Origin of the sequence: Nocardioides mangrovicus, from assembly GCF_003674065.1 — a bacterium.
Taxonomy (GTDB): domain Bacteria; phylum Actinomycetota; class Actinomycetes; order Propionibacteriales; family Nocardioidaceae; genus Marmoricola; species Marmoricola mangrovicus.
Window position 1 is genome coordinate 1 of record NZ_RDBE01000010.1, and the last position, 56,193, is coordinate 56,193.

56 protein-coding genes and 1 tRNA gene (1 of these 57 only partly in view) are annotated in these 56,193 nt (G+C 71.0%); 16 read left to right on the forward strand and 41 right to left on the reverse strand.

What is annotated here, in order from left to right:
* The first annotated feature begins 147 nt into the window (after positions 1-147).
* Positions 148-993, forward strand: a complete 846-nt coding sequence (locus D9V37_RS14620; RefSeq protein ID WP_158604483.1) for a FadR/GntR family transcriptional regulator — start codon at positions 148-150, stop codon at positions 991-993.
* 25 nt (positions 994-1,018) lie between these two features.
* Here the strand turns inward: D9V37_RS14620 and D9V37_RS14625 are convergent, their stop codons facing one another.
* The 3 genes from D9V37_RS14625 to D9V37_RS14635 are packed head-to-tail and all read right to left on the reverse strand — an operon-like array spanning position 1,019 to position 3,896.
* Positions 1,019-2,140 (reverse strand): acyl-CoA dehydrogenase family protein, encoded by a 1,122-nt coding sequence (locus tag D9V37_RS14625; RefSeq protein ID WP_121806937.1) that lies wholly within the window; start codon positions 2,138-2,140, stop codon positions 1,019-1,021.
* Positions 2,140-3,120 (reverse strand): acyl-CoA dehydrogenase family protein, encoded by a 981-nt coding sequence (locus D9V37_RS14630; protein ID WP_121806938.1) that lies wholly within the window; start codon positions 3,118-3,120, stop codon positions 2,140-2,142. The genes D9V37_RS14625 and D9V37_RS14630 overlap by 1 nt, the downstream gene beginning before the upstream one ends.
* Positions 3,117-3,896 carry an enoyl-CoA hydratase/isomerase family protein gene (locus D9V37_RS14635; protein WP_198412566.1) on the reverse strand — a complete coding sequence of 260 codons (780 nt, stop codon included), beginning with the start codon at positions 3,894-3,896 and terminating at the stop codon, positions 3,117-3,119. Before D9V37_RS14635 ends, D9V37_RS14630 begins: the two co-directional genes overlap by 4 nt.
* A gap of 143 nt (positions 3,897-4,039) precedes the next feature.
* Between D9V37_RS14635 and D9V37_RS14640 the strand changes: the two genes are divergently transcribed.
* Both D9V37_RS14640 and D9V37_RS14645 read left to right on the forward strand, forming a co-directional pair.
* Positions 4,040-4,807: an SDR family NAD(P)-dependent oxidoreductase gene (locus D9V37_RS14640; protein WP_147455960.1), complete on the forward strand. Its 768-nt coding sequence runs from the start codon at positions 4,040-4,042 to the stop codon at positions 4,805-4,807.
* Positions 4,807-5,784: an NAD(P)H-dependent flavin oxidoreductase gene (locus D9V37_RS14645; protein ID WP_121806941.1), complete on the forward strand. Its 978-nt coding sequence runs from the start codon at positions 4,807-4,809 to the stop codon at positions 5,782-5,784. The genes D9V37_RS14640 and D9V37_RS14645 overlap by 1 nt, the downstream gene beginning before the upstream one ends.
* On the opposite strand, the gene D9V37_RS14650 is transcribed toward D9V37_RS14645, so the two are convergent.
* The 5 genes from D9V37_RS14650 to D9V37_RS14670 form a co-directional block, all read right to left on the reverse strand.
* Positions 5,781-7,244, reverse strand: coding sequence for a class I adenylate-forming enzyme family protein (locus tag D9V37_RS14650; protein ID WP_121806942.1), 1,464 nt, complete (start codon positions 7,242-7,244; stop codon positions 5,781-5,783). The two genes, D9V37_RS14645 and D9V37_RS14650, sit on opposite strands and share 4 nt — an antisense overlap.
* The gene (locus tag D9V37_RS14655; protein ID WP_121806943.1) at positions 7,241-8,203 is read right to left on the reverse strand and encodes an acyl-CoA dehydrogenase family protein; all 963 of its coding nucleotides are present in this window, start codon (positions 8,201-8,203) and stop codon (positions 7,241-7,243) included. Before D9V37_RS14655 ends, D9V37_RS14650 begins: the two co-directional genes overlap by 4 nt.
* 7 nt (positions 8,204-8,210) lie before the next feature.
* A complete protein-coding gene (locus D9V37_RS14660) occupies positions 8,211-9,362 on the reverse strand; it encodes an acyl-CoA dehydrogenase family protein (RefSeq protein WP_198412571.1) in 1,152 nt (383 codons plus the stop codon).
* A gap of 95 nt (positions 9,363-9,457) precedes the next feature.
* Complete coding sequence (locus tag D9V37_RS14665; RefSeq protein WP_232524935.1) at positions 9,458-10,330, reverse strand: mycofactocin-coupled SDR family oxidoreductase; 873 nt, start codon at positions 10,328-10,330, stop codon at positions 9,458-9,460.
* Positions 10,282-11,463: a thiolase family protein gene (locus tag D9V37_RS14670; RefSeq protein ID WP_121806946.1), complete on the reverse strand. Its 1,182-nt coding sequence runs from the start codon at positions 11,461-11,463 to the stop codon at positions 10,282-10,284. The genes D9V37_RS14665 and D9V37_RS14670 overlap by 49 nt, the downstream gene beginning before the upstream one ends.
* Before the next feature lie 129 nt (positions 11,464-11,592).
* Between D9V37_RS14670 and D9V37_RS14675 the strand changes: the two genes are divergently transcribed.
* From D9V37_RS14675 to D9V37_RS14695, 5 genes are read left to right on the forward strand one after another with little or no spacing between them, the layout of a single operon-like run.
* A complete protein-coding gene (locus tag D9V37_RS14675) occupies positions 11,593-12,555 on the forward strand; it encodes a PDR/VanB family oxidoreductase (protein WP_121806947.1) in 963 nt (320 codons plus the stop codon).
* Positions 12,556-12,600: 45 nt separating this feature from the next.
* Positions 12,601-13,383: a crotonase/enoyl-CoA hydratase family protein gene (locus D9V37_RS14680; RefSeq protein ID WP_121806948.1), complete on the forward strand. Its 783-nt coding sequence runs from the start codon at positions 12,601-12,603 to the stop codon at positions 13,381-13,383.
* Positions 13,380-14,867 (forward strand): acetyl-CoA acetyltransferase, encoded by a 1,488-nt coding sequence (locus D9V37_RS14685; protein ID WP_121806949.1) that lies wholly within the window; start codon positions 13,380-13,382, stop codon positions 14,865-14,867. Before D9V37_RS14680 ends, D9V37_RS14685 begins: the two co-directional genes overlap by 4 nt.
* 3 nt (positions 14,868-14,870) lie before the next feature.
* Complete coding sequence (locus tag D9V37_RS14690; protein ID WP_269778383.1) at positions 14,871-15,728, forward strand: LLM class flavin-dependent oxidoreductase; 858 nt, start codon at positions 14,871-14,873, stop codon at positions 15,726-15,728.
* Positions 15,725-16,555 (forward strand): mycofactocin-coupled SDR family oxidoreductase, encoded by an 831-nt coding sequence (locus tag D9V37_RS14695; RefSeq protein WP_121806951.1) that lies wholly within the window; start codon positions 15,725-15,727, stop codon positions 16,553-16,555. The genes D9V37_RS14690 and D9V37_RS14695 overlap by 4 nt, the downstream gene beginning before the upstream one ends.
* 7 nt (positions 16,556-16,562) lie before the next feature.
* Here the strand turns inward: D9V37_RS14695 and D9V37_RS14700 are convergent, their stop codons facing one another.
* The 6 genes from D9V37_RS14700 to D9V37_RS14725 are packed head-to-tail and all read right to left on the reverse strand — an operon-like array spanning position 16,563 to position 23,839.
* Positions 16,563-18,824: a CoA transferase gene (locus D9V37_RS14700; RefSeq protein ID WP_158604484.1), complete on the reverse strand. Its 2,262-nt coding sequence runs from the start codon at positions 18,822-18,824 to the stop codon at positions 16,563-16,565.
* A gap of 42 nt (positions 18,825-18,866) precedes the next feature.
* Positions 18,867-19,883, reverse strand: coding sequence for a phosphotransferase family protein (locus D9V37_RS14705; protein ID WP_232524936.1), 1,017 nt, complete (start codon positions 19,881-19,883; stop codon positions 18,867-18,869).
* Positions 19,880-21,490, reverse strand: a complete 1,611-nt coding sequence (locus D9V37_RS14710; RefSeq protein ID WP_121806953.1) for an AMP-binding protein — start codon at positions 21,488-21,490, stop codon at positions 19,880-19,882. The genes D9V37_RS14705 and D9V37_RS14710 overlap by 4 nt, the downstream gene beginning before the upstream one ends.
* Positions 21,487-22,725 carry a cytochrome P450 gene (locus tag D9V37_RS14715; protein ID WP_121806954.1) on the reverse strand — a complete coding sequence of 413 codons (1,239 nt, stop codon included), beginning with the start codon at positions 22,723-22,725 and terminating at the stop codon, positions 21,487-21,489. Before D9V37_RS14715 ends, D9V37_RS14710 begins: the two co-directional genes overlap by 4 nt.
* Positions 22,722-22,955, reverse strand: coding sequence for a ferredoxin (locus tag D9V37_RS14720; RefSeq protein ID WP_121806955.1), 234 nt, complete (start codon positions 22,953-22,955; stop codon positions 22,722-22,724). Before D9V37_RS14720 ends, D9V37_RS14715 begins: the two co-directional genes overlap by 4 nt.
* The gene (locus tag D9V37_RS14725) at positions 22,952-23,839 is read right to left on the reverse strand and encodes an SDR family NAD(P)-dependent oxidoreductase (RefSeq protein WP_121806956.1); all 888 of its coding nucleotides are present in this window, start codon (positions 23,837-23,839) and stop codon (positions 22,952-22,954) included. Before D9V37_RS14725 ends, D9V37_RS14720 begins: the two co-directional genes overlap by 4 nt.
* 103 nt (positions 23,840-23,942) lie before the next feature.
* Here D9V37_RS14725 and D9V37_RS14730 point away from each other — a divergent pair, with 103 nt between their 5' ends.
* Together D9V37_RS14730 and D9V37_RS14735 are read left to right on the forward strand one after the other, a co-directional pair.
* A complete protein-coding gene (locus D9V37_RS14730) occupies positions 23,943-25,235 on the forward strand; it encodes an acyl-CoA dehydrogenase family protein (protein WP_121806957.1) in 1,293 nt (430 codons plus the stop codon).
* Positions 25,232-25,975, forward strand: coding sequence for an SDR family NAD(P)-dependent oxidoreductase (locus D9V37_RS14735; RefSeq protein WP_121806958.1), 744 nt, complete (start codon positions 25,232-25,234; stop codon positions 25,973-25,975). Before D9V37_RS14730 ends, D9V37_RS14735 begins: the two co-directional genes overlap by 4 nt.
* On the opposite strand, the gene D9V37_RS14740 is transcribed toward D9V37_RS14735, so the two are convergent.
* The 11 genes from D9V37_RS14740 to D9V37_RS14790 all read right to left on the reverse strand — a co-directional run bounded on the left by D9V37_RS14740 (position 25,972) and on the right by D9V37_RS14790 (position 37,449).
* Positions 25,972-26,751, reverse strand: a complete 780-nt coding sequence (locus D9V37_RS14740; RefSeq protein WP_121806959.1) for an SDR family NAD(P)-dependent oxidoreductase — start codon at positions 26,749-26,751, stop codon at positions 25,972-25,974. The two genes, D9V37_RS14735 and D9V37_RS14740, sit on opposite strands and share 4 nt — an antisense overlap.
* Positions 26,748-28,193 (reverse strand): aldehyde dehydrogenase, encoded by a 1,446-nt coding sequence (locus D9V37_RS14745; RefSeq protein ID WP_121807820.1) that lies wholly within the window; start codon positions 28,191-28,193, stop codon positions 26,748-26,750. The genes D9V37_RS14740 and D9V37_RS14745 overlap by 4 nt, the downstream gene beginning before the upstream one ends.
* A gap of 11 nt (positions 28,194-28,204) precedes the next feature.
* Positions 28,205-28,504 carry a hypothetical protein gene (locus D9V37_RS14750; protein ID WP_198412573.1) on the reverse strand — a complete coding sequence of 100 codons (300 nt, stop codon included), beginning with the start codon at positions 28,502-28,504 and terminating at the stop codon, positions 28,205-28,207.
* Between the two features lie 28 nt (positions 28,505-28,532).
* A complete protein-coding gene (locus tag D9V37_RS14755) occupies positions 28,533-29,990 on the reverse strand; it encodes an aldehyde dehydrogenase family protein (protein ID WP_121806960.1) in 1,458 nt (485 codons plus the stop codon).
* 71 nt (positions 29,991-30,061) lie between these two features.
* Positions 30,062-30,892 (reverse strand): mycofactocin-coupled SDR family oxidoreductase, encoded by an 831-nt coding sequence (locus D9V37_RS14760; protein ID WP_121806961.1) that lies wholly within the window; start codon positions 30,890-30,892, stop codon positions 30,062-30,064.
* A 114-nt stretch (positions 30,893-31,006) separates the two neighbouring features.
* A complete protein-coding gene (locus D9V37_RS14765; RefSeq protein ID WP_121806962.1) occupies positions 31,007-32,257 on the reverse strand; it encodes an ABC transporter substrate-binding protein in 1,251 nt (416 codons plus the stop codon).
* Positions 32,258-32,313: 56 nt separating this feature from the next.
* Positions 32,314-33,021 carry an ABC transporter ATP-binding protein gene (locus tag D9V37_RS14770; protein ID WP_121806963.1) on the reverse strand — a complete coding sequence of 236 codons (708 nt, stop codon included), beginning with the start codon at positions 33,019-33,021 and terminating at the stop codon, positions 32,314-32,316.
* Positions 33,014-33,793: an ABC transporter ATP-binding protein gene (locus tag D9V37_RS14775; RefSeq protein ID WP_198412575.1), complete on the reverse strand. Its 780-nt coding sequence runs from the start codon at positions 33,791-33,793 to the stop codon at positions 33,014-33,016. Before D9V37_RS14775 ends, D9V37_RS14770 begins: the two co-directional genes overlap by 8 nt.
* Before the next feature lie 16 nt (positions 33,794-33,809).
* Entirely contained in the window at positions 33,810-35,705 is a 1,896-nt protein-coding gene (locus D9V37_RS14780) for a branched-chain amino acid ABC transporter permease (RefSeq protein ID WP_232525036.1), read from the reverse strand.
* A gap of 149 nt (positions 35,706-35,854) precedes the next feature.
* Complete coding sequence (locus D9V37_RS14785; protein ID WP_121806966.1) at positions 35,855-37,018, reverse strand: thiolase C-terminal domain-containing protein; 1,164 nt, start codon at positions 37,016-37,018, stop codon at positions 35,855-35,857.
* On the reverse strand, positions 37,015-37,449 hold the full coding sequence (locus tag D9V37_RS14790) for a Zn-ribbon domain-containing OB-fold protein (RefSeq protein WP_121807822.1): 435 nt from the start codon (positions 37,447-37,449) through the stop codon (positions 37,015-37,017). The genes D9V37_RS14785 and D9V37_RS14790 overlap by 4 nt, the downstream gene beginning before the upstream one ends.
* A gap of 38 nt (positions 37,450-37,487) precedes the next feature.
* Between D9V37_RS14790 and D9V37_RS14795 the strand changes: the two genes are divergently transcribed.
* Positions 37,488-38,321 (forward strand): enoyl-CoA hydratase/isomerase family protein, encoded by an 834-nt coding sequence (locus tag D9V37_RS14795; RefSeq protein ID WP_121806967.1) that lies wholly within the window; start codon positions 37,488-37,490, stop codon positions 38,319-38,321.
* Here the strand turns inward: D9V37_RS14795 and D9V37_RS14800 are convergent.
* The 7 genes from D9V37_RS14800 to D9V37_RS14830 all read right to left on the reverse strand — a co-directional run bounded on the left by D9V37_RS14800 (position 38,278) and on the right by D9V37_RS14830 (position 45,517).
* Positions 38,278-38,718 carry a pyridoxamine 5'-phosphate oxidase family protein gene (locus tag D9V37_RS14800; RefSeq protein ID WP_198412577.1) on the reverse strand — a complete coding sequence of 147 codons (441 nt, stop codon included), beginning with the start codon at positions 38,716-38,718 and terminating at the stop codon, positions 38,278-38,280. The two genes, D9V37_RS14795 and D9V37_RS14800, sit on opposite strands and share 44 nt — an antisense overlap.
* A 50-nt stretch (positions 38,719-38,768) precedes the next feature.
* Positions 38,769-39,515, reverse strand: coding sequence for an enoyl-CoA hydratase-related protein (locus D9V37_RS14805; RefSeq protein ID WP_121806968.1), 747 nt, complete (start codon positions 39,513-39,515; stop codon positions 38,769-38,771).
* Position 39,516: 1 nt separating this feature from the next.
* A complete protein-coding gene (locus D9V37_RS14810) occupies positions 39,517-41,037 on the reverse strand; it encodes an AMP-binding protein (RefSeq protein ID WP_121806969.1) in 1,521 nt (506 codons plus the stop codon).
* Positions 41,038-41,196: 159 nt separating this feature from the next.
* On the reverse strand, positions 41,197-41,943 hold the full coding sequence (locus tag D9V37_RS14815) for an SDR family NAD(P)-dependent oxidoreductase (protein WP_121806970.1): 747 nt from the start codon (positions 41,941-41,943) through the stop codon (positions 41,197-41,199).
* Positions 41,930-42,568 carry a TetR/AcrR family transcriptional regulator gene (locus D9V37_RS14820; RefSeq protein ID WP_121806971.1) on the reverse strand — a complete coding sequence of 213 codons (639 nt, stop codon included), beginning with the start codon at positions 42,566-42,568 and terminating at the stop codon, positions 41,930-41,932. The genes D9V37_RS14815 and D9V37_RS14820 overlap by 14 nt, the downstream gene beginning before the upstream one ends.
* Positions 42,569-42,602: 34 nt before the next feature.
* Complete coding sequence (locus D9V37_RS14825) at positions 42,603-43,826, reverse strand: cytochrome P450 (RefSeq protein ID WP_121806972.1); 1,224 nt, start codon at positions 43,824-43,826, stop codon at positions 42,603-42,605.
* Entirely contained in the window at positions 43,823-45,517 is a 1,695-nt protein-coding gene (locus D9V37_RS14830; protein WP_121806973.1) for an FAD-dependent oxidoreductase, read from the reverse strand. Before D9V37_RS14830 ends, D9V37_RS14825 begins: the two co-directional genes overlap by 4 nt.
* An 83-nt stretch (positions 45,518-45,600) precedes the next feature.
* Between D9V37_RS14830 and D9V37_RS20290 the strand changes: the two genes are divergently transcribed.
* A complete protein-coding gene (locus D9V37_RS20290; protein WP_158604485.1) occupies positions 45,601-45,771 on the forward strand; it encodes a hypothetical protein in 171 nt (56 codons plus the stop codon).
* A gap of 185 nt (positions 45,772-45,956) precedes the next feature.
* Here the strand turns inward: D9V37_RS20290 and D9V37_RS14835 are convergent.
* The 7 genes from D9V37_RS14835 to D9V37_RS14865 all read right to left on the reverse strand — a co-directional run bounded on the left by D9V37_RS14835 (position 45,957) and on the right by D9V37_RS14865 (position 51,221).
* Positions 45,957-46,032 (reverse strand) — tRNA-Ala (locus D9V37_RS14835).
* Between the two features lie 67 nt (positions 46,033-46,099).
* On the reverse strand, positions 46,100-46,912 hold the full coding sequence (sepX, locus tag D9V37_RS14840) for a divisome protein SepX/GlpR (RefSeq protein WP_121806974.1): 813 nt from the start codon (positions 46,910-46,912) through the stop codon (positions 46,100-46,102).
* Positions 46,913-46,994: 82 nt separating this feature from the next.
* A complete protein-coding gene (locus D9V37_RS14845) occupies positions 46,995-47,594 on the reverse strand; it encodes a GNAT family N-acetyltransferase (protein WP_121806975.1) in 600 nt (199 codons plus the stop codon).
* A 7-nt stretch (positions 47,595-47,601) separates the two neighbouring features.
* Positions 47,602-48,087: a MogA/MoaB family molybdenum cofactor biosynthesis protein gene (locus D9V37_RS14850; RefSeq protein ID WP_121807824.1), complete on the reverse strand. Its 486-nt coding sequence runs from the start codon at positions 48,085-48,087 to the stop codon at positions 47,602-47,604.
* Positions 48,084-48,560, reverse strand: a complete 477-nt coding sequence (moaC, locus tag D9V37_RS14855; RefSeq protein ID WP_121806976.1) for a cyclic pyranopterin monophosphate synthase MoaC — start codon at positions 48,558-48,560, stop codon at positions 48,084-48,086. The genes D9V37_RS14850 and moaC overlap by 4 nt, the downstream gene beginning before the upstream one ends.
* Positions 48,560-49,798: a molybdotransferase-like divisome protein Glp gene (gene glp, locus D9V37_RS14860; RefSeq protein WP_232524937.1), complete on the reverse strand. Its 1,239-nt coding sequence runs from the start codon at positions 49,796-49,798 to the stop codon at positions 48,560-48,562. The genes moaC and glp overlap by 1 nt, the downstream gene beginning before the upstream one ends.
* 25 nt (positions 49,799-49,823) lie before the next feature.
* On the reverse strand, positions 49,824-51,221 hold the full coding sequence (locus tag D9V37_RS14865) for a UTP--glucose-1-phosphate uridylyltransferase (RefSeq protein WP_121806977.1): 1,398 nt from the start codon (positions 51,219-51,221) through the stop codon (positions 49,824-49,826).
* A 23-nt stretch (positions 51,222-51,244) separates the two neighbouring features.
* Between D9V37_RS14865 and D9V37_RS14870 the strand changes: the two genes are divergently transcribed.
* Positions 51,245-51,847, forward strand: coding sequence for a 5-formyltetrahydrofolate cyclo-ligase (locus D9V37_RS14870; RefSeq protein ID WP_121806978.1), 603 nt, complete (start codon positions 51,245-51,247; stop codon positions 51,845-51,847).
* Here the strand turns inward: D9V37_RS14870 and D9V37_RS14875 are convergent.
* Positions 51,834-54,323 (reverse strand): penicillin acylase family protein, encoded by a 2,490-nt coding sequence (locus tag D9V37_RS14875; RefSeq protein ID WP_121806979.1) that lies wholly within the window; start codon positions 54,321-54,323, stop codon positions 51,834-51,836. The genes D9V37_RS14870 and D9V37_RS14875 overlap by 14 nt on opposite strands.
* A 36-nt stretch (positions 54,324-54,359) precedes the next feature.
* Between D9V37_RS14875 and D9V37_RS14880 the strand changes: the two genes are divergently transcribed.
* From D9V37_RS14880 to D9V37_RS14890, 3 genes are all read left to right on the forward strand, one after another.
* A complete protein-coding gene (locus D9V37_RS14880; RefSeq protein ID WP_332835755.1) occupies positions 54,360-54,743 on the forward strand; it encodes an FmdB family zinc ribbon protein in 384 nt (127 codons plus the stop codon).
* A 68-nt stretch (positions 54,744-54,811) separates the two neighbouring features.
* The gene (locus tag D9V37_RS14885; protein WP_121806980.1) at positions 54,812-55,441 is read left to right on the forward strand and encodes a CpaB family protein; all 630 of its coding nucleotides are present in this window, start codon (positions 54,812-54,814) and stop codon (positions 55,439-55,441) included.
* 42 nt (positions 55,442-55,483) lie between these two features.
* Positions 55,484-55,873, forward strand: coding sequence for an MscL family protein (locus tag D9V37_RS14890; protein ID WP_121806981.1), 390 nt, complete (start codon positions 55,484-55,486; stop codon positions 55,871-55,873).
* Positions 55,874-55,889: 16 nt separating this feature from the next.
* Here D9V37_RS14890 and D9V37_RS14895 read toward each other — a convergent pair whose 3' ends face one another.
* Positions 55,890-56,193 carry the end of an aldo/keto reductase gene (locus tag D9V37_RS14895; RefSeq protein ID WP_121806982.1) on the reverse strand. 641 nt of this gene lie beyond the right edge of the window, so 304 of the gene's 945 nt are visible here — the last part of the coding sequence; the start codon falls outside the window, past its right edge; the stop codon is at positions 55,890-55,892.

The following is a 56,193-nucleotide window of genomic DNA, read 5'->3' on the forward strand; positions in this document are numbered from 1 at the left end:
GGTCGTCCGCGTCGACGGCGGCATCCGGATGCCGCCCAAGTAGGAGGTTCAGCCGCCTCATCGGTGTAAAGTTAATGAGGAATTGACCCCTGATAGACGAAGGCTGAGGCGATGGTAGACGGAGTCGACCTTCCACGACGCGCTCGCGTGCAGCCGCGCCTCGCCGAGCTCATCGCCTCGGAGCTACGCGAGCAGATCCTCAACGGCGTCCACAGCACCGGCATCCTCCCCAAGCAGGACGCTCTGGTCGCGACTTTCGGCGTGAGCGCGCCGCCGCTGCGCGAGGCGTTGCGCATCCTCGAGGGCGAGGGGTTGATCACCGTGCGTCGCGGCAAGGCCGGTGGCGCCCTGATCCACAAGCCCGACGGTGGGTCCGTCTCCCACGCGGTGGGCATGGCGCTGCAGGGCGACCAGATCCATCTGCGCGACCTGGGCAGCTCGATCTTGATGTTCGAGCCGATGTGCGCCCTGATGTGCTCGAGCGACGAGAACGTGCGCGAGTCGCTGCGGCCGGTGGTGGAGCAGAACCTCGAGCGCACGGAGGCGGCGATCGGCGACGGTCCCACGTTCACCCACGAGGCGCGCCTCTTCCACGACATCGTGGTGGCGCAGACCCCCAACGCCACGACGCGGCTGCTGGTGCGCAGCCTGGTGGCCATCTGGTCGGCCCAGGAGGAGACCTGGGCTCATGAGGCGGCCGACCTGGGCAAGTACCCCACCGAGGCGCTGCAGAAGGAGGTCCTCGGCGCCCACAAGAAGATCGCCGAGAAGATCATGAAGAGCGAGTCCGCGGCAGCGGAGCGCTATGCACGCAGTCATCTCGAGGCGTCCCAGCAGAGCATGCTGCAGCTCTTCGGCGACCGCGTCGTGGACGCCTCGTCGGCCCGAGCGGTTCGCGGCCTGCGCGACGAGACGGCCCGGCAGTCCGAGAGCAGCCGGCTCTACGCCGGCGTCGACGTCCCGATCACGCGGACCTGGGTCAGCTCGCTCTGAGTCGGCTCCGACCCGCGGCCGCGCCTCATCGTGGCATCCCCAGCACCCGCTGGGCGATGATGTTGAGCTGGATCTGCTCGGCGCCCCCGTAGATCGACGCCGCCCTCGCGTAGACATAGCGCTGCAGCCACGGCGCATCGCCCGGCTCTAGTAGCACGGACGCCCCGAGGAGGTCGACGGCGGTTCGATGCAGCGCCTGGTCCACGTCGGTCATCAGCAGCTTGTCCACCGACATCTCGGGCCCGGGCAGGACGTCCCCGCTGTCGCGCTCGGTGAGCCGGCGGCGCACGTGCTGGCTCAGGATCCGGTAGCGCACCTCGAGATCAGCGACCCGACGACGCGTGCTGGCGTCCTGGTGGACGCGGTCACCGAGCAGGCCCCGCAGCTCACGGAGGGCCGCGCCGAACTTGGAGAGGTAGCCGACGTCGGCCGCGCCCCGCTCGTAGGCGACGGTCATCATCGCGATCGGCCACCCGTCACCCTCGACGCCGATCCGGTTCTCCTCAGCCACCTCCACGCCGTCGAAGAACATCTCGCAGAACTCCGACTCGCCGGTCGCAGCGATGATCGGGCGCACCTCGATACCCGGGGAGTCCATCGAGACGACGAATGCCGAGACGCCCTTGTGACGTCCACCGGGCTCGCCGGTGCGAGCCAGCAGGATCGCGTAGTCGGCGTACTCGGCGAAGCTGGTCCACACCTTCTGCCCGCTGATGCGGTACGACGAGCCGTCCTTCACCGCGCGGGTCGACAGGTTCGCCAGGTCCGAGCCCGCGCCTGGTTCGCTGAACCCCTGGCACCAGTAGTCCTCGCCGCTGAGCAGCCGCGGAAGGAACCGCTTGCGCTGCTCCTCGGTCCCCCACTGCAAGAACGCCCGGCCCATGTACCCGATGCGCGGAGCGTCGGGGGCACCACTCGCGCCGATCTCCTCGTTGAGTACGACGTCGTAGGCGTTGCTCAATCCGCGGCCGCCGTACTCCTCGGGCCAAGAGAGCCCCACCCAGCCACCTTGGAAGAGCACCTGGTGCCAACGCTTGAGGAACAACGCCGGGCTCTCGTCCTCCTCGCGCTCGATGACGTGCTCACGAAGCCAGGAGCGCAGCCCACTGCGAAACTGCGCCAGCTCCTCGTTGTCGCTGAAGTCCATCAGGCCTCCTCCGCCTCGATCGCCACCAGGAGCTCGGCGCCGGCGGCGTCCGGTGTGCCGAGGACGAGGGCGTCTAGCAGGGCACGACGCAGGTGGCGATGGGCCCGGAACTCCCACGTGATCGCCACGCCGCCGTACATCTGAACCGCGGCCTCGACGACGGCGACACCGGCGCGGCCCGCATAGGCCTTCGCGACCAGTGACGCCTCGTGGTGGTCGCGACCCGCGTCGAGCGACCACGCGCCGTGCAGGAGCGAGCTGCGGATCGCCTCGACCTCGCTGTAGGCGCGAGCCGCTATGTGCTGGACGGCCTGGAACTTCCCGATCGGCGCCCCGAACTGCACGCGGTCGCCGGCGTAGCGGACGGCGTCGGCGAGCACCCCGCCGGCGGTGCCCAGCAGGTCCGCGGTGAGCATCAGCCGCGCGAAGGAGTCGAAGCGCTGCCGGCCCTGCTTGTCGAGCGAGCCGTTCAACGGCTGCGGCCCGCCGGACGGTCTCGCCGAGGGACGGGTGAGGTCCTGCGTCGGCTGGGAGGCGCCCAGGGCGTGGGCCACCAACCGGTCGCCGTCGAGCGCCACCGCGGTTGCGACCGGGTGGCCGGCATCCCAGGCGACGCCGGTGCCGTCGGTGGACAGCGCGCCGAGGTCCTCGTCGAGCAGCACGGTCATCGGCCCCTCCACCTCGACCGCCGCAAGCCTGAGCAGCTCCGCGGACAGCAATGTGCCGAGGAGCGGTGCGCCGCACACGACGGAGGCGAGCTCCTGGACGACGATCGCGGTCATCGTCGTGTCGGCCAGTGGGGCGCCGTCGTCATCGGCCGAGCGCAGCTCGGCGAAGCCCGACTCTTCCAGTCGCCTCCAGCAGTCGGCATGGTCGCCATCGATGTCGCACCGCACCGCGATCTCGCGAGCGGTGTCGCGTACCGCCGCCTCCTCCTCGGAGTCGGGTGCAGTCGTGGGCAGCGTCGCGAGCGTGCTCATCGCAGCTCCCAGTCCTTCACCTTGGCCGCGGCTCGATCGAGCCCGGTCGCGCCGATCGGGTTGCCGACCTGGGTGTAGAGCAGGGCGCCGGCCATGGCCTGCTCGCGCCCCAGGTCGCGCGAGCGCCAGAGCGCCTTCACGGTGCCCTCCACGGCCGCCCGTGGCTGCGTGGCGATCCGCGCGGCCAGATGATGGGCACGATCCAGGAGGACACCGTCGTCGACCACCTCGTTGACCAGGCCGCAGCTGCGAGCGGTCTCTGCGCTCATCCGCTCGTGCAGGCCCATGACCGCCATCCGCACCACCTCGGCGTAGGGCATCCGGTAGGACAGGCTGATCGGTTCGAGAGCGGCGACCATGCCGTAGGTGACGTGCGGGTCGAAGAACGTGCTGCCCGGGGTCGCCAACACCAGGTCGCACTCGCCGATCCAGTAGAAGGCGCCGCCCGCGCACATGCCGCGCACGGCGGCGATCACCGGCTTCCAGACCTCGTTCGACTTGGGGCCGAGCTGGCGGCCAGGGTCCTCGGTCTCCCCCCAGGGGTCGTCGAGGCGCACCCAGGGCGAGTCGTTGCCGTCGGCGCGCTCGGTGACATCGAGCCCGGTCGAGAAAGCCCGGTCCCCCGCGCTGGCCAGCACGATGGCGCCGACAGAGGCGTCGGCCCGCAGCTCGGACCAGACATCCGCGAAATCGCGACGCATCTGCTCGTTGAACGAGTTGAGCTTGCCGGGGCGGTTGATAGTCACCGTGGCGACGCCGTCTTCGAACCTGTCCACGACCACCGTGTCGTACCTAGTCTCGGCCATGCTGCTCCAGCTCTTCGGATGACCCGACCTCACGGTCGCTACACATGCTATCTTTACAACAAATACAAGGATAAAGCCAGCGTGGTGCTGGTGAGGTGGAGGCCGCGGAACCGATGACCATCCCCGCTGACGCGTTCTCTCTCGTCGATCGCAGCATCCTCCTCACCGGAGCGACCGCGGGACTCGGCCGGCGCTTCGCCGAGGTGCTCGGTGCCGCGGGCGCGCGAGTCGGCGTCGTGGGCCGCCGGGGTGACCTGCTCGAGGAGCTCGCGCACGACAACCCCGGCTGCGTGCCCCTTCCCGCTGATCTCTCCGACACTGCCTCGCTCGGCGGGCTCGTCGAGCGTGCAGTGGCCGAGCTGGGACCCATCGACGTGCTGGTCAACAACGCGGCGTACATCGCTGGCGGGGTGCGCGCCGAGGACGAGACACCCGAGCAGGTCCTGGAGACTCTGGCGGTCAACCTGATCGCGCCGATCGCCCTGTCGCAGGCCGTCTACCCGTCGATGAAGGAGCGCGGCCGCGGGGTGATCCTCAACGTCACCTCGATCGTAGCCAGAGCCGGCATCGCCCGCTTCCCGCAGGCGACGTACGCGGCGTCGAAGGGAGGACTGGAGGCGATCACGCGCGAGTGGGCGGCTCAGTGGAGCCCCCACGGCGTACGGGTCAACGCGCTCGTGCCGGGGTTCTTCGAGAGCGAGATGACCAGCGGGGTCATCCACCACCCGAAGATCCAGGGGTGGATCCTCGCCAACACCCTGATCCCGCGCCACGGTCGGCCCGACGACTTCGACGGTGCCCTGCTCTACCTGTGCAGCGACGCCTCGTCGTACGTCACCGGCCAGACCCTGGTCGTCGACGGCGGCTGGACGGCGCGCTGATGATCCGCACGCCGTTCACAGCCCTGTTCGGCGTCCAGCACCCCGTGGTGTGCGGCGGGATGACCGGTTACGGCACGGCGCCGCTGATCGGCGCTGTCGCCGAGGCAGGGGCCCTGGGCATGCTCACCGCGCTGACGCAACCCAGCCCCGAGGCGCTGGCCCGCGAGATCGAGCGCACCCGGTCGCTCACCGACAAGCCGTTCGGCGTGAACCTCACGATCCTGCCCACCATCCACGAGGTGCCCTACGCCGAGTACCGCGCGGTCGTCGTCGAGTCCGGCATCACCGTCGTCGAGACGGCGGGCTCGAGCCCGGTCCCGCACCTGCCCCACCTCAAGGCCGCCGGCGTACGCGTCATCCATAAGGCGACCAGCGTGCGTCACGCCCTGGCCGCCGAGCGTGCCGGCGTCGACGCCGTCAGCATCGACGGGTTCGAGTGCGCCGGGCACCCGGGCCCGGACGACGTCCCCGGCCTCGTCCTGATCCCGGCCGCTGTCCGCGCGCTGAGCATCCCCGTCATCGCCTCGGGTGGGTTCGCCACCGGCTCCGGGATGGCCGCCGCGCTGGCGCTCGGCGCCGACGCGGTCAACATGGGCACCCGCTTCATCGCCACCGAGGAGGCCCCGGTCCACCCCCGCGTCAAGGACCGGGTCGTGGCCTCCTCCGAGACCGACACCGTGGTCATCTTCCGGCCGTTCCGTAACACCGCTCGCGTGGTGCGCAACGCGATCGCGGAGAAGATCGCCACCATCGAGGCCCGACCCGGTGCGACCTTCGCCGACGTCGCCGAGCTGGCTGCCGGTGCACGCGGGCGGCAGAACGTGCTCGTGGAGGGCGACGTCGACGGTGGGCTGATGTGGGCCGGCCAGGCGATGGGGCTCATCGACTCGGTCGCGCCCGTGCGCGAGGTGGTCGCGACGATCATGGCCGACGCCGAGGAGCTCCTCGGCCGCCGGCTCCCCGGTCTGCTGGCTTAGCGCTGCAGCTCGGCGCGCAGCTCGCGGCGCAGCAGCTTGCCGGTCTCGGAGTACGGCAGATCCTCGCGTACGTGCACGACCTCGGGCGCCCGCGAGGAGCGCAGGCGCGAGCGCACGAAGTCACGTACGTCGTCGACGTCGAGCTCCGTGCCGACGGTGGGGACGACGAACGCCGCGACGGTCTCACCCCACTCCTCCGACGGCATTCCGACGACCGCGACCTCGGCGACACCCGGGTGCTGGAGCAGCACGTCCTCGATCTCACCGGGGCTCAGGTTCTCGCCGCCGCGGACGATCACGTCGTCGGCGCGGCCGTCGATGAACAGGTAGCCGGCAGCGTCGAGGTAACCGTGGTCGTTGGTGCGGAACCAGCCCTCGGCGTCCTTGGCGTCGTTGCCGTCATACTCGCCGGCCACCTGGTCGCCGCGGACGACGATCTCGCCGGTGAGGCCAGGCGCGAGGCGGTGGCCGTGGGCGTCGCGGATCTCGAGATCGACCCCGGGCAGCGCGCGGCCGACCGAGCCGAGGCGCGCGGTCACGTCCGGGTGCGTGCCGGACAGCGCCGCGCGGTGGTCCTCGGGGCCGAGCAGCGCGATCGTCGAACTGGTCTCGGTGAGGCCGTAGGCGTTGACGAAGTCGACGTCGGGCAGCAGCTCGAGCGCTCGGCGCACGACGGGTTGCGGCATGCGGCCGCCGCCGTAGCTGAGGTGACGCAGGTGCGGGAGCCTGGTGCCGGAGCCCTCCAGGACATCGAGGATGCGGGCCAGCATCGTCGGCACGATCATCGCGTGGGTGATCTCCTCCTCCCGTGCGATCCGCACCCACTCCGCGGCCTCGAACGCAGGCAGATAGACCATCCGGCGACCGAGGTAGACGTTGCTGAGCACCGCCGCCATCCCGGCGATGTGGTAGGGCGGCACGCTGACCAGCGCGGCCTCGCCCTCGTCCGCCGCGAGGAACTCCGTGGTGGAGATGACGTAGGACGTCAGGTTGGTGTGCCGCAGCAGCACCGTCTTGGGATCACCGCTGGTGCCGCTGGTGAACAGCGCGATCGCGACGCCGGCGGAATCGACGACGGGCAGCTCGGCCCCAGGCCTGCCTGCCGTGAGCGGGGCGAGGCCGTCGATGCCGGCGATCCTCGCCGCGGTGCGCTCGTCGGCGACGACGGCCGCCGGGGTGCACCGCTGCACAACCGATCTCAGCCGGTCGTCGGCGAGGCGGTAGTTGACGGCCGTGAACACGGCGCCGGCGTAGGCACTGCCGAAGACCAGGCCCGGGAGGTCATCGGTGTTCTCGGCCGCCAGCACGAGACGCTCGAGCCCTGCGCCCCGCAGGCCGACCGCGACGGCGTGAGCCTGCTCGCGCAGTGCTGCGAAGGTCCTGCCACCACGTCGGGAGCCGACCGCGATGCGGTCACCGGCCGTGTCGGCGGCCATGTCGAGCAGCAGGGTCAGGTTCACGGCAGGACGGCCTCGGCGGTGTTGAGCAGCCCATCGCCGTAGAGACCGGTGAAGGGCGTGTCGGCCATCGCCTCGAGCAGTCGGGCCCGCGTCTGCGACCGGCCCCACGGCAGGCGGCGCATGGCCTGGCCGTGCCGGGAGAGCCACGAAAGGTCGACCTCGTCGCAGAAGCCCATCGCTCCGTGCATCTGGTGGCCGGTCCGAAAGACCTCCTCGGCGGTCTCGAGGGCCGCGAGCCGGCACGACAGCACGTCGACGGCCGCACCCGGCTGGTCGGTGAGGACCGACCAGAGCGTGTACTTCGCCAGCTCCTCGTAGGCCTGGTAGGACGTCGCGGTGTCGGCCATCCGGAACTGCAGCGCCTGGAAGGCCGCAAGGGGCTGTCCGAACTGGTGCCGGTCGAGCAGGTGTCGCCGGGTCGCCTCCATCGTGGTGTCCATCATGCCGAGCAGGGTCCAGCAGGGCAGCACGAGAGCGAGCCGCTCGGCCCGCACGTCCCCCGGTCCCCACTCCCCCAGCTCGACCTCGCTGACCAGGGGCCCGAGCATGGTGCCGAGCGCTGGCCCGGTGGTGGTGACCGGAGCCCGGTGTCCGGCACCGTCGCAGACCGCCCAGCGCAGACCGGGGGTCAGGCTGGCCAGGTTGACGCGGGCGGGCCCGCTGGCCACGGCGAGGGCGTCGTAGCCGGCGTCGGGGTCGGCGGCGAGCCGCTCGGCCACCGGGTACGGCAGGGCGACGCGCCCAGCGGCACGACAGACCGCGGCGGCGACCTCGCCGTCGTCGGCGTCCGAGGCCGCACACAGGTCCCACAGCCCGAGCTGCTCGAGGACCCGCTCGACCTCGGCGATGTCACCGTCCTGCTCGGCACGGCGCGCCAGGTCGACGCCACCGGCGTTGCGCAGCGCGATGTCGACCACGCGCGCGAACTCGAGTGCGTCCTGGGTCAGCTGGGTCCTCACGTGGTCCTCACCGGTCCTTCAGCAGCGCGCGAGACAGAAGCAGCCGCTGCACCTCGATACTGCCCGAGGCGACGGTCGCGGCCTGGGCGTAGCGCCAGTGGTCGTCCACCGCACGCTCGAAGAGCTGGTCGCGGCTGGACGCGCCGGTCGCCCGCTCCTCCAACATGTCCATCAGGACCTCGGCGACCTCCTGGTCGGTCTGGGTCGCCGCGATCCGGTAGGCGGCGGTGTCGGCCGGGTCCACCTCACCGGTCTCGACGAGCTGGATCACCCGGTAGGCCAGCAGTCGCGACTGGCGCACGTGGACCAGCGCCGCCGCCCATCGCTCCTTGAGCTCGACGGGCAGCGTCTCCCAGCGGTCGTCGAGCGCGGCGGGGGCCATGTTGAGCAGTCGGTCGCATCGGGCGTAGCGAGCGATCCCGACGCGCTCGAACGCCAGCGCCTCACGGACGATGTTCCATCCTGCGTCGACCTCGCCCAGCACGTCGTCGCCCGTGACGTGGACGCCCTCGAAGAACACCTCGTTGAGGTGGTGGGGACCGACCATCGCCTTGATGGGGACCACCTTGATGCCGGCACGGTCCATCGGCACGAGGAACACGGTGATCCCGCGGTGCTTCGGTGCGTCACGGTTGGTCCGGGTGAGCAGGAAGCACCAGTCGGCCATCGTCGCGTACGAGGTCCACACCTTCTGCCCCTCGACCCGCCAGCCGTCACCGTCCTCGATCGCGGCCGTGCGCAGGGACGCGAGGTCGGAACCGGCCTCGGGCTCGGAGAAGCCCTGGCACCAGATCACCTCGCCACCGGCGATGCGGCCGAGGTGCTCCTCCTTCTGCTGGTCGGTGCCGAAGCGCATGATCGCCGGACCGACCCAGTTCACGCCCATGTACTGCGCACCGCGCGGTTCGAAGTGCGCCCACATCTCCTCGCGCACCACGGCCTGCTCCCACGGTGAGGCCGCGTTGCCGCCGTACTCCACCGGCCAAGCGGGGGTGAGCTGGTGCTTCTCGGCGAGCAGCCGGCAGAAGGACTGGGCCAGCGCGAGGTCCTGGGGATCGGAGGTGAACGCACCGAGGAACGTGCCGGGCACGTGCTCCCGCACCAGGCCACGCAGCTCCTGCCGCAGCGAGGCCGCCGCCTCCGAGTCCGAGAAGTCCACGCTCACACCTCCGTCGTGCCGCGCCGACCGCACCGGGCGCGTGTCCCGGAAGCGTGACATGTTGTCTTAATCATTGCAAGTATTAACTGTCTTACTCAGGCAATGGCGAACCCGGCGTCCACCGGCAGCGCCACACCGGTCACGAAGCGGGATGCGTCCGAGGCCAGCCACAGCACCGCCTCGGAGATGTCGCGCACCTCGATGCGTCCGGCGTGCATGGCGTCGCCGAAGCCGCCCGCGACCACCGCGACGTTGGCGGCGATCCACCGCTGCATGGCCTCGTTGGTCACCATCGCGGTCTCGATCGCCGTGGGGTGGATGGTGTTCACGCGGATCCGGTCGGGACCGAGCTCGTTCGCGGCCGCGCGCATCACCCCGACAAGGCCGTGCTTCGCGGCAGTGTAGGCGTCCGACCGCACGTCACCACGCGACTGGCCCTTGAGCCCCGAGGTCGAGCTGATGATGATGATCGACCCACCGCCGGCGGCCTTCAGGTGCGCCTTGGCGGCCTGGACGGTGTTGTAGGCCCCAGTCAGGTTGACGGCGACGTAGTCGGCCCAGATCTCCTCCTCCGGCGACACCTCACGCTCGGGAAGGCCCTGGGCCACGCCCGCGTTGGCGACCACCACGTCGAGTCGGCCGAGCTCGGCGACCGCTGCGTCGACCGCGGCGACCAGGGCAGAGCGGTCTCGTACATCGACGGCCGCGGTCAGGCAGCGGCCGCCGGCCGCCTCGACCAGACGACCAGTCTCCGCGAGGTCGTCCGCGGTGCCCAGAGCGTAGGGGACGGTGCGAATCTGGGCGCAGATGTCGACCGCGAGGACCGCGGCACCCGCCGCGGCCAGGGTGATCGCATGGCCGCGCCCCTGGCCCCGCGCCGCACCGGTCACGACGGCGACCCGGCCGTCGAGCGCGCCCGTCACAAACGCTCGATGATCGTCGCGTTGGCCATGCCGCCGCCCTCGCACATCGTCTGGAGGCCGTAGCGGCCCCCCGTGTCCTCGAGCTGGTGGAGGAGCGTGGTCATGAGGCGGGTCCCGGAGGCACCCAGGGCGTGGCCCAGTGCGATCGCGCCACCGCGCGGGTTCATCCGGTCGGGGTCCGCGCCGAGCTCGCTCGCCCAGGCCAGCGGCACCGGCGCGAAGGCCTCGTTGACCTCGTAGGCGTCGATCCGGTCGATCGTCATCCCCGACCGCTGGAGCACCTTGCGGGTCGCTGGGATAGGACCGGTGAGCATCATGAGCGGGTCGTCACCGGCCACGGCGAAGGCATGGAACCTCGCCCGTGGAGTCAGCCCGAGCGCGGCCGCCCTGTCCTCGCTCATGATCAGCACCGCAGACGCGCCGTCAGTCAGGGGCGAGGAGTTGCCCGGGGTGATCTGCCACTCCAGGTCGGGGAACCGCTCCTCCATCTCCGAGGTGCGGAACGAGGCCTCGAGACCCGCCAGCCCCTCGGCGGTCGTGCTTGGCCGCACCGTCTCGTCGACGACGTGGGAACCGCCGTCGGGCAACCGCACGGGGACCAGCTCGCGGTCGAACCGACCAGCGGCCGCGGTCTCGGCGGCCAGGCGGTGCGATCGCGCGGAGTAGTCGTCCAGTGCCGACCGGTCCAGTTTCCAACGCTCGGCGACCAGCTCGGCGGAGACTCCCTGGTTGACCAGCCCCTCCGGGTAACGCGCGTGCATCCGGCCGCCCCAGAGCTCGCGGCCGAGGGTCGCGGTCCCGATCGGAACGCGGCTCATCGACTCCACGCCGCACGCCACGACCACGTCGTAAGCACCGGCGATCACGCCCTGGGCGGCGAAGTGGGCCGCCTGCTGGCTGGACCCGCACTGGCGGTCGATCGTCGTCGCCGGGACCGACTCGGGGAAGCCCGCCGAGAGCACCGCAGTCCGCGCGATGTTCACCGACTGCTCGCCCGCCTGGCTGACGCAGCCGACGATGACGTCATCGACCTGCGCCGGGTCCAGACCCTGGCGCTCGACGAGCTGCTCGAGGACGGTCGCCAGGAGGTCGGCCGCGTGAATGCCGGAGAGCGCACCTCCGGGCTTGCCCCGGCCACTCGCGGTGCGGATGGCGTCGACGATCACGGCTTGGGGCATCAGGTGAATCTCCCGGTTCCAACTTGTAATGTTTATAAAGATTAATGCGATGTTACGCTGGTCACTCAGGTGCGTCAATCGACCGGGACGACCCGCCGGGGCCGTCTCCAGGGCACACAGGAGGCGGCGGTGCGCAGCACTCACGAGGAGGTCGAGGTCGCGGTGCGGGTGGTGGACCGCACCGTCGCCGCGGACGGCGTGGTCGTGCTCGATCTCGTGGCCGCGGACGGGGCGCCCCTGCCGGCCTGGGAGCCGGGTGCCCACGTCGACCTTGACCTGGCCGAGGACCTGTCGCGGCAGTACTCGCTCTGCGGGGACCCGACGCGAACCGGCACCTGGCGCATCGGAGTGCTGCTGGAGCCACAGAGCCGTGGCGGTTCGCGCTTCGTCCACGACAAGCTGCACGTCGGGTGCGAGGTGCTGGCCCACGGTCCCCGCAACCACTTCGTCCTCGAGCCGTCGCCCCGCTACGTCTTCGTGGCCGGCGGCATCGGCGTCACGCCGATCATGGCGATGGCCGGCGCCGCCGAGCGCGCCGGTTCGCAGTGGACCCTGCTCTACGGCGGACGCTCGCTCGCGACAATGGCCTTCCGCAACGAGCTCGAACTCCTGGGGGGTGAGCGCGTCGAGGTGCGCCCGCAGGACGTGCACGGGCTGCTCGACCTGCCGGCTCTGCTCGCCGCGCCTCGACCCGACACCCTGGTCTACGCGTGCGGCCCCGAGCCGTTGCTCGACGCCGTCGAGCAGGCGATGACAGCGTGGCCGGACGGCGCCCTTCACATCGAGCGGTTCACGCCGAAGACCTTCGACGAGCCGGCCAGCACCGAGAGGTTCGAGGTGGAGCTGACCCGCTCCGACCTGGTCCTCACCGTCGCTGCGGACAAGTCGATCCTCGAGACCGTCTCCGAGGCTGGCGTGGACGTGCCGTCGTCGTGCCAGGAGGGAACCTGCGGCACCTGCGAGACCGTCGTGGTGAGCGGTGAGCCCGACCACCGCGACTCCCTGCTGTCGGCTGCCGAGCAGGAGGCCAACGAGACGATGATGATCTGCGTCTCGCGGTCCCGCTGCCCGCGCCTGGTCCTCGACCTGTGACCTGAGATCTCACCGTGCCGTGAACCCGAGGAGCTGGAGAGCCCTGTGACCGAGACATCGAGCGTGCGCTACGAACCCGATCCCGAGCGCCACGTGGCCGTCGTCACCATCGACCGTCCCGAGGCCCGCAACGCGGTGAACGGCGAGGTCGCCTACGCCATCGAGGCGGCGCTCGACGACGTCGAGACCGACGACGAGCTCTGGGTCACGGTCCTCACCGGCGGGCCACGTACGTTCTGCTCGGGCGCCGACCTGAAGGTGGTCAGCACCGAAGGGGCCCGGTCGTTCACGACGAGGAAGGGCGGCTTCGCCGGGATCGTCCGCCGCGAGCGACTCAAGCCGCTGATCGCCGCGGTGGAGGGACCCGCCGTCGCCGGCGGCACCGAGATCCTGCTCGCCTGCGACCTCATCGTCGCGGGCCGATCGGCGACGTTCGGCATCCCCGAGGTCAAGCGCGCGATCGTCGCGGCCGGCGGCGGACTGTTCCGCTTGGGTCGCAAGATTCCCCCGACCGTCGCGATGGAGTGGGCGCTCACGGGTGAGCAGTTCCCGGCCGATCGCGCCTACGAGGTCGGGCTGGTCAACGAGGTGTGCCCCGACGGCACCGCGCTGGAACGAGCCCTGGCGCTGGCCGACCGGATCACGACGAATGCCCCGATCGCCGTCCAGCAGTCACGCAAGGTGATGCTCGAGGGCACCTGGGCCGAGGAGGCCGACGCCTGGCGGATGTCTCGGGCCGCCACCGACGTCGTCTACCACTCCGAGGACTTCAAGGAGGGCATGCAGGCCTTCTTCGAGAAGCGCCCGCCGAAGTGGAGCAACTCGTGAGTGCCCGGGACGTGGTCGTCATCGGGGTCGGTCAGCTGCGCAGCAACCGGTACAAGGACCCGGCCGGGGCGAGGGAGCCGCTCGACCTGGTCCTCGAGGCAGCACGCACGGCCGCCCGCGATGCCGGCCTGACCGAGGCGGCCCTCGCCCAGCTCGATGCCATCGGTGTCGTTCAGGTCGTCTCCTGGGCCTACGACGACGTGGCGGGATCGGTCGCCCGGGGGCTGGGCGCCACTCACGCGAAGACGTTCGAGTCCGGGGTGGGCGGGCACCAACCGGTTGCCGTGCTCGGCGACCTCGCCGCCCGGATCGCCGACGGTGGGGCCGAGCTGGCCCTGCTCTGCGGCGGCGAGGCGCAGTCGTCGCTGGAGCTCCTGGGTGCCCACCAGGACCCGGCGGCCGCGGCGGGATGGTCGCACGCCCCCGGTGGACCGGTCCCCTTCTCGCGCGAGACCGGTGGCACGGACGCCATGTGGGAGCTGGGGCTGGTGGCGCCGATCCGCGTCTACCCGCTCTGGGAGAACCGGTTGCGCTACGACCTCCACCAGTCCTTCGCCGAGTCCCAGTCGGCGTCGGCAGCGCTGTACGCGGGGTTCAGCCAGGTCGCGGCCGACAACCCCGCCGCCTGGAACCCGCAGCCGGTCACCGCCGAGGAAGTGGCCGAGGTGGGTCCCCGCAACCGCATGGTGTGCTTCCCCTACCCGTTGCTCATGAACGCCCTCAACCGCGTCGACCAGGCGGCCGCCGTGCTGCTGGGGAGCGCCGAGGCCGCCGACCGGCTCGGGCTGCCCGCCGAGGGCCGGGTCCACGTGCACGCGACCGCTCTGGACGCCGACTGCGAGGACGTGCTCGAGCGTGCGTCGTACTCCCGCGCGCCGGGAGGCGAACGAGCGCTCGACAGCGCCCTGTCGCTGGCCGAGGTGTCGGCGGCCGAGCTCGATGTCGTCGACCTCTACTCCTGCTTCCCCGTCGTCCCCAAGCTCGGGCGGCTCCACCTGAACCTCGACGAGGAGCTCCCGCTCACCGCGACCGGTGGCCTCACGTCGTTCGGAGGCCCGCACAACGACTACAGCTCGCACGCCCTGGTCGCGGTCGTGCATCGCCTCCGCGAGGGCGGTGGGACCGGTCTGGTCTACGCCCAGGGCGAGTACCTCACCCAGCACGGGGCCACCGTCCTGGGGACCACCCCTCGGCCATACGCCGGCACCGAGGCGACGAAGGAGCAGCACGGCCCCGTGCCCGTCGACCCCACCTACACCGGACCGCTGACCATCGAGACCTTCACCGTCGAGTACGACCGCGGGGGGGCACCCGCTCGCGGCTTCGTCCTGGGCCGAACACCTCGCGGTGCACGCACCGGGCTCCGCGTGTCCTCCTCGGACCGGGCGACCCTCGAGGCCCTGGTCGACTCGGAGGCCGAGGCGATCGGTCGCACGGGACGCGCGGTACTCGACGGCGACCGGCGCCTCTTCACGCTCGGCTGACGCGTGCGGCTCTCCTTCCACCTCCCCGGTCCGCGACGCTCAGGTGCGCTGCGGATGTCCGACGTCGTCGCGCTCGCCGAGCACGCCGAGCGGCTCGGGATAGACGCGGTGAGCGCCAGCGACCACCCGTTCCCCGTCGTGGTCCCCGGGTCGACCGGTCACCACACCTTCGACCCGTTCGTGCTCCTCGCCCAGACGGCCGCCCGGACGACGCGGTTGCAGCTGGTGTTCAGCCTGCTGGTCGCCCCGTACCGCAACGCCTACCTCACCGCCTCGATGCTGGCGACGCTCGCCGACGCCGCACCTGGGCGGGTGGTGGTCGGTCTCGGCGCGGGTTACCTCGAGCCGGAGTTCGAGGCCCTCGGTGCCGCGTACGACGGACGTGCGGGTCAGGTCGGTGCGACCGCCGCGGCGATGCGCACCGCCTGGCGGGGCGAGCCGGTCGGCGCTGCCGGCAACACCCTGCGACCCGTCCCGACCGAGTCCATCCGGCTCTGGCGGGGCGGCAACGGTCCCCGGGCCGCGCGTGAGGCCGCCGGACTCGACGGCTGGATGCCGTTCGAGGCCGGCACCCGGATCGCCGCGGGCTCCGGCACCACCCGGCTGCGCACCGACGACCTCGCCGAGCGGGTCGCGGTCTACCGCGAGACCTGCGGGGACCGCCCGGGTGACGTCTGCTTCGTCCGCACCTCGCCGTCGTGGCTCGTCGACCGCCCCCGGGCGGTGGACGAGCTCGGTCGACTGGCGCAGGCCGGTGTCAGCTGGGTGGAGTCCGGCACCCCCGGCCGCACTCCCGCCGAGGCCAAGGACGATCTCGAAAGGCTCGCCGAGGTGCGGGCAGAGGCCGCGGTGTCGTCGTGAGGTTCCCCGGACGCGTCGTTCTGGTCACCGGCGGCGCCCGCGGCCAGGGCCGTTCCCATGCCGTCGCGTTCGCCCGGGAAGGAGCCGACGTCGTGGTCTGCGACCTGTGCGACGACCTCGGGACCAGCTATCCCTCCTCGACCGTGGCGGATCTCGAGGAGACGAGGCGACTGGTCGAGGCCGTCGGTGGTCGGTGCCTGGCCGTGCGGGCGGATGTTCGCGAGCCCGCGCAGCTGAGGGCACTGGTGGCGCGGGCCAGGACCGAGCTCGGACCGGTCGACGTGCTCGTCGCCAACGCCGGCATCCTCGACAACGCTCGCATCGAGGAGCTCGACCCGGTCCGCTTCGACCACGTGCTGGCTACCAACCTCGGCGGAGTCTTCCACGCGATCCAGGCGGTCCTACCCGACATGCTCGAGCGCCGCGCCGGGCAGATCGTGGCCATCTCCTCGATGGCCGGGCGGCGCGCCTACGGACGTGCAGCGCACTACACCGCGTCGAAGTGGGGCGTGATCGGACTGGCCAAGGACGTGGCGCTCGACCTAGCCCCGTTCGGGATCACGGTCAACGTGGTCTGTCCCGCCAGCGTGAACACCGTGATGGCCGTCAACGACCACCTCGTCCACGCCTTCCTGCCCGACCGCGAGGAGCCGACCCTCGAGGAGTTCGAAGCCGAGATGGCCAAGCTCCACCCCCAGCAGGTCCCGTGGGTCGAGCCCGAGGACGTCTCGGCAGCCGTGCTCTTCCTGGCCTCGCCCGAGGCCAGGCACATCACCGGTGAGGTGATGACGGTCAGCGCCGGGATGATGGCTCAGAACTCGTCCTGAGCGGCGCTCACGTCGACGTCCGCAACGCCCTGCTCAGGGCGTGGACCGATCCCGCCGCCACCAGTCCGCTCACCTCCTCGTCGCTGTAGCCGAGCTCGTCCAGGATCTCGCGGGAGTGCTCGCCCAGCTCGGGCACGGACTGCTCGGGAACCGACTGGCCGAGGCTCCAGAAGCCGGCGACCAGGTCGATGGCACCGTAGCCGCCGGTCTGTAGCCGACGGCTGAAGCCCAGCTCGCGATGGACCGGTGAGTCCATGAAGTCGTCGAGCTGGTCGAGCCGCACCGGCGCGGCCGCCACGCCGAGGGCGGCCAGCTCGGCCACGGTCGGCTCGACCCGCCGCCCCTCGAGCGAGGTGCCCACGAGCCACGACGCGTACGCCGCGGCTTCGCGCTCATCGCGGGCGTCGACTGCGAGCCAGCCGTCCTGGAGCTGGTGGATGCGGTGGGCGGGTCCCACACCCGTCTGCTCGGCATCGAGCCCGGGTGTCTCGGTCACGCCTCCCGCGGGTCGGCGCACGGCGACCTCGGAGGCGGCGGCGATGCCGACGGACAGCAACGAGGTGTCGGCCGCACCGGGGCGCCCGGTGGTCGCCAGCGTGTAGAGCCCCAGCACCGCACCGAGGCACGCAGCCAGACCGGCGGTGACGTCGAAGACCGAGTTGCGCAGCCAGATCGGCGTCTGTCCCTCACCGGCGTTCGCGTGCTCCCAGCCGGTCATGGCCTGCGCGGTCGGGTCGTAACCCGGAAAGCCGGCCATCGGCCCGAGGGGCCCGTAGGCGCTGACGTGGCTGAACACCACCGTCGGGTTGCGGCGCCGCAGTCCCGGGCCGTCGAGTCCGAGGCGGCCCGCCGGACCCAGCCGCATGTTGTGAAGCACCAGATCGGCAGAGGCGACCAGCCGGTCCAGGGCCGCCTGGCCCTCTACACTCTTCAGATCCATGGCCAGCGACCGCTTACCGCGGTGCGCCCCGGCGAACTGGGTCAGCACACGACCCCGGTCCCCGCTCAGCGGCTCGACCTTCACCACCTCGGCACCGAGGTCACCCAGGCACTGAGCACCGAACGGGCCCGCGATCGCCGATCCGAAGTCGAGCGCGCGCAGGCCGGCCAGCGGCCGGGTGTCCCCCGCAGCCGTACGCCCCGGTCGCGGTTCGCGCTGGGACCACCCGGCGAGCACGTCCGCGCAGCGGGTAGATCCGAGCAGTGGTGCCGGTGCACCCACCGCACTCGCCGGCGTGGTCTGCACGGGGGTAGCCGCTTGGAGGGCGGGCCCGACAACGGGGTCGTCGACCTCCACGACGTAGCCGTTGACGCCGGCCTGCTGGTCGGTGAAGCACTCCCCCAGGTGCCGTATCTCGATGCACGGCACGTCGGCTGCGCTGAGCGACTCCAGCCACCAGTCGCACGGCCGCTCACCGAACACCTCGTTCCACGTCGACCAGTTGCCGGGGGTGACGCCGATCTCAGAGAGGTCGACCAGGTCGGCGAGCGCCAGCGCCTCGAGGACCGGCGGGGACTCGATCCACCCGCCGACCGCGCCGGCGAGCTGGACCCAGCGGCCGTCGGCACACTCGAAGATCGACAGTGCCGCGTCGGGCCAGATCTTGGGCAGCGTGTGGCGGGTGAGCGTCTCCGGCAGCCGTTCCCATCGTTGCCAGTACAGCGCTGCCGGCGCGAGGCTCCCCTGGAAGAGACTTGTGGCCACCGGCAGCACCACGCCATCGCGCTCGCGCTGGACCAGCCGCGCCACGATCCCGGCGGCCAGCGCGTACGCCGCGCACCAGCTGGGGAACGGCATCCGGATCCACACCGGCCCGGGGCGGTTGCCCTGCTGCTCGTCCATGAACCCCTCGGCGGCCTGCACCATCGCGTCGGTAGCGTCGAGGTCCGCGAGCGGGTGCCCGACGGGATAGCCGGGCACCGAGGCCACCAGGAGGTCGGGGTGGCGCCCGGCCAGGGTCTCGTCGTCGAGACCGAGCTCGACGGCGCGGGCCGCCGGCAGGTCGTGGACCACCACGTCCGCGCGCGCGAGCAGCTCGTCGAGGCCGACGCGCCCCGAGGCGTCGTCGAGGTCGATCACCACCGAGCGCTTGGCCCGGTTCCACCCGGCGAAGCCGACGACGCGCAGCTCGCGCTCCGGGTCGCCACCGGGTCTCTCCACCTTGACCACATCGGCGCCGGCCTCGGCCAGAACCCGGGTGGCGAAGGGGCCGGCCAGGCGGGAGGTCAGGTCGACGATGCGCACCCCGGACAGCGGCGGCTGCTCCATGCGACGACTCTCACTCATTCTTTCTGCCTCGCCATCATCGGTTCAGGCCGCGGCGAGGGTCGAGTGGCGCGCCACCTCGCCAGCGAGCGCAGCCATGTCGAGGACCATGTCCCCGAAGGCTGCCATCTTCGGGTTGTCGGCCCGACCGGCGACCCACGCGGCGTACCCCGCCTCGAGCACCGCGGCGTTCTTGAAGGCGGCGAGGGCCAGGTAGTAGTCGATGTCGTCGACCGGGCGACCCGAGGCGGAGGCGTAGCGTTCCAACACCTCGGGAACGGTGGGCATGCTGTCCATGTCGAACGAGCCCCGCGGTCGCTGACCCTCCTCGCTCGGCCACCGCATCAGCAGCCACCCGAGGTCGAGCAGCGGGTCGCCCACCGTCGACATCTCCCAGTCGACCACGGCCGCGAGCCGGCCCGGCCGAGAGCGGTCGAACATCACGTTGGCGAACGAATAGTCGCCGTGCAGGAGGCCCGGCGTCCAGGCGCGGGGTCGGTGGGTGCTCAGCCACGCAGCGGCATCGTCGAGGCCCGGGATCTCACGGAAGCGGACCTTGTCGAGGTGTGCGGTCCAGCGAGGCACCTGGCGGTCGTGGAAGCCTTGCGGGCGCCCGAACCCCTCGAGCCCGACCGCACGCCAGTCGACGCGCGCGAGCGCGGCGATACCGTCCACGACGGACAGGCCCAGCTCGCGTCGCGCGTCCGGATCCTCGTCGAACGGAGAGGGGCCCCGGCGGCCGGCCGACACCGGGGACCAGCCATCGACCAGCTCCATCACGTAGAACGCCGAGCCGAGCACGTCGGGGTCCTCGCAGGCACCCACCAGGCGCGCGTGCGGCACGTCGGTATCGGCGAGCGCGGCCAGGACTCGAGCCTCTCGCAGCATCGTGGCGGCGCGCTCCTGGGCCGCGTGCGCCGGTGGCCGGCGGAGCACGACCGGTCGCTCACCGTAGGAGACCCGGTAGACCTCGTTGGAGGCACCCCCGGTGAGCGGGTCTAACACCGGCTCGCCGTCGCCGGGCAACCCGTGGGCATCCAGCCAGGCGGCCAGACCACTCACCGCGCAGCCTCGCGGGCCCAGTCGTAGTCCACCTTGCCGTTGGGGTGACGGCGCACGGCGTCGACCGCCACGACCACCCTGGGGATCTTGTAGCCCGCGAGCCGCTCGCCGCTGGCGACCTTGACCTGCTCCCGGGTGAGGCCGCCGGGTGCGACGACGAGCGCCACCACCTCCTGCCCCCAGCGCTCGCTGGGTCGGCCGACCACCACCGCGTCGTCCACCTCCGGCAGCGAGCGGAGCACAGCCTCGACCTCTTCGGCGTACACCTTCTCCCCGCCGGAGTTGATCACCGACGACTCGCGCCCTAGGAACCGGATCTGCCCGGCGTCGTCCATGCTCGCCCTGTCACCGGAGATCGACACCCGAAGACCGTCGACCACGGCGAACGTGGCCGCGGTCCGCTCGGCGTCGTTGAGGTAGCCGCGCGGCAGCTCACCGGCGTTGGCCAGCCACCCCACACCGGGGTCATCGGCCGACAGGAGGTGGGTGCGGTCCTCGCTCGCGACGTACGTCGTGGGACCGGGCCGGAAGCCGGCCTGCTCACGACTCGTCTGCACGGCCTGGGGTCCCGTCTCGGAGGAGCCGAGCGCATTGGCCAGCTTGAGACCGGGGAAGAACGCATCGAGCTCCTCCCACGCGGTCGGCGAGAGTCCTGCACCACTGGAGAAGACGTAGGCCAGTGTCGAGGGCGGTTCGACCCCGGCTCGCAGAGCGGTCAGCAGCGGCTGGGCGAACGCATCGCCGACGATGGCCATCCAGCTCACCCGCTCGGTGCGGCAGAGCGCCAATGCCGCCTCCGGGTCGAATCTCGCGGCGTCGGTCACGACCAGGGTCCCACCGCGCGACCAGGCACCGTAGGCGAACCAGGCAGCGGCCCCGTGCATGAGCGGGGGCGCCGGATAGGCCCGCAACCAACCGCGCCGGGGAGCGTCTGCGTGGGCGTCCTCGAGCGAGGCCACCGTGATCCCGCAGGGTCGACCGGCTAGCTCGCGCAGCGGCCACAGCACGCCCTTCGGCATGCCGGTCGTGCCACCGGTGTAGAGCACGTGGACGTCATCGGGCGAGGGCTCGACGACGGCCGCCGGCGGCTCGGCACTGTCCAGGACGTCCTCGTAGGCCAGCGAGCCGGTCGGGAGCCGAGCACCGCTGCCGTCCTCTACGTGCACCAGCGTCGGGTCCAGGTCGGGCACGCGCGTCAACGCCTCGACCAGCACCGGGGCGAACTCGCGGTGGTAGACGACCGCCGACGGGCCCGCGTCCGCGAGAAGGTAGGCCAGCTCCTCGGCCCGGTAGCGGTAGTTGACGTTGAACGGTGCGCACCGCGCGCGGTAGCACCCCACGCTCGCCTCCAAGAACTCGACGCTGTTGCGCAGCAGCAACCCGACCAGGTCGTTGGGTGACTCGTGGTCGGCGACCGGGCCCGGTCTCGCGCCGTAACCCCGGGCGGTGAGGAACCAGCCCAGCCGGCTGGTGCGCTCGGCCATCTGTCGCCAGGTGACTCGCCGGTCGCCGTGGACGACGCACTCGCGATCCGGAACGGCGGTGGCGACCGCGTCCCAGAGTTGCAGGAGGCCGTAGCTGCGGGTCTGGGCAGGCGCTGTCGTCATCCGGCCGGGTCGAAGGCGATCTTGACGTTGTCGACGCTCCACGTCAGCGCCATCAGCTCACGCGGCTTCTCACCCTCGACGAGGCGGAAGTGCGGGATCCGGCGGTGCAGCTCCTGGAAGGCCACCTTGAGCTCCGTGCGTGCCAGGTGGACGCCGACGCAGCGGTGGGCCCCGAGACTGAACGTCACGTGGGGCTTGGGGTCGACGCGGTCGAACTTCACCTCGTCGGGGTCCTCGAAATACTTGGGGTCGCGGTTGGCCGCGTTGAGCGGGCAGAAGACACGCTCACCTCTGGGCAGGGTCATGTCCCCCACGGTCGCAGTCTCCTCCGCGACGTTGCGCGTCGGCATCGCCGGAGAGGTCCAGCGCAGCAGCTCCTCGATCGCCGGCTCGAGCGAGTCGGGCGAGGCGAACATCTGCTCCCAGCGGTCCTGGTGCTCGGCCAGGTAGGCCATGCTCTGCGCGATCACGCTCTGCACGGTGTCCAACCCGGCCATCAACATCAGCACGAAGAGGTCGGACAGGTCGGAGTCACTGATGGGCTCGCCGTCGAACTCGGTCTGCACGATGGTGGTCGTGATGTCGTCGCGCGGGTTGGCGCGGCGGTCGTCGACGATCGCTTGGATGTAAGCCCGCGATTCCTGGCTGGCCCTGATGCGGGCCTGGAGGGTCTCCTCCTCGGTGCCACCCGGGACGCCCTTGAGGAAGATCTCGACCCACTCGTTCATCTTCTCGGCGTCCTCGAGCGGCCAGCCCATGAGCGTGAGGAAGTTGATGCCGGGGAACGGAAACGCGAACTGCGGCACGACGTCGCACTGCCCGGTCTCGATGAACCCGTCGATGAGGTCGTTGGCGACCGCGCGGATGTCGTCCTCGATCGCCGCGATCCGAGCCGGGGAGAGCAAAGGATCGAGCAGCTTGCGGTACTGGGTGTGGATCGGACCGTCGAGCTCGATCGGGATCTGAGCCTTCTGGCCGAACGCGACCTTCCCGTCCGGGATGTTGGGGAAGCTCACGAAGCCGCGGTTGTTGCGGCGCAGGATGCTGCTGATGTCGTCGTAGGACGTCGCCAGCCAGAAGCCACCCTTCTCGGAGAAGGTGATGGGGCACTTCTCACGGCGGTCGGCGAGGTCGTCGAAGACCTCCTGCATGGTGCCCTGCGGGTAGACCTCGTAGTCGCGATGGCGTTCCTGCTTGAGCTGCTCGACGCTCTTGTCGGCCACGTTCTCGGTCATGACTGGCTTCCCTTCTCGGCGTCGCCGCCGACGGTGATGAGCTCGATCGCGCTCTCTGGACAGGCGTTGACGACGACACCCGGTTCGCGCGTGGCCGGGCCGTCGCGGTAGTCACGGACGACGCCGTGGCCCATCTCGTCGGGCTGGAAGGACTCCGGGGCCAGCGCGTAGCAGCGCCCGTGGCCGACGCAGAACTCCTCGTCGATCTTGAACGGTGGGTGGTCGCTCATCCGTTGAAGCTTCCCTTGCGTGCGTTGTCGTTGAGGTTCTCGCGCCAGTTGTCGCCGAACGGGATCGCCACCTGGGCGAGGGTGCCTCCGTCGGTGACAGGGAGCGAGACACCGGACATGTACATGGACTCGTCCGAGGCGAGGAACAGCGCCGGGTAGGCGTTGTCCAAGATGGCCGGCGGCCGGTCGAGCTTGAGCGGGATGGGGCTGTGCTCGGGAATCCACTCCCCTCCCATCTCCTCGTGCGACCTGCCCAGGACCGGGGCGTCCGGCGGCAGGATGAAGTTGGCCGACATCCCGTGCGTCGGGCAGATCGCGTTGATGCGGATGCCGTACTTGCCGATCTCCCAGGCCGCGCAGATCCGCACCAGGGCGTTGACGCCGCCCTTCGCCGCGCCGTACTGGGGAAAGCCGGGATAGCCGACCATGGAGGCCGCCGATGAGGTACAGATGATCGAGCTGCCCTGCGGACCACCGGGGTTGCCCTTCATCGCGCGAACCGCGTGCTTGACCGCGAAGAAAACCCCCTTCAAGACGACGTCGTTGGTCTCGTCCCACTCCTCCTCGGTCAGCTCCTCGAACGGTGTCAGCCCGAAGCCTCGGGCCGGGATGCCGGCGTTCGCGAACATCACGTCGAGGCGACCGTAGGCCTCGACCGCCTGCTCGACCGCGGCCTCGACCTCGGACTCCTGGGTGACGTCGGCCTTCACGGCGATGGCCTCGCCACCGGCCTCGTGCACCAGGTCGAGCGTCTCCTTGGCCCGGGTCTCGGACAGGTCGGTGATGACAACCTTGGCGCCCTCCTGCGCGAACAGCTGCGAGGAGACGCGGCCCAGACCGGATCCGGCGCCGGTGATCATCGCGACTTTGTTGGCCAGACGCATGTGCGGCGGTCCTCCTGGTGTGCTGCGGGTCACGTTCTTCTCGATCCTGGCACAACGTAGTAATCCTTGCAAGCATTAAGAACTTGGGGTTACCTTCGCGGCCATGTGGGACTTCTCGACGGAGCCGGACTTTCAGGAGCGGCTCGACTGGGCCTCGACGTTCGTCCGCGAGGAGTGCGAGTCGGTCGATGTTCTCTTCCCGGGCGGTGGAGCGCCCTACGACGTCCAGGACAGGGCCGCGCGCGCCTTCGTGGAGCCCATGCGCGAGGAGGTCAAGGCGCACGGGTTGTGGGCGTGCCACCTCGGGCCCGAGCTCGGGGGCCCGGGTTACGGTCAGGTCCGGCTCGGGCTGCTCAACGAGATCCTCGGCCGCTCGCACTGGGCCCCGACGATCTTCGGCACCGCGGCGCCAGATACCGGCAACGCCGAGATCCTGGCGATGTTCGGGACCGAGGAGCAGAAGGCCCGCTACCTGCAGCCGCTGCTCGACGGCGACATCGTCTCGGCGTTCTCGATGACCGAGCCGCAGGCCGGCGCGGACCCCAAGGAGTTCGTGTGCGCGGCGCGTCGAGACGGTGACGAGTGGGTGATCGACGGGGAGAAGTGGTTCACTTCCAATGCCCGGTACGCCGAGTTCCTGATCGTGATGGCGGTGACCGACCCGGACGCCGCCCCGCACGCGCGGATGTCGATGTTCGTGGTGCCGCGGCACACCACCGGCGTGGAGATCGTGCGCAACGTCGCGACGTTCGTCGAGTCGGCCGACGACGACGGGACCCACGCGTACGTGCGTTACACCGACGTACGCGTGCCCCTCGACCACATGCTGGGCGGACCGGGCGAGGGGTTCAAGGTCGCCCAGGCCCGGCTCGGCGGCGGCCGGATCCACCACGCCATGCGCACCGTCGGTCGATGCGCGCGGATCCTCGACATGATGGCCGAGCGGGCACTTTCGCGGCGCACCCAGGGCACCGCGTTGTCGGACAAGCAGTCGGTGCAGCAGGCGCTGGCCGAGTCCTCGATCGAGCTCGCGCAGCTGCGCCTGCTGGTCCTCCACACGGCCTGGGTCATCGACACCCAGCCGCCCGGGGCGGCGCGGAACGGCATCGCGATGTGCAAGGTGCAGATGTCGAGGGTGCAGCACGACATCCTGCAGCGCGCGGTGCACCTGCACGGCTCGCTCGGCACGACGATCGAGATGCCGCTGGCCCAGTGGTGGTCGCAGACGCCGCACCTGGCCCTGGTCGACGGTCCGACCGAGGTGCACCGGACCACAGTGGCCAAGGGGCTCCTGGGCCAGTACTCCCCCGCCCCGGGCCTGTTCCCGACCGAGCACGTCCCTACGCGGCTCGCGGCCGCGCGCGAGAAGTACGCCGACCGGCTGGCCGCGCTGTGAACGACCTGTTCACCCTGGAGGGCAAGGTCGCCCTCGTCACCGGTGGCAGCCGCGGCCTCGGTCGCGAGATCGTGGTCGCCTACGCTCGCGCGGGCGCCGACGTCGTGGTCACCAGCCGCAAGCTCGACGCGTGCGAGCTGGTCGCCGACGAGGTCCGCGCACTGGGGCGCCGCGCCCTTCCCGTCGCGTGCCACGTCGGCCACTGGGACGAGATCGACGGGCTCGTCGACGCGGCGTACGCCGAGTTCGGCCACGTCGACGTCCTGGTCAACAACGCCGGCATGTCACCGCAGGCCCCGTCCTCGGTCGAGACCACCGAGGAGCTGTTCGACAAGGTCGTCGGCGTCAACTTCAAGGGCCCGTTCCGCCTCGGAGCGCTGGTCGGCGCGCGGATGGTCGAGCACGGCGGCGGCGCGATCATCAACGTCTCCTCGTTCGCCGCGCTGCGCCCGAAGCCCGGCTTCGGCCCGTACGCCGGCGCGAAGGCCGGGCTCAACGCCCTGACCCACGTGTTCGCCCGCGAGTACGGGCCGACCGTTCGGGTGAACACCCTCTCGGCGGGTCCGTTCCTCACCGACGTCTCCGAGCACTGGAGCCAGGAGGCCCGCGCCAGCACGCAGAGCGCCGTCGGCCACCCCGGTCGGCCGGATGAGGTCGTCACCACCGCGCTCTACCTGGCCTCCTCGGCGTCGTCGTTCACCACGGGGGCGTTGGTCCGCGTCGACGGCGGGCTGTACTAGAAGACCGAGTAGCCGCCGTCCACCGTGAGCACGTCGCCGGAGTGGTACGCCGCCGCGTCCGAGACCAGGTACGCCGCCACGCCGGCCACCTCGTCCGGGGCGCCCCAGCGCCGCAGCGGGATGCGAGGCAGCACCTTGGCGGCGTAGCGCTCGTCGGACTGGAAGGGCTCGCTGAGCCGGGTGGTGAAGGCGCCGGGAACGATCGTGTTGGCCCGGATGCCGTGGCGGGCGAGCTCGACGGCGCAGGAGCGAGCGAGCGCGACGATACCGCCCTTGCTCGCGGCGTACTGCTGACCGCGCACCTGCCCCTGGGTGGCGGCGAGGCTGGCGACCGCGACCAGGCTGCCGGCGACGCCGTCCGCCACCATCGCTCGGGCAGCCTCCCGGAACGTGAGGAAGGCGCCCTCGAGGTTGGTGCGCATGACCGGACGCCAGTCGTCGAGGGTCTGTTCCAGGAACGGTGTGCCGGGACTCGCGGCCCCGGCGCACGCCACCACCCCGCGTATCGGCCCCAGCTCGTCGCGGGCCGCACGGAACGCCGCCACGACCTGCTCCTCCGAACCGACGTCGCAGACCAGTCCGACGGCAGCACCGGGTTCGTCGGGAGCGAGGTCGCAGAGCTCGGCGACCGCGGCGCCGTTGGCCTCGGCGCGGCGGCCGAGCACGGCGACCCGGGCCCCGCAGCGCACCAGCCCACGAGCAACGCCCAGGCCGATGCCGTCGTTCCCGCCGGTCACGACGACGGCACGACCCGAGAGATCGATCAGCGGGGTCACATCGCAGGCGCGTTGTAGATCGACTTGTACTCCACGTAGGCCTCGAGGCCCTCGGGCCCCAGCTCGCGCCCGAGCCCGCTCCCCTTCACGCCACCGAACGGCGCATCGAGCGTCGGCTCGTAGGTGTTAATGCCGATGGAGCCGGTCTCGACTCGACGCGCGATGCCCAGACCACGCTCCGGGTCGGCGGTGAACACCGACCCACCCAGGCCGTAGTCGGAGTCGTTGGCGATGGCGACGGCCTCGTCGTCGCCGTCGTAGGCGATGACGACGAGCACCGGCCCAAAGATCTCCTCGCGCGCGATCCGCATCGAGTTGTCCACCCCGCGGAACACCGTGGGCATGACGAAGAAGCCGCGATCGAGACCGGCCGGCCGGCTGCCGCCGAGCACGAGATCGGCGCCCTCGGAACTGCCCAGGTCGACGTAGTCCTCTACCCGGGTGCGCTGTCGCGCGCTGACCAGCGGCCCGAAGTTCGTGGTCTCAAAAAGGGCGTCGCCGAGACGGGCGGTCCGCATGCCGGCCACCACCGCGTCGACCACCGCGTCGTAGGAGCCGCGCGGTGCGAGGACACGGGTGCAGGAGTAGCAGACCTGGCCCGAGTTGGGCGCGCAGATGCGGGTGACGGCCTTGCCGAAGGCATCGAGATCGGCGTCGTCGAGGACGATGGCCGCGCTCTTGCCGCCCAGCTCGAGGGTCGCGGGCTTGAGCTGGCTGCCGCACACCTCGGCGATCGCCCGCCCGGCCGCGGTCGACCCGGTGAAGGCGACCTTGTGCACGCCGCGATGCGCGACCAGCGCGGCACCGGTATCGCGCCCGCCCGTGACGACGTTGACGACGCCGGGTGGGAACCCGGCCTCGGCGACCGCCTCGGCCAGGACGAACGCGTCGAGGCTGGTCTCCTCGGCAGGCTTGATCACCGCGGTGCACCCCACGGCGAGAGCGGGGCCGAGCTTCCAGGCCACCAGGATCTGCGGACCGTTCCACGGTGCGATGATCCCGACCGTTCCGACCGGCTCGCGGCGCACACGCGTGCGGCTGTAGGGGGTGGCGCGCTCGTCCTCGACGATCTGCTGCTCTGCGAGGTCCGCGAAGTACCGGTAGCTGGCCGAGGATCCGCCGACGTTGCCCCAGCGGACCATCTTGATCGGCATACCGTTCTGGGTGCTGACCAGCTCGGCCAGCTCGGCGCCCCGTCGGTCGAGGGCATCGGCGAGACCACGCAGCAGCGCGGCCCGCTCAGCCGGACCCAGGTCTCGCCAGGCCGGGTCGCGCAGAGCGCGGTTGGCCGAGCGTACGGCCGCGTCCACGTCGGTCGCACTGCCGTCGACGGCGGTCCCGATGACCTGCCCGGTCGAGGGGTTGGTGAGCGTGACCGTGCCCGACCCGCTCGGGCGGGCCGGCGCGTTGTCGATCCAGTGGGTGTCGCGAGAGAGCTCCATCACGGCGCCCATCAGTCTGAGGACGGCAGGTTCTTGGCCTGCTTCACGCCGAGCACGGTCCCACCCACACGGAGCTGACCGGCGCCGGGCCTGGTGCACAGCAGCTCCAGGCCCGAGCCAGGATCGCTGTACCGCTTGCCGACCAACGTGCCGGGCCCGTCCTCGCCGACCGCCTCCTTCGTCTCGGCCGGCAGCGGCGCCATGGGCTGACCTCCGCAGGTCAGGTCGACGTCCTGCGAGGGCGGGCGGACTACGATCACCTCGGTGTCGCAGACGGTGCTTCCCAGTCGTTCACCGACGATGGGGATCACGGGACAACCACTCCTTCCAGAGCGTGGGTCAGAGCATGACCTGGACGGTCTTGGTGTTCACGAACTCCCAGATGCCCGCGAGTCCGCCCTGCTTGCCGTAGCCGCTCTGCTTGCGGCCTCCGAAAGCCAGGTGCGGGCCGGCGGGGGCGTTGCCGCCGTTGACCCCCACGTTGCCAGTGTCGAGGCGCGAGGCGACACGGTGCGCGCGGGACACGTCCTGGGTGAAGACGTAGCCGGAGAGGCCGTAGTCGCTGTCGTTGGCGATCGCGACCGCCTCGTCCTCCTCGTCGAAGGCGATGATGCCCAGGACCGGCCCGAAGACCTCGTCCTGGGCCAGCTCACCGGCGTTGTCGGGGAGTGCGACCAGGGTCGGCTCGACGAAGAAGCCCTCGCTGAGCTCCCCGCCTACCCGCCCGCCACCGGTCACGACGGCGGCGTAGTCGCGGGCGCGGTTGATCATGGCGGTGATCCGATCCGCGGCGGAGGCGTTGATGACCGGCCCCATCACCACACTCTCGTCGAAGGGGTCGCCCTGCCTGATGGTCGCGAGCGCAGCTGCCACCTGCTCGACGTAGTGGTCGTGGACCGAGCGGTGCACGAGGAGCCGCGAGCCGAGCGTGCAGACCTGCCCGGCGTTGCCGATCACGCCGACGGCCGCGCCGACGGCACGCTCCAGATCGGCATCGCCGAAGACCAGCGAGGCGGACTTGCCGCCGAGCTCGAAGACGCACGGGGTCAGGCGTTCGGCGGCCACCGCGGCGATACGCCGCGCGGTCGCCGGGCTGCCGGTGAACGTGACCTTGTCGACACCGGGGTGCGCAACAAGCGCAGAGGAGGCCTCCACCCCGGCTGTGATGACGTTGAGGACACCCGGCGGGATCCCGGCCTCCAGGGCCAGCTCTACCACGCGGATCGCACCGAACGGCGCCAGCTCGGACGGCTTGGCCACCACGGTGCAACCGGCCGCCAGGGGCGCGCCGATGGTCATGCCGAACGCACCGCTCGAGCCGTTCCAGGTGGCCAGCGCGGCGACGACGCCGAACGGCTCCACCGCGGTGTACTCCAGCATGCCGCGAGCCGAGAGCGGTGCGGTCTCGCCGTACAGCCGGTCGGCCCAGCCCGCGGCGTCCTCGATCCAGTCAGCGCCCCACTGCACGTGGTAGGGCGTCATCGTGATCGGTCCGCCCATCTCGAGCGAAGCCAGGACCGCCAGCTCGTCGACGTGCTCGCGCATCAGGTCGGCCAGTCGCACGATGACGCGGCGCCGGTCGACGGGATTCCAGCTGCGCCACTCGGGCAGGGCCGCGCGGGCCGCCGCGACGGCAGCGTCGACCTCGGCCGCACCGGCCATCGGGATCGAGCCCTGGGCTCGCCCGGTCGCGGGGTTCACGTGCTCGAACGCACCTCCCGAGGCCGCTGACAGCCGCTCGCCCCCGATGATGAGCTCCGAGGGCAGCGTCACGGTCCGGTCTGGCGTGCTGGTCACGACTGTTCTCCTGTCTGAGCGTGCACCTGGACGCTAGCCAAAGCTCTTAATGATTGCAAGGATAAGGGTGCCTACCTCAGCATGGCGCCGGCGTCGATCGGCAGGGTCACACCGGTGATGTAGCGCGCGTCGTCAGACACGAGGAAGGCCACCGCGTTCGAGATGTCGATAGGCTCCACCCAGGGGATCTGCAGGAGGTGGGTGGCCTGGGAGCGCTCGGCGAACAGCTCCTGCGAGGGCACCTCCACATCGGGTGCGAAGAGGTTCCGCATCACGTCGTTCTGGATCATGTCGGTGTTGACCTGAGTGGGGTGCACGCTGTTGACGCGGATGGCGTCACGAGCGAGCTCCCAGGCGAGCGTGCGCATCAAGCCGACGACGCCGTGCTTGGCCGCGACGTAATGGCCCGCGTTCTCCGAGCCGCGCAGGCCGCCGATGGAGCTGGTGAGCACGATCGAGCCACCGCCGGTGGTCCGCAGGTGCGGGATCGCCGCCTTGGCCGCGTGCCACACCCCGGTCAGATTCACGTCGAGCATGTCCTGCCAGGTCTGCTCCGACATCTCGTCCATGCGGCCGTAGCTCCAGATGCCGGCGTTGGCCACCACGATGTCGAGGCGCCCCAGGCGCGCGACACCCTCGGCGACGGCCGCCATGAGCGGCTTCGAGTTGCGTACGTCGGTCTCGCTCGCCACGATGCGCCGGTCGAGGGCCTCCACCTGGCGCACCGTCTCGGCCAGGTCCTCAGGGCTCGCGACCGGGTAGGGCACGCTCTGGATGTCGGCGGCGATGTCGACCGCGATGATGTCCGCGCCCTCCTCCGCCAGTTTGACCGCGTGGCTCCGACCCTGTCCTCGGGCCGCTCCGGTGATGAAGGCGACCTTGCCCTCGAGACGTCCGGCCACTTCATGGCTCCTCTCCTCATCCGTCGCGACCGGTTCCGGTCGCGGACCGTGGGGAGGTCGCGCCGGCGACCTCCCCACGGAGTCAAGCAGCCCGCGCGGTGCGGGCTCGCGCCGTCACCCCTTCGAGAGGGCCGCCAGCGCGGAGTCGAGCGTGGACTGGATGCTGTCGGGCGGGCAGACCGGGTCGGTGCCGTTCTGCACCCACTTGCCGTCCTGGATCTTGATCGAGAAGGCGCAGTTGGTCTGCTTCTGCACCCCGGAGCTGGTGAAGGTGAGCGGCGGGGTCAGGCCACCGAGGGTCTCACTCTTGAACATGCCCAACCCCTTCTTGATGGCGGCAGCGTCGACCGTGCCGCCCGGGTTCTTGCCGAGGTAGTTCTCGATCGCCCGGCCCAGCGCAGCACCGGCGGTCCAGCCGGACACCGTGGTGGAGTCGACCGGCACCTTCGGGAAGTACTTCTTCATCGCGGCCGTCTGGTCCGCGACCGGCCCGCTGGTGAGGAACCACGGCGCGTCGGCCTGACCGGCGAGCGTGCCCTCCATCGCCGGTACGGCAGCAAGGCTGTCGCCGGGGACGGTGCCCGACTCGGCGTAGACCGGGTGGTAGCCCTGCTTGTCGCAGTCCTTGGCTAGCCGGATCACGTTGGAGGTGTCGAACGCCACGGCGAGCACCTGAACGCCCGCCTGTTGCGCGGCGATGCACTGGGCGGTGAACGACGGCGCCGCGAGAGAGGCCTCGGCCGAGTAGACCGGATCACCGCCGTTGGCCTTGGACAGCCCGAGGTCGAACATCATGGTCTTCACCCCGGTGCACCCGGCCGACTCCTTGCAGTAGACCAGACCGGTCTTGGTGCCGGCGGACGGCACGGCGAAGAAGCCCTGGAGGTACGTACCGAGGAGACCGGCGCCGGTCGCGTACAGACCGGGGTCGACCGCCCAGGCGACGTCGTTCGTGTTGCCACCGATGACGGGGATGCCGGCCTTGTTGACGGTCGGGGCGGAGCCGGCGATCGTCGAGAGCCCCATGCCGACGAACGCGGCGGGCTTGTAGCGGCCGATCATCTGGGTCACCTGAGAGACCTCCGAAGCCGGGTCGCCCTTGGCGTCCGCGGTGTGGAGCTCGATCTGGTGACCGTCGACACCGCCGGCGGCATTGGTCGCCTTCACCCAGGCCTGCAGGCCGTAGCCCTGGCCGGCGAGACCCGGGATCTGACCGGAGTAGTTGCCGACCTGGCCGATCACGATCGGGTCTTTCCCGCCGCCACCGCCGTCCCCGCTCTTGTCGTCACCACACGCGACGAGGGAGAGGGACAGGGCCGTGAGCGCCGCGGTCAGGACCGCGCCACGGTGGAGTGCACGCTTCATAACTCTGGTTCCTGTTCATGAGGTGAGGCCCGCCCGACGCACGCCGGGACGGTGGGTCACTCCTGCAGAGCTGCACCGAGGTAGTGGCCGAGGATGTCCTCGTCAGACCCCAGCTGGTCCGGTGGTCCCGAGAACCGGATCGCGCCGCTGCGCATGAGGTAGATGTGGTCGGCGAACCGCCGGACGCGGTCCACGTACTGCTCGACCACCAGCAGGGAGATGCCCTCCCCCGCCAGCCTCCGGATGAAGGCGTAGACCTCGTCGACGATGAGTGGGGCGAGTCCCATGGAGACTTCGTCGAGGAGGACGATCTTGGGCCGTACGAGCCACGGCCGGGTCAGCGCCAGCATCTGTCGCTCGCCACCGGAGAGCGTGCCGGCCAGTGCGTCGAGCCGACGCTCGATGAAAGGGAACTCGGCGACCGACCGGTCGACAGCCTCTTGGAGGGGCATGCCGCGGCCGAAAAGGGCGATGTTGTCGCGCACGGTCAGGGCCGGGAAGACTCCCCTCCCCTCGGGCACGTGGCACAGGCCGCGTTCGGCCGCGGCGTAGGACGGCATCCGGGTGACGTCCTCGCCGTCGAAGACCACCCGGCCCACCTGCAGCGGCACCATCCGCGACGCCGCACGCAGCGCCGTGGTCTTGCCCGCACCGTTCGGGCCGAGGAGTGCGACGACGGAGCCTTCCGGCACGCTGAGGGAGACGCCGGAGAGGACCTGGCTGGTGGCCGTGTAGCCGACGGTGACGTTCTCGAGCTCAAGCACGAGGGCCCCCGGACGCCTCGGGTACGGCGCTCTCACCGAGGTAGGAGCGCTGCACCAGCTCGCTGGCCATCGCCTCTCGGGTGGTGCCGGAGAAGATCAGCCTGCCGAAGTTGAGAACGTGCACCTGGGCACAGATGCGAGCCACTAGGTCCATGTCGTGCTCGACCACGAAGACGCCGAGACCGAGGATACGCACAGCGTCCTCGACGATCTCGGCGAAGACCGCCCGCTCCTGCCCGGTGAGCCCGGAGGACGGCTCGTCCAGGAGCAGCAGCCGGCTCGGCCCGGCGAGGACCCGAGCCAGCTCAACCATGCGCTGCTGTCCCGTCGAGAGCGAGCCGGCGGTCCGACCGGCGATGTCGGTGAGCCGGCACAGCTCCATCACCTGCTCGGTGACCCGCTCGGTCTCACGCCGCTCGGAGGGCAGTGCCTGCAAGAGCGAGTAGGGGTGCTTCCACACGTAGGCGGACTCGTGGCCCATCGCGATGTTGTCGTGCACCGAGAGCGTCTTGAACAGCTCCACGCGCTGGAAGGTTCGACCGAGTCCGAGTCGGGCACGCTTGGCGACGCTCGTGCGCGTCACGTCCTGGCCGAAGAGCTCCACGCTGCCCGAGCTGGCCCGCACCAACCCGGCGCACGCGTTGAAGAGACTCGTCTTGCCGGCCCCGTTGGGCCCGATGAGGCCCGTGATCGAGTCGGCGGCCACGTCGAGGCGGACGTCGTCGACGGCCAGCACGCCGCCGTAGCGGACCGTCAGTCCGCGCAGGGACAAACCGACTGCGTGGTGATCAGCCACGGCGACCTCCCGCGGTCACGAGCTCGGGCTGTGGCGTGGTCCCCGACGGGGTCGAGGACCGTCGCGCTCTCGGCGTGCTGACCCGGGTCGAGGCGAATGCGGCCTCGACGGCGGCGACACCGAAGAAGAGGTTGAGCCCCTGCAGCACGTCGTAGGAGGAGATGTAGTCGGGGATCACGATCAGCCCGATCGCACCGCCGAGGGCCGCCCCGAGCGTGCCGATCCGCTGGTCGCGCGCCCCCAGCACGAGAAGGGCGACCAGCAGGAGGGAGGTCGGGATGGTGGTGAAGTCGTTCTTGCTCACCACGCCGACGCTCGGGCCGATCAGCGCGCCGGCCACACCGGCGAGGAACGCCGCGGTGCAGAACGCCGCCAGGGGCAGCAGCGACGTGTTGACGCCGAGCGACTCGAGCGCGATCGCCGAGTCGGCCTTGCAGCGCAGCAGCTGGCCCAGCCGGGCCCGTTCGACCAACCGCACCAGGAGGAAGCCCACGGCGCCGACGACGGGGATCAGGTAGAAGTACGCCGTATCGGACTCGGCGAACGACGGCCGCATGGTGATCAGCGGTAGGGGGTCGTTGCCGAACATGAGCGGAGAGTCGTAGAGCGCGGTCTGCACGAAGAGCCCGAACGACAGTGTGGCGAGGGCCAGGTAGACCCCGGAGAGCCGCACGGCGGGGATCGCCACGAACGCGCCGATGGGGATCGCGATGAGCCCGGCGCACACCAGCGCGAGCGTCCACGGCAGGCCCCTCTGCACCAGGTGGTACGAGGCCGTGGCGCCGACCGCCGCGAAGGTCATCTGGCACAGCGAGATCTGGTTGGACAGGCGCACCAGAAGGCTCAGTGACATCATCAGGAGCACGAAGATCATGCCCTTGGTCCAGGCCAGCAGGTGCGTCTCGAACAGGTGCGGGACCAGCGCGACCAGCACCACGACCGGGACCAGCTTGGCCAGGCCGACCCGCCGATTCTGGCGCGGGATCGTGACGACGCGCTGCTGCAGCGTGGCACCCACCTCGACCAGCCACCCCTTGGGCGAGAGCAGCAGCACGAGGAAGAGCACCGCGAACGGGATCGACGACGGCGCGCTCTGCAGACTGGGGTGGTCGGAGGCGACCTTCGAGCTGACGGCGACCAGCACCTGGATGATCACGGCGCCCAGGTAGGTCAGCGGCAGGCTTGAGAACCGACCGATCGCCGCGGCGCCGAACCCCTCCACCACCAGCAGTGTCAGCGTGGTGCCGTCGAGGCCGATGCTCGGGGCGATGAAGACGCCGGCGACGGCCGCGAACGTCGTGCCGATGACCCAGGCCCAGCGACGCACTGTCGTGGGGTTGAGTCCCATCAGCGCGACCAGCTGGGGGTCGTCCACGATCGCCCGCATCCCCCGGCCGAGGATCGTGCGCCGGAAGAAGACCGTCATCGCGACCGCGAGGAGGAGGCCGACCAGGACGGCGATCACCTGCTCCCAGGCGATGTTCACCCCACCGAGGCGGAAGGTCCGCTGGGACAAGAAGTCAGGGAACTGCTTGGTGATCCCGCCGTAGCGCAGGTTGAACAGCGAGGTCAGCGTGATCATGATGCCGAGCGTCGAGACGATCTTCATCGTCGTGCTCGCGTTCGCAACGAGCGCCGCAACCCGCTCCATGACGAATCCGAAGACCAGGCCGACCAGGACGAGCGTGATCACCAGCGCCAGCGGCCACGGCAGCCCGTTGAGCTTGTAGAGCTGGTAGAAGACGCCCGCCGCCACCGCGCCGATGGCGCCGTGCGCGAAGTTGAAGATGCCCGACGCCTTGTAGCTGAGCACGAGACCCATGGCGGCGATCGCCACCAGAGAGCCGTCGGCGATGCCGCTGACGATCAAGGGCAGGTAGTCGTGCATCACGCACCTGCCTGCACGGTCGGTGTGTCCGGCGTCACGCCGCACACATTCACATAAAACATGTCATCTTGACAAGGATTAAAATGAAAAAGGTTGTTTTCATCGCGCTTCCACGAGAACGCACCACCGCTGCCCGACGCCGAGGACCGTCAGCCGAGGGGCTCGGTGCCGAACAGCGACACGCTGCTCAGCTCGGAGATCGGGCCCCCGGAGACGAGACAGACCTTGGCGTCCGGCACCGGGTTGTAGGACTCCCCACGCAACAGGCGCACCGCCTCCACGGCGTTGCCCATGCCGTGCAGGAAACCCTCGGCCAGGTCGCCACCGCTGGTGTTGATGGGCAGTGCACCGGTCGGCGCGACCAGGTTCTCGTAGGTGAGCACCTCGCCGGCGTCCTCTACGGTGCAGAAGCCGAGGTCGACGAGGGCGGAGACGGGCGGGCCCGTGAAGTTGACGTAGAGCTGGACGGCGTCGACGTCGTCCGGGCCCAGCCCGGTGCGGTCCCACATCCGACGGGCGGCCGAGGCCTGCGACGAGGCGGTGTAGGGCTCGTGGTTCTCGTCGAGTTCCCCCCAGCGCGGCCCCTGCGCACCGTATGCCGAGGCGAGGAGGTGTATCGGCTTCTCGGTCAGGTCGGCTGCGCGCTCGGCGCTGGTGAAGATGATCGCGGCCGCCGCGTCGTTCTCGCGCGAGGAGTCGTAGAGGCGGATCGGGTCGACGATGCGACGCGAACCCTCGTACAGCTCGTCGGTCAGATCGACGTCGCGGCCGACCGCGTGCGGGGTGTTGCCGGCGTGGAAGTAGCTGGCCCTCGCGATCGCACGCAGAGCGCTCGGCGGTACGCCGTTGGCGAGGATCCGCTGCGTGCGCAGCCCGAGCGCCTGCGCCGGGGAGTCGATGCCGTGGGCTCGGTACTGGATCCCGAAGACCCCCTGGATGACCGCCGAGCTGAGCCGACCGCTCGTCGACTCGGCCGTGGCGCGGTAGACGACCACGGTCTCGGCCTGGCCCGAGAGGATCGCCGCCTCCGCCTGGGCGATCGCGGCTGAGCTGCCGCCGCCACCACCACCCCAGACCAGGCTGCTCCAGCGCAGCTCCTTGGTACCCAACGGGCCGGTGAGCCGCGGCCCGTCCTCGAGGTCGGCCCCGTAGGAGACGAAGCCGTCGATCTCCGCAGCGTCGATCCCCGCCATCGTGGCCGCCTCGTCGATGGCCATCAGGAGCAGCTTGCGCTCGGCGTGGGGCGACTGGCCGCGCCTGTAGTAGGGCGTGGCGCCGTACCCCACGGCGGCGACCCCGGTCGGGCGCTTCACGCGGCCGCCACCTCCAGGCTCCAGGTCAGCACGGACAGGTCGAGGGTGCGGGCGGAGGGGGCCTGGAAGGTGCCGGTGACGACCGACCCGACCTCGAGTCCCTCCTCGGGTCCGGTGAACAGCCCCATCAAGCGTGCCCCGTCGGCACCGGGCAGCTCGACGAGCACGTTCACGTACGGCACCAGCTCGGCGTAGGCCGGCACGAAGGCCAGGTGCGTGCGTACCCAGCTGTAGACCACTCCCCTGGGCTCCACCGGCTCCCAGCCCAGGTCGTAGCTCCCGCACCGTGGGCAGCGCCAGTCGGCGGGCCAGCTCCAACGCGCGCAGCCGGTGCAGCGCTGCACCAGTAGCTCGTCGCGCCCCAGGCCGTCCCAGTAGGGGAAGTCGACTCGCCCCTCGAACGGATGCACCTCGTCTCGTTCGTTCGCCATCGTCAGCACGTCACCTCTCGTCGGTGGACAACGCTCGCATGAACCTTTACAACTTGACAATGATTACAAAGTCAAAAACCTATGAGACGCTAGCGGTCTCGCGCGACGACGACGTCGCCTGGGTGCGCTTCGACCGGCCTGAGCATCGCAACACGGTCACCGCGCAGATGGCCGAGGAGATGTACGCCGCGCTCGGCGCGCTCGCCGACGACGACCGGCTGCGCCTGGTCGTGCTCACCGGCCAGGGTCGCGACTTCTGTCCCGGCGCCGATCTCGACCGCGAGCCAGGAGAACCGGCCCAGGTGCCGGCCGCGGAGGCGTTCGAGTCGGCCGCCCTGCTCGCGGAGATGCCGCAGCTGACGATCGCCGCCGTGAACGGCGGGTGCGCGGGCGCCGGCTTCTCCTGGGCGATGGCGTGCGACCTGCGCGTCGCGGTCGACCGCGCCCGGTTCGCGACCGCATTCCTCGACGTCGGCGTCGCCGGCGAGCTCGGGTTGGCCTGGATGCTCACCCGGCACCTGGGCTCGGCCCGCGCGCGCGACCTCCTGCTCCTTCCGGGCAAGCTGACGGCGGCGGACCTCCTCGACCTCGGCCTGGTCTCGCGGGTGTACACCGAGAGCTCGTGGGATGCCGACGTCGCCGAGCTGGTGGCCGGGCTCGTCGCCCGCAACCCCCGTGCACTGCGCGACATCAAGGCCAACCTGCTGGACGCCGAACGGCTTTCGTTACGTGAGTACCTCGAGGTCGAGACGGCTCGCCACCTGGCGCAGTTCGAGGGCTCGGCCGCTGAGACCACCTTCGCCGCGTTCGCGTCGCGCAACGAGTCCCTCAAGACGTCCGCGGTGCGGCGCTCTTTCGGAAGTCCCAGCTGACGAGCTTGCTGGGCCTCACCCGGAGCCAGGCGTGGCGACCGTCCGGGACGAACTCCCCGGACCGCGAGTACTTGCTCGCCATCAGCCGCTCGGGCTCGACCAGCTCGGGATCGATGCGGGAGGTGCGCGGCACGTCGCCGACCTGCTCGACCTCGCCGCGCACCTCGACTCCGCGCAGCTCGTGGAACTCCGTGCCGGCGTCGACGACCACGGCGACGTGGGGGTCCCGCGTCAGGTCGGCCCAGCGCTGGCTCTTCACGATCGAGCTCAGCCATACGCTCCGGTCGTGCCAGACGAACCACAGCGGCATCACGTGCGGTGTCCCGTCGGCGCCGACCGTGGCGACGCGACAGGTTCGTTCGGTCCGCATGAACCCGTCGACCTCCCGCTCGCTCATCGCGATCGACCGTCCCCGGCGCTGGGGTCGCAGCTGGTCCTCGTGCGCACTCATCGTCCCGTCCACCTCGGTGCTCTCTTCTCGAGGAAGGCGTTCACGCCCTCCCGCATGTCCTCGGACTCCTTGACCGCGGCCACGGCGGCCGCCGTCGTCGCCCATCCGGTGTCCTCGTCGAGGCCGACCTCGGCCAGGGCGCCCAGCGTCAGGCCGACCGCGTACGGGGAGGCGAGGCAGATCTCGGCCGCCAGCGCGAGCGCGGCCCCCAGGGCACGTCCCGGCTCGACGAGCCGGCTCACCAGCCCCAACGCGTGCGCCCGTGACGCGTCGAGTCGGGCGCCGGCGAGCATCAGCTCGGCCGCCACCTGACGAGGCAGCGCCTGCGGCGCGCGGAACAGACCACCCGACGACGCCACCACCCCGCGACGGGTCTCCGGCAGCCCGAACGACGCCGTGGTGGAGGCCACCACCAGGTCGCAGGCCAGCACCAGCTCGAACCCGCCACCTAGCGCCAGACCCTCTACGCAGGCGATCAGCGGTTTGGCGCGCCGGCGACGGACCACGCCGTACTCCCCTCCCCGCTCGGTACGGGGGCTCATGCCCGCGGCGAGGTCGGTGCCGGCCGAGAACATCCGCGGCCCACCGGTGAGCACGCCGACCCACAGCCCTGGGTCGTCCTCGAGCCGGTTCATCGCGGCGTCGATGCCGTCCGCGACCTCCTGGTCGATCGCATTGCGCTTGGCCTCCCGCTCGATCGTGACGACCAGCACTCGGTCGAGCTGCTCCTGTCGGACGGACACGTCATCGCCCCCCTGGAAGCTGGGCGCGCAGCTCGCGCTTGAGCACCTTGCCCGAGGCGTTCATCGGGAGTCCGTCCACCACGACGACGGCCCTGGGCACCTTGAAGTTGGCGATGCGGTCGCGACACCAGGCGACCAACTCATGCTCGTCGACAGGGGCCCGGCGGACCACGAAGGCTACGGCGACCTCGCCGAGCCGGTCGTCGGGCCGGCCGACGACCGCGACCTCGGCCACCGCCGGGTGCTCGACCAGGCAGGCCTCGACCTCGGCGGGGTAGACGTTGAACCCGCCGACGATGACGACGTCCTTGATCCTGCCGTCGATCACGAGGTTGCCGGCCGCGTCGACGTGGCCCAGGTCGCCACTGCGGACGACCCCGCCGGTGCCTGGCCGTTGCTCCTGCCCAGTCTCCGGATCGAGGTAGCCAGGCATCACGGCGTAACCGCTGACCTCGATCTCGCCCGTCTCACCCGGTGCGACCGGCACGCCGTTGGGATCGAGGATCCGCACCGTGATGTCGGGGAGCGGTCGGCCCGCCGTACCGCAGACAACGTCACGGCTGTCGCCGCGGCGGGTGACGGTGGCCAGCGCGCTCGCTTCGGTGAACCCGTATGGGACGTGCACGTCATCCACGCCAAGCACGTCGTACATCGCATCGACCGTGGGCCTGGGGATGACGGTCGCCCCGATGACCGCCGAGCGCAGCGACGGCAACGGACCCCCACCCTCGGCGCGCACGAGATCGGACAGCGCCACGAAGACCGTGGGCGGCGCCGGGTAGTAGGTGATTCGCTCGCTGCGCAACAACGCGAGGACGCTCCCGGGGTCGAAGACCGCGACCGGGTATGCCGTCGCACCGTGGATGAGCGGTGCGAGCAGGCCGACGTTCAGGCCGAACGCGTGGAAGAACGGGTTGGTGACCATGACCCGGTCGCCGTGCCGCATGCCGGTGAGCGCGCTCCACTCCCGGTATCCGCGGACCAGGGCGTCGTGACGGAGCATCGCACCCTTGGGGCGACCCGTCGTGCCAGAGGTGAACAGGATGGCCGAGATGTCCTCACCCCTGGTCAGGTCGGCCGGAGGTGGCCCGGCGAGCGACCAGTCGGGGACCGTGTCCACGGTGAGCACCTCGCGCAGGTCCGGCAGGTCGAGCGAGCGCGCCTCGTCGGCGTAGCGCCGACCGAGAAACTCCTCCACCGTCACCAGCACCGACACCCGCGCGTCAGCCAGCAACTGGCTCACCTCACGGTCGCGGAAGCGGGTGTTGACCGGGACCAGCACGCCACCGGCGAGCTGGAGCCCTAGAAGCACGACGGCGTGGTCGACGCCGTTCGGTGCCCACACCGCGATCCGGTCACCGCGGGTGACGCCTCGCGCCACAAGTCCGTTCGCGACGCCGCCCGCCCGGTCGACGTACTCGGCAAAGGTGAGGCGCCGACAGCCCTGGTGGATTGCCGGTTCGTCGGCCCAGTGCGTCGCGGCGTAGGCAGCGGCGGCGGGGATCGTGTCACGCACCAGCACGCTCCGCAATATAGTTATCTTTTACAAGTTGGCAACCTCGGGACGTCAGGAGGGAGTTGCGGCGTGCGTCGGCGCCGGGCGGAGCACCCGCGAGGGCATGCGGCATCTCCACGACACGCAGGACGGGGGTGTCGACCGGACCTGGACCCGCCCGTCGCGTCACTCGACCGGGACGGGGACGACCGGGCCCAGCACCGCTCCCCCATCGACAACCCACTCCGAGCCGGTGCTGTACGTCGCATCCGCGGCGAGGAAGAGGACGAGCTTGGTGACCTCGTCCGGCTCACCGAGCCGCGGGATCGGCTGTTGGCGGTAGGACTCCTCGGTCACGTCCTTGGTCATCGGCGTCACCACTCCACCGGGATGCACGGACAGCACGCGGATGTGATCCGGAGCGAACTCCAGCGCGGCCGCCTTGGTCAGCCCGCGCACACCCCACTTCGACGCCACATACGCCGCCTCGTTGGCGAAGCCGATCAGGCCAGCAGTCGAGGACACGTTGATGATCACGCCGTGGCCGCTTCTGCGCATCGACGGCACCACCTCGCGGATGCCGATGAACTGACCGGTCAGGTTGATGTCCACGACCCGGCGCCACTCGGCGGTCGTCACCGCCTCCCAGGGCTTCCACTGCACGACGCCGGCGTTGTTGAGCAGGATCGTGACCGGGCCCAACTCCTGCTCGGCGTAGGCCACCACAGCGGCCCACTGCTCGTCGACGGTGACGTCGAGCCGGAAGAACCGGGCGGAGTCGCCGAGCTCGTCGACCAGCGCCCGGCCGGCATCCTCCGCGATGTCCGCGACGACGACCTGCGCCCCCTCGGCGACCAGTCCCCGCACGTGGGAGGCGCCCATGCCACTGGCACCGCCGGTGACGATGGCGACCGCGCCCTTAAGCTTTCCCATGGTGATCCCCTCTCGAGACCGGCGACGCCTCGTCGACCGGCGAGTCGGTGGTGAACCAGGCCGGCAGCACCCGACGCAGCTGGACGGCGACCCACTGCGCCGAGAGGTCGTTCCCCTCGCGCAGCCAGGACGCGACGACGCCGAGCGCACCGGCGGCTACGAAGCGGGCCAGCACGAACGGGTCCACATCGTCCGGCAGGTCGCGAACGGCGCTCAGCGTCCGCACGTTCTGAGCCGTGAACGCGTCCTCGACCGCCTGGTAGAAGTCGCCCGAGCGCAGCAGCGGCCCGTAGACCTCGCGCCGCGCACCGACGAACCGTGCGACCTCCAGCAACGACTTCTCACTCGTCTCGGCATCGTGCCCGCATCCACGCCCGGTCGTGTCGATGGACGCCACGAGGTCGAACACCTCGGTCAACGTCTCGACCGCCAGTGCGTCCAGGCTCGCGAAGTGCGCATAGAACGACGTGCGGTTGACCCCGGCTCGCCGCACCAGCGCGCTGACCGTCACCGGCTCGGGCAGCTCGGCCAGCCCGGCGAACGCGTCGACCAGCTTCGCGCGCGTCCGCGACGCACGCACATCCGCACTGCCCACCATGCGCTGGCGTGTGACGGCGTTGCCCATGGTGGGATCGTACCCCGTTAACGGACAGTGTCGTTTAGGCCAGGTTCGGCCGAATCGGCAGGGTCGCGAAGCCGTTGTTCACCCCGAGCTTTCCGAACCGCCGGGCACCGGCCCCGATCTCGTAGTCCGGCATCCGCTGCAGGATCCCCACCACGGCCGTGCGGAGCTCGAGTCGAGCCAGCCACAAGCCCATGCAGTAGTGCGTGCCCATCCCGAAGGTCAGGTGCATGCCGTCCTGCCGCTCCGGCTCCACTTCCAAAGGGACCGGGAACTGCTCCTCGTCGAGGTTGGCGGTGGCGATGAGTGCGGCGATGCGGTCGCCCCGCTTCAGGTGCTGCCCACCGAGTTCCAGGTCCTGTGTCACCGTGCGGGCGACGAGCGGGGTGATCGCGAACAAGCGCAGCATGTCCTCGACCGCTGAGGGAATGAGCTCGGGATCCTCGATGAGCTCTGTGCGCAGCTCGGGATGGCGAGCCAGGTGCTCCACGACGTTCTCCAGCGCAGCGGCGGTCGTCCGGACCCCGCCGAGGATGATCGAGAGCGTCAGGGCGACGACGTCGTCCTCGCTCAGCTGCGTCGAGGGGTCCACCATCTTCGACAACAGGTCCTCGCGTGGTGCCGCGACCCGTGACCGGACCGCCGCGCGCACCATCTCCGACGCCGCGGCGAACTCCGCCGCGGCCGCCTGGGCGATGCGGTCGCGATCGCCTCCGGCCTCTGGGTCGATGGCGAATGCGTCCTCCAGCATCAAGATGAAGCGCTCGCGATCGGGCACCTCCACCAGGCCGACGAACTCGAAGATCGTGTTCACGGTGAGGCGGAAGCTGAAGCGCTGGGTGAAGTCGAACTCCTCGCAGTCGACCACCTCGTCCAGGAACGACTCGACCAGGGCGGTGACCGTGGGCTGGACGACCCGGTCGACGTGCGCCTTGGCGAAGAGGGATCGCAACGGCCGACGCAGGCGGTCGTGCGCCTCGCCGTCGAGGATCCCCGGGACGATGGCCGGGGCCTTCGCCGAGGTCGGGATGAGCTTGCCGCCCTTGGTCCCGTCGGCGCTTCGCTCGACCGTGAAGTGCTCCTGGTCGGCGATCACTGCGCGAGCCAGGTCGTAGCTCGTGGCGACCCAGAACCCGCCGTAGCTCTCGCTCCAGCTCAGCGCGGCCGGCACCGTCCGCAACCGGGGGAACCGTCGCTCGGAGTCGGCGGCGAACTCCGGGGAGTGGTGGTCGAATTCGATCTGCACCTCGCTCGCGCTCATCGCTCCTCCGACCCGGCACCGGCTGCGACCAGGCCACCGTGCGCCGTCCGCAGCATGTCGTCCACCCTTGTCAGCTTGACCCGGGGCCGGCCCGACGCCTCGCCGGCCTGCACCTCGGCGCGGTCGATCGCTCGCCACCCCTGGAGGTCCAGGTGCTCCGGCAAGGCGTCCACCAGATCGTCGGAGAGCCGCGGCGTCGGCAGTCGGCCCTCGACGAAGTCGTCGAGCAGGGCCCCGACCGTCTCTTTGGCGCACTTCTTGTTGGTACCGATGACGCCGGAGGGTCCCCGCTTGATCCACCCCGTCACGAACACGCCAGGGAGAACCGCGCCGAGCGCCGACTCGAGGACGCGTCCGTGGTCGTTCGGCAGGATCGCGCGTGTGTCGTCGAACGGCAGGCCTCCGACGTTCTTGCCCCGGTAGCCCACAGAGCGCAGCACGAGCCCGCACGAGAGGTCCTCGTACGCGCCCGTCGGCCTGGCGATCGGCGACCCGTCCTGCTCGACGAGCTCGTTGTGCAGCAGGCGCACGCCCTCGACGCGCTCGGAGCCCAGGATCTCACCCGGTGAGGCCAGGAAGCGCATCGTCACCCTGCGCTCGCGTGCCGGCTCCTCGGTCCCCAGCCGCCTGAGGAGCTCGGTCTTGCGAGGGCCCATCACGAAACGGTCGCCGTCGTCCTGCGGATGCTCGACGACGAGCTCGTCTCGGCGGACGACCAGGTCCACGTCGGCGAGATCCACGAGTCCCAGCAGCTCGGGTGTCGTGAAGGCCGCCTGCGCCGGACCGCGGCGACCCGCGACCACCACCTCCCGCACGGCGCTGGCCGCCAGCTGCTCGAGGGCGTGGTCGGCGATGTCGGTGCGGCGGAGGCGGTCGATGTCGCTGACTAGCACGCGGGCGACGTCCAGCGCGACGTTGCCGTTGCCGAACACCACCGCCCGCTCGCCGGACAGGTCGAACGAGCGATCGGCGAAGTCGGGATGGCCGTTGTACCAGGCGACGAACTCGGTCGCGGAGTGACTGCCGGCCAGGTCCTCACCGGGGATATCGAGCGGCCGGTCGCTCATGGCTCCGACGGCATAGACGACGGCGTGGTAGCGACCCATGAGGTCCTCATGGGTCAGGTGAGTGCCCACCTCGACGTTGAGGAACAGACGGAACCCCTGACGCCGCATGGTGCGGGCGAAAGTATCGGTGACCGACTTCGTGGCCTGGTGGTCAGGAGCGACGCCATAGCGCACGAGACCCCCCGGCACCGGTAACCTCTCGAACATGTCCACCTGGGCCCCCAGGTGACGCTGGGCGAGCAGCTCCTCAGCGGCGTAGCAGGCCGCAGGCCCCGATCCCACTATGGCCACCTTCAGCGAGCGGGTCGCATCTGCCTCCCACCGCCGCCGCCGGGTCCTTTTGGGGTTCTGGGCGTAGGAGGCCCGCACCGGGTCCTCGTAGTAGCCGGCATTCAGGTCGAGGTAGGGCACGAAGCGATCCGGCAGGTCGAAATCGGGCGCGATCGCCCCCACCGGACAGACGTCGAGGCACGCACCGCAGTCGATGCAGCCCTGCGGGTCGATGTACAGCATCTCCGCGGTCGCGTAGTCGGGCTCGTCGGGCGTGGGATGGATGCAGTTGACTGGACACACCGGGACGCACGCCGCGTCGTTGCAGCAGTTCTGGGTGATCACATGCGTCACAGCGAGCGGCTCCAACCGTCCGACACGAAGTCTTGCCTCATCATGACAAAGATTGTTAACTTGATCAACGGCAGGAGGTCGAGATGGCACTGAGGCTGAGCTGCCCCTGCGGGGCGAGGCTGTTCGGTCGCACCGGCGACGACCTCGTCACGGAGGTTCGCCTGCACCTCGAGGCCGACCACGCGAGCCGCCAGTATCAGGACGACGAGATCCTGTCGATGGCCGTACCCATCCCCGACCGCCTCCTGCCCTGAGCATCCGCGTCGGACAGGCTGCACCGGCCTCCACGTCGTGGAGCGTTGTCGCACGGCAGCTGCGGGTTCCCCGCGCGCCCGGGCCGCACCCACCACCCTGAGCGGTACGCGAGGATGGGGGTCGAACCCCGAACCGGACCTGCGCCGCCGCGATAGGAGACCAATCCGGCTGAGTGACGGGTTCGTGGTGGAGCTGAGGGGATTCGAACCCCTGACCTTCTCATTGCGAACGAGACGCGCTACCAACTGCGCCACAGCCCCAGTGCGCTGCCATCAGCGCGACGACGAAGGTATCACCCGCCGGCCGGGCGTCCCCAATCGGCAGGGCTCAGGCGCCGGCGACCTTGCGGACCGGCTCGGTGTCCTCGGCCTTCTTGGCCGCCGCCGCGGCGGCGGCCTCGCGGGCCAGCCGGGAGTCGCCGGCGTCGTGGCCCGAGGAGGTGACCTGGGTGAGGTCGATGGTGCGGACCGTGCGGCGGGCCGCCGGCTTGGAGACGTACGTCGGCAGGGTCAGCGGCAGCGGGTCCCACAGCGATCCGTCGGTCTCGAGGTCGCTCGCGGTGACCGAGTGCGCGACCGGGTAGGACGGCTCGGCGGTGGGGGTGGCGGCCGGGTCGGCCACCGGAGCCGTCGCGGAGGTGGCGACCGGCGCGGGAGCCGGAGCGGCCGCACGGGCCGGGGTCTGACGCACCATCAGCCGGCACAGCACCAGCCAGCCGAGCACGAGGACGACCGGCACGACCACCGAGAGCCACGGCACGTGGCCGAGCCCGGCGGCACCGGCGACGAGCGCGGTGACCGCCAGCAGCACCAGCAGCACGCGACGACGCCGGACGGTGGCGGCGTAGGTCGTCGAGGCGGGCACCGGACGCGCCTCGGTGCGCAGCGCGTCGTGCTTGGCCTTCTTGTCGGCCCGGGTCAGGGCGCGCTCCACCTCGACACGCGCGGTGACGGAGGCGGGTGGCGGCGTCCGCAGCGCCTTCATCGTCGCCGGGGTGCGCTCGAGCACCCGCATGGTGTCGGAGAAGCTGTCCAGCGGTCGGCTGGCGGCGAGCTCCTCGTGCCGGCGCAGGGCCCGGGGGAGCAGGTAGCCGGCCCAGGCGACGGCGAGGACGACGAAGATGAGTGCGCTGAGGTCCACACGCCAGAGCGTAGGAGCGGTGACCGGGCTCACCGCGCAGCGTGAACGGTGTGTCGCCTGGGAACTGATGTGACTGGTGTGACTATGCGGAGCCCGAGGCCCCGTCGAGCCGCCGCAGCAGCCCACCCGGGCACTCCTCGACGGTGATCGCGAACAGCCGGTGGTCGCGCCACTCGCCGTCGATGTGCAGGTAGCGCGGGGCGTAGCCGTACTCGGCGATGCCGAGCTTCTCGACCACCCGCAGCGACGCCGCGTTCTCGGGACGGATGGCGACCTCGACGCGGTGCAGCCCGGCCACGAACAGGCAGTGGTCGATGACCATCGCCAGCGCCCGGGTGGTGATGCCGCGACCGGCGTAGGCCTGGTCGATCCAGTAGCCCACCGAGGCGAACTGCCCCGACCCGCGGACGATGTTGTTGACGGTGATCTGCCCGACCAGCCGGCCGTCGTACTCGATGGCGAACGGCATCGTCTGCCCGGCGTTGGCCTGCCGGTGGTAGAGCCGCACCATCGAGGCGAACGTCCGCGGCGGGTGCGTTCCCGAGGGCGACGTCGCGTCCCAGCGCCGCAGCCACTCGCGGTTGCGCTCGCGCGCCTCGTGCCAGGCACGACGGTCCGAGCGGGCCAGCGGCCGCAGCCAGATCCCGCGCGAGCGCAGTTCCACCGGCCACCCGCGCGTCATGCCGGCCTCATGAGCGGGGGTGGTCCCCGCCCGCGATCTGCTCGACCGCGTGCACGACGACCGGACCCAACACCGCCAGACCGTCCTTCACCCCGCCGCGCGAGCCGGGCAGGTTCACCACCAGCGTCTGCCGGTGGACGCCGGCCAGACCGCGCGAGAGCGCGGCGGTCGCGACGCCGTGGGCGGTGCCGTACTGCCGGATCGCCTCGGCGAGGCCGGGCACCTGGTAGTCCAGCAGCTCCGCGGTCACCTCGGGCGTGCGGTCGGTGGGCGTGAGCCCGGTGCCGCCGGTGGTCACCACCAGCCGCGCGCCGGTCGAGGCCGCGAGGCGGATGGCCTGCCCCACCGGCTCGCCGTCGGAGACCACCTCGGGACCGGAGACCTCGAACCCGAGGTCGCGCAGCGCCTCGACGATGAGCGGGCCGGTGGTGTCCTCGTAGACGCCGGCCGCGGCACGGTTGGAGGCGACGACGACGGCGGCGGTGAGGCTCATCGGGTCCACTCCCCCGACCGGCCGCCGCTCTTGGCCTCGACCCGGACGTCGGTGATGACGGCGGCCTTGTCGACCGCCTTGACCATGTCGACCACCGTGAGCGCCGCGACGCTGACCGCGGTCAGCGCCTCCATCTCCACGCCGGTGCGGTCGGTGGTGCGCACCGTGGCGCTGATGTGCACGGCGTCGTCGCCGACGTCGAGGTCGACGCTCACCCCGGAGATGGCCAGCGGGTGGCACAGCGGCACCAGGTCGGGCGTGCGCTTGGCCGCCATGATCCCGGCCACCCGCGCCACGCCCAGCGCGTCGCCCTTGGGCACCCCCTCGCCGCGCAGCAGCGCCACCACCTCGGCCGAGACCAGCACGCGGCCGGTGGCCGTCGCGACCCGGGCGGTGACGTCCTTCTCCGAGACGTCGACCATCCGCGCGGCACCGGACTCGTCGACGTGGGTCAGCCGCGCACCGTCGGGCATCAGAAGTCCCGGTCGAGCACCAGCACGGGCACCGGGGTGCCCGCGGGGATCGAGGTCTGCTGCTCGCTGCACACGATGAGGGCGTTGGCCGCCGACAGGTCGCCCATCAGATGCGAGCCGGCGCCGCCGACCTGCGCCACCGTCGCCCCGCCGCGCGCCACCTGGTAGCTCCCGCGCAGGAACTGCTTCTTGCCCGGCAGCGAGGTGATGTCGGTGGTGGTCACGGCCCGCATCATCGGTCGCGAGAGCACGGAGCGACCCATCATCTTGCGCAGCGCGGGCACCACGAACACCTCGAAGGAGATGTAGGAGGAGACCGGGTTGCCCGGCAGCGTGAAGATCGGCGTGTGGTCCTCGCCCACGAAGCCGAAGCCCTGCGGCTTGCCCGGCTGCATCGCCACCTCGTCGAAGCTGACGCCGCCCTGCTCGGTGAGCACCTCCTTGACGACGTCGTAGGCACCCATGCTGACCCCGCCGCTGGTGACCACGACGTCGGCGCGCACCAGCTGGTCCGAGAGCGCCTCGGCGAAGCCCTGCGGGTCGTCGCGCACGATGCCCACCCGGTACGCGATCGCCCCGGCGGCGCGGCACGAGGCAGCCAGCATGTAGGAATTGCCGTCGTAGATCGAGTCCGGCCCCAGCTGCTCACCGGGCTCGCGCAGCTCGTCGCCGGTGGAGATCACCACGACGCGCGGCCGCGGCCGGGCCGAGACCCGCGAGCGACCTACCGAGGCCAGCAGCCCGATCTGGCGCGGGCCGATGAGGTCGCCGACGCTGAGCAGCGCGTCGCCGCTCTGCACGTCGCTGCCGGCCAGCCGAATGTGCTGGCCCTGCGTGGGCGCCCGGCTGATCTGCACCTTGACCGTGCCGGCGTCGGTCCACTCCACCGGCACCACGGCGCTGGCGCCCTGCGGCACCGGGGCGCCGGTCATGATCCGCACCGCCGTGCCCGGCGACATCGCGGTCACCGCGCGCGCTGCGCCGCCGGCCGCCACCTCCCCGACCACGGGCAGGTGCACGGGTCGCTGCTCGGAGGCCTCCGCGACGTCCTTGAACACCACGGCGTAGCCGTCCATGCCTGAGTTGTCGAAGGCGGGCAGCGGTGCCTGCGCCACGATGTCCTCGGCGATTGGCAGGCCCATGGCCTCCAGCAGCGGCTGGTCGTAGGCGGGAATCGGCTCGATCTGGTCGAGGATCCGCTGCAGGTGGACGTCGACCGGGGTCAGGTCGTCACTCACGGAGGTCCTCAGGCATAGGTCGAGGCTAATGGCTGGGGGGGCTCTGCTCCTCCAGCACGGTGCCCGCGGCGATCCGGCCACCGTTGCCGTCCAGCTCGACGTCGCCCACGACGCTGACGCCCTCGCCGAAGGTCCAGTCGCCCTTGACCACCAGCGAGTGCGCCCGGCGCAGCGACGGCGCCCCCGACGGGAAGCGCTTGTCGAACTCCCCGACTAGCTTGTAGGGGCCCTCCAGGTCGACGAACGGCGTCTCGTCGGGCACCAGGTCCAGGCCGAAGTCGGGGCCCATGTCGTAGGCGTCGGAGCGCAGGACCAGCAGCTGGCTGGTGCTCTTGACCGGGATGAAGCGGGCCCGGGTGACCTCGATGATGCGGGCGTCCTCGAAGACCTCGATGGCCGCGCCCATGGCGGTCTCGATCTGGATCACCTTCGGGCTCGCGGCGTCGCTGGGGTCAGTGGTCTTCTCGTTGCGGATCAGCGGCAGGCCCAAGATGCCGTCGCGGCGGTCGAGCTCGTCGCGCATCGCCACCAGGTCGAACCAGATGTTGTTGGTGGAGGCGAACCGGTGCTGGTCGAGGTCCTGCAGCTTGGCCAGGTCCTCGGGCAGGGTCTGGGCGGTCTCGCGCAGCACGATGCGGCCGTCGTTGACCCGGGTGGCGAAGTGGCCCCCCTTCTTGTCCGCCGCCGTGCGCCGCACCGCCTCGATGGCGAAGGGTGCGCCGCTCCGGGCGAACCAGCCGGCCACCGCCTTGTCGGGGGTGGCGCCGAGGTTGTCGGAGTTGGAGACGAAGGCGTAGCGGAAGCCGGCGTCGATGAGCTCATCGAGCAGACCCGTGCCCCGCAGCGCGGTGTAGATGTCGCCGTGCCCGGGCGGGCACCACTCCAGCTCGGGGTCGAGGCTCCAGGTGACCGGCTCGAGGTTGTCGACCCGGATCTTGGGCTCCTTGTTCTGCAGGAACTCCAGCGGCAGGCCGTCGACGGCCAGGTCGTCGTAGCGCGCGAGCGCGGCCAGGGTGTCCTCGGAGGTGCGGAAGGAGTTCATCAGCACCAGCGGCAGCTGGGCGTCGTACTCCTTGCGCAGGTGCAGCACCTGCCGGGCGATGACGTCGAGGAACGAGAGCCCGCGCCGCACGCACAGCAACGACTTCGCGCGGTCCATCCCCATCGACGTGCCCAGGCCGCCGTTGAGCTTGATGACGGCCGTCGCGCGGATCGCCTCCAGCTGCGCGTCCTCGGGCACCTCCTGGTCGGCCAGGGCGGGCGCGTTGACCGGCGCGATGGCCGACTCGGGGATCATCCCGGTCTCGCCGTGCTGGACCAGCCGGTAGTAGTGCGAGAAGACGTCGATCGCGACCTGGTCCACGCCGGCCTCGGCCATCTTGGCCTGCGCCATCGACAGGCCACGACTCTCCTTGCCACCCATGTCAACGACTTTAGGCTGCGGGCGTGTCGCACCGCGAACCCAGCCCCGTCAACGCGAGCAAGGAGGCCCTGCGCGATCAGCTGCTCGCCGCCCGTCGGGAGGTGTCGGTGGCCCAGATCGCCAGCCGAGCCAAGCTGGTCGCCGAGCACCTCCTCGACGAGGCCGAGGTGCGCCGCGCAGCCACCGTGGCGGCCTACGTGTCAGTAGGGCGCGAGCCCGGCACCGGTCCTCTGCTCGACGCCCTCACCGACGCCGGCAAGCGCGTCGTGCTGCCGGCGCTGCAGCCCGACGGCGATCTCGACTGGGCGCTCTACCGGGGACCGGACTCGCTGGCTCCCGCCCGCCGCGGGCTGCTGGAGCCGGTCGGGCCGCTGCTGGGGCCCGCGACCGTCGCCACCGCCGACGTGGTGCTCGTGCCCGGTCTCGGCGTCGACGGCCGCGGTCGTCGGCTGGGCCGGGGCGGCGGCTCCTACGACCGCGCGCTGGCCCGGGTGCCGGTCGGCACCTTCGTGTGCATCGTGCTCAACGCCGCCGAGGTGCTCGACGCCGTGCCCACCGAGGCCCACGACCGGCCGGTGAGCGCCGTCGTCACCGAGGACGGCGTGCGGCGGCTCACCGCAGGGTGAGGACGTCGGCCGCCTGCCGGCGCACGCTGGCCAGGGAGGCGGGCCAACCGATGGTGCGACCGTCGGCGAGCAGACCCGCCTGGTCGAGGTAGCTGCCGTCGAAGGCGTGGCCCGAGGCGCCGGTGGCCACCACCCAGCGACTGCGGTCGAGGTGGCCGAGGTCGACGACCATGCGGGCGGCCGGTGCGGTGGTGACGTCGTAGACGTCGCTCTGGTCCCCGGTGTCGAGGGAGGCGTCCCAGGAGGTCTGGGCGACCGAGCCGACGCCGCCCGCCGCGCCACCGCCGTCGCGGTCCAGCAGCAGCCCGCCGAGCCCGCCCACCAGGGGGCTGGCCAGCCGCAGCCGGTGGAAGTGTCCCCAGGTCCACTGGCCGGGCTCGCGGGCCTGGCCGCGCACCAGCTCGGTACGCGCGGCGCGCATCGCGCGCTCGAGGATGTCGTCGCGGTGCTCGACCTTGGTGGTGTCGGCGTCGTCCCACCACGGGTCGTCGGGGTGCTGCAGCAGGTCGGCCATCACCGCGATCCAGCGGGTGCTGCCGTCCGGCCACAGCGAACGGCGCAGCTGGTCGTGGAAGGTGAGGGCGAGCAGGTTGCGCCACACCGCGTTGGTGTAGGCGGCCGCCGACGACCCGGGCGGCTCGGCGTAGTCCCAGCTGGCCAGCAACCGCCGGCCCGAGGCCTGGTAGGAGGAGTGCAACGGCACGTCGAGCAGGTAGGGCACCAGGATCGGCGCCATCGGGTTGCGGGTGTCGCCCTGGATCCGCGACATGTCGGCCAGGCGCATCCGGGCGCCCTCCTGCATCCCGGTGCGCAGCAGCCGCAGGATCCGGGCGCTGCGGTAGCCCTCGTCCCAGCCCGAGCTGCTCGCCGAACCGGTGCTGGGGGCCTGATCGGCGGCGACGATGATCCCGGAGGCCGGGTCGAGGCTGGTCGGCAGGTCGGCGTAGGCGACGAACTGCCCGGTGGGGTCGTCCGCCGGCAGCCAGCCGGGCACCGGCAGCCGGCCGGTGACACCGGCGGGCCGCACCGGGATGGCGCCGGTGGCCTGGTAGCCGATGTGGCCCGCGGTGTCGGCGTAGACGATGCCCGAGGCCGGGGAGGTCAGCAGCGCCGCGGCCGCCTGGAGGTCGGTCCAGTCCTGGGCCCGGTCGAGCGCGAGGATCGCGTCGAAGGAGCGCGACGGCGTCAGTCCCGGCCAGCTCACCGCGACGGCGTACCCGCTGCCGCGGTCGGGCGAGCCGTCGGGCACCGCTGCGTTGGCCCCGGTGCTCGAGAGCCGAGCCGAGACGTCGGAGAGCAACGGGCCGTGGCGGCTGCTCCTGACCGTGATCGTGCGGGTCCGGCCGCCGGCCACCCGGATCTGCTCGTCGTGGGTCGTCAACGGCTGCTCCTGGTCGCCGACGAGCGCCGAGCCGCCGCTGACCTTCTCCAGGTACAGGTCCGTGTCGTCGGCGTGCAGGTCGCTCAGCGCCCAGGCCACCTTCGCGTCGTGACCGGAGAACACCCCGGGCACGCCGGCGTAGGTGAGCCCGGAGACGTCGTAGGGGCAGGACGCGGAGACCGTGCGGCAGTGCAGTCCCACCTGGTAGAGCTCGCCGGGCAGGGAGGTGTCCAGGTGCGGGTCGGCGGCCAGCAGCGGCTGGCCCGTGGTGGTGAGGCGTCCCGAGACCACCCAGGCGTTGCCGCCGGGGGTGTCGGCGCCCACCCCGGCACCGGGGATGGATGCCTGCGAGGACGGCACGATCGGCGGGTGGTCACCGGCGTCGTAGCCGGGGTCGAGGTCGTCGGTGTCGCTCGACGTACGGCCCACCTCCAGGTCGGCGCCGGTCATCTCCTGCGACACCCCACCGCTGTGCTGCCAGGCCAGCTGCTTGAACCAGGTCAGCGAGTCCACCGGCGTCCAGTCGGCCGGGTGGTAGTCGGTGCTCAGCGAGAGCACGGTGTACTCCAGCGACGCGTCGCCGCCCGAGTGCTGGTCGAGCCAGCCGTTCACCCCCTCGCTGAAGGCCGTGAGCGCGCGCTGGGTGTCGTCGGAGAGCCCGTCCAGCTCCTGCTGCGCCACCGCGCGGAAGCCCATCGTCCGCGCCACGAGGTCCTGCGGCACGGCCCGCTCGCCGAGCAGCTCGGCCAGCCGGCCCGACGCCGCGTGGCGGCGCTCGTCCATCTGCCAGAACCGGTCCTGGGCCTCGACGAAGCCCTGGGCGCGGAACAGGTCCTCGCTCGTGGAGGCCCAGATCTGCGGGACGCCGTGGGCGTCGCGGTAGACGCTCACGCGCCGGTCGAGGCCCGGCAGCCGCAGCGTCCCGGACGTCTGGGGCAGCGGGCGGCGCACCACCACCACGCCGGCGATCGCCGCGATCACCGCCAGCAGCAGGAGGAGCACGATGCCCTGCACGACGTAGCGGGCGGGCGCCGGCCAGTCCGAGAAGCGGTCGCCCCGGGGAGGGCGCTCGGGCTGCTCGGTCGGGCTGGACATCGCGGCATATTGTGCCGGGTCGTAGAGTTAGCACTCGTGTCTGGCGAGTGCCAGCACCAGTTCGAGGAGGGGCACGTGCCGACCTACCAGTACTCCTGCACCGAGTGCGGCCACTTCTTCGAGGAGTTCCAGAGCTTCTCCGACGACGCGCTCACCGAGTGCCCGGTGTGCGGCGGCCGGCTGCGCAAGGTGTTCAACGCGGTCGGCGTGGTCTTCAAGGGCTCCGGGTTCTACCGCACCGACAGCCGCGACTCCGCCTCGAAGGGCGGCTCCTCGGAGAAGTCCGACTCCTCGGCCACGTCCAGCAGCAACTCGGCGACGTCGTCCTCGACGTCATCCTCGACGTCGTCCTCGGACTCCGGCTCGGGCTCGTCCTCGACCTCCTCCAGCGCGAGCGGGAGCAGCTCCAGCACCTCCTGACCTGCGGTTTCTCCCTGGCTGTGGATGACGCCCCGGTGTGGTCCGGGGGCGTGGCTAGCGTCCTCGACGTGAGAGTCCACCACCTGCTGCGCGAGCTGCGACGGCGGCTGCTGCTGCACCGTCGGCTGCTCGCCGCCCTCGCTGCGGCGGCGGCCGTGGCGCTCGGCCTGCAGGCAGCCCGGCCCGCAGCGCCGGCCACCGTGGCGGTGTGGGTCGCCGCCGACGACCTGGCCGGCGGGGCGGTGCTGCACCGTGCCGACCTGCGCACGGTGGCGCTCCCGGCGGGCGACGTCCCCGCCCACGCACCACCGGCCCGCACGCTGATCGGCCGGGCGCTCGTCGCGCCGGTGCGGGCCGGCCAGCAGCTCAGCGATCTCAGCGTCGTCGGCCGTGCCGTCGGGGCGCGCTACCCGGGTCGCGACGTCGTGCCGGTGCGACTGGGCGACGCGGGCGCCGCCGCGCTCCTGCACGCCGGCGACCGGGTCGACGTCGTGGCCGGCGACCCGCGCGGCGACGGCTCGGGCCGGCTGCTCAGCCGAGGCGCCCAGGTGGTCACCGTCCCCTCGGTCTCGCAGACTCCTGCCACCGGCGAGGAACCCACCGGGCGGCTGGTGCTGCTCGCGGTGGCCGAGGACGACGCGGTGGCCGTGACGGCCGCCGGGCTCGGCGGCTACCTCGGCGTCGTGTGGACCGATTAGTGTCCACCCGTCAGATCTTGGGAGCACAGAAAGGCACGACTCATGACGGGCTTCAAGAATTTCATCCTGCGCGGCAACCTGATCGAACTCGCGACCGCGTTCATCATGGCCGCCGCCTTCGCTGCCGTCGTGACGGCCACCGTCACGATCATCATGGACCTGATCGGCAAGATCGGCGGCACCCCGAACTTCAGCGACTACACCCCGGGCGGCATCCACGTCGGCGCCTGGATCACCGCGGTCCTCTCGTTCCTGATCATCGCCGCAGTCGTCTACTACGCGATCGTGCTTCCCTACACCAAGGCCAAGGAGCGGTTCTTCCCGGCCGAGCCCGAGGGCACCCCGGCCGACATCGCGCTGCTCACCGAGATCCGCGACGCCCTCGTGGCCCAGCGCGGTGGCACGGCGGGGCCGGCAGGCCCCACCGCCTGAACCTGGCGCAGCCCGCTCAGCGGCCGGTGATCTCGTCGAGCTCGGCGAGGTCGCCGGCCGTGGGCGTCCACGCGCCGGCGGCGACGTTGGCCCGCACCTGCTCGGCCGAGGTGGCACCGGCGATGACGCTGGCGACGCTCGGCTGCGCGGCCAGGCCGCCGATCGCGATGTCGAGCAGCCCGATCTCGCGCTGCTTGGCGAAGGACTCCAGCGCCTCGACGACGTCGAAGACCTCGTCGGTCAACCGCGACTCCATGCCCCAGTCCTTGATGCGCGTACCCGCAGCCGCCTCCTCGCCGCGCCGGTACTTGCCGGTGAGC

What these genes read in the sequence shown, in the direction of transcription:
- D9V37_RS14625 (WP_121806937.1), bottom strand. Translation starts at nt 2,140, where the DNA reads ATGGACTTCAGCGACAACGAGGAGCTGGCGCAGTTTCGCAGTGGGCTG.
- D9V37_RS14630 (WP_121806938.1), bottom strand. Translation starts at nt 3,120, where the DNA reads ATGAGCACGCTCGCGACGCTGCCCACGACTGCACCCGACTCCGAGGAG.
- D9V37_RS14640 (WP_147455960.1), top strand. Translation starts at nt 4,040, where the DNA reads ATGACCATCCCCGCTGACGCGTTCTCTCTCGTCGATCGCAGCATCCTC.
- D9V37_RS14645 (WP_121806941.1), top strand. Translation starts at nt 4,807, where the DNA reads ATGATCCGCACGCCGTTCACAGCCCTGTTCGGCGTCCAGCACCCCGTG.
- D9V37_RS14670 (WP_121806946.1), bottom strand. Translation starts at nt 11,463, where the DNA reads ATGCCCCAAGCCGTGATCGTCGACGCCATCCGCACCGCGAGTGGCCGG.
- D9V37_RS14700 (WP_158604484.1), bottom strand. Translation starts at nt 18,824, where the DNA reads ATGGAGCAGCCGCCGCTGTCCGGGGTGCGCATCGTCGACCTGACCTCC.
- D9V37_RS14710 (WP_121806953.1), bottom strand. Translation starts at nt 21,490, where the DNA reads ATGACGACAGCGCCTGCCCAGACCCGCAGCTACGGCCTCCTGCAACTC.
- D9V37_RS14715 (WP_121806954.1), bottom strand. Translation starts at nt 22,725, where the DNA reads ATGACCGAGAACGTGGCCGACAAGAGCGTCGAGCAGCTCAAGCAGGAA.
- D9V37_RS14720 (WP_121806955.1), bottom strand. Translation starts at nt 22,955, where the DNA reads ATGAGCGACCACCCACCGTTCAAGATCGACGAGGAGTTCTGCGTCGGC.
- D9V37_RS14725 (WP_121806956.1), bottom strand. Translation starts at nt 23,839, where the DNA reads ATGCGTCTGGCCAACAAAGTCGCGATGATCACCGGCGCCGGATCCGGT.
- D9V37_RS14730 (WP_121806957.1), top strand. Translation starts at nt 23,943, where the DNA reads ATGTGGGACTTCTCGACGGAGCCGGACTTTCAGGAGCGGCTCGACTGG.
- D9V37_RS14745 (WP_121807820.1), bottom strand. Translation starts at nt 28,193, where the DNA reads ATGGAGCTCTCTCGCGACACCCACTGGATCGACAACGCGCCGGCCCGC.
- D9V37_RS14765 (WP_121806962.1), bottom strand. Translation starts at nt 32,257, where the DNA reads ATGAAGCGTGCACTCCACCGTGGCGCGGTCCTGACCGCGGCGCTCACG.
- D9V37_RS14780 (WP_232525036.1), bottom strand. Translation starts at nt 35,705, where the DNA reads ATGCACGACTACCTGCCCTTGATCGTCAGCGGCATCGCCGACGGCTCT.
- D9V37_RS14790 (WP_121807822.1), bottom strand. Translation starts at nt 37,449, where the DNA reads ATGGCGAACGAACGAGACGAGGTGCATCCGTTCGAGGGGCGAGTCGAC.
- D9V37_RS14795 (WP_121806967.1), top strand. Translation starts at nt 37,488, where the DNA reads ATGAACCTTTACAACTTGACAATGATTACAAAGTCAAAAACCTATGAG.
- D9V37_RS14800 (WP_198412577.1), bottom strand. Translation starts at nt 38,718, where the DNA reads ATGAGCGAGCGGGAGGTCGACGGGTTCATGCGGACCGAACGAACCTGT.
- D9V37_RS14815 (WP_121806970.1), bottom strand. Translation starts at nt 41,943, where the DNA reads ATGGGAAAGCTTAAGGGCGCGGTCGCCATCGTCACCGGCGGTGCCAGT.
- D9V37_RS14820 (WP_121806971.1), bottom strand. Translation starts at nt 42,568, where the DNA reads ATGGGCAACGCCGTCACACGCCAGCGCATGGTGGGCAGTGCGGATGTG.
- D9V37_RS14825 (WP_121806972.1), bottom strand. Translation starts at nt 43,826, where the DNA reads ATGAGCGCGAGCGAGGTGCAGATCGAATTCGACCACCACTCCCCGGAG.
- D9V37_RS20290 (WP_158604485.1), top strand. Translation starts at nt 45,601, where the DNA reads ATGGCACTGAGGCTGAGCTGCCCCTGCGGGGCGAGGCTGTTCGGTCGC.
- D9V37_RS14845 (WP_121806975.1), bottom strand. Translation starts at nt 47,594, where the DNA reads ATGACGCGCGGGTGGCCGGTGGAACTGCGCTCGCGCGGGATCTGGCTG.
- D9V37_RS14850 (WP_121807824.1), bottom strand. Translation starts at nt 48,087, where the DNA reads ATGAGCCTCACCGCCGCCGTCGTCGTCGCCTCCAACCGTGCCGCGGCC.
- moaC (WP_121806976.1), bottom strand. Translation starts at nt 48,560, where the DNA reads ATGCCCGACGGTGCGCGGCTGACCCACGTCGACGAGTCCGGTGCCGCG.
- D9V37_RS14865 (WP_121806977.1), bottom strand. Translation starts at nt 51,221, where the DNA reads ATGGGTGGCAAGGAGAGTCGTGGCCTGTCGATGGCGCAGGCCAAGATG.
- D9V37_RS14875 (WP_121806979.1), bottom strand. Translation starts at nt 54,323, where the DNA reads ATGTCCAGCCCGACCGAGCAGCCCGAGCGCCCTCCCCGGGGCGACCGC.
- D9V37_RS14890 (WP_121806981.1), top strand. Translation starts at nt 55,484, where the DNA reads ATGACGGGCTTCAAGAATTTCATCCTGCGCGGCAACCTGATCGAACTC.